The sequence below is a fragment of the Pseudomonas fluorescens genome (assembly GCF_001648775.1).
GTDB classification, from domain to species: Bacteria; Pseudomonadota; Gammaproteobacteria; order Pseudomonadales; family Pseudomonadaceae; genus Aquipseudomonas; species Aquipseudomonas fluorescens_M.
On the sequence record NZ_LVEJ01000001.1, the window covers coordinates 168584 to 223799 of the forward strand.

General features: G+C 60.3%; 57 protein-coding genes and 1 other RNA gene (2 of these 58 cut by a window edge). 27 read left to right on the plus strand and 31 right to left on the minus strand.

Annotation, left to right across the window (positions count from 1 at the left end):
- The 4 genes from A8O26_RS00800 to A8O26_RS00815 all read left to right on the plus strand — a co-directional run.
- Window positions 1–169 carry the 3' portion of a TIGR02449 family protein gene (locus A8O26_RS00800; protein ID WP_007940359.1) on the plus strand. 41 nt of this gene lie to the left of the window's left edge, so the window shows 169 of its 210 coding nt (coding positions 42–210); its start codon lies beyond the left edge, outside the window; the stop codon is at window positions 167–169.
- Window positions 166–483, plus strand: coding sequence for a cell division protein ZapA (locus tag A8O26_RS00805; RefSeq protein ID WP_034151990.1), 318 nt, complete (start codon window positions 166–168; stop codon window positions 481–483). The genes A8O26_RS00800 and A8O26_RS00805 overlap by 4 nt, the downstream gene beginning before the upstream one ends.
- Window positions 484–513: 30 nt before the next feature.
- A non-coding RNA gene (gene ssrS, locus A8O26_RS00810) (6S RNA) lies at window positions 514–692 on the plus strand.
- A gap of 81 nt (window positions 693–773) precedes the next feature.
- The gene (locus A8O26_RS00815) at window positions 774–1379 is read left to right on the plus strand and encodes a 5-formyltetrahydrofolate cyclo-ligase (protein ID WP_064116355.1); all 606 of its coding nucleotides are present in this window, start codon (window positions 774–776) and stop codon (window positions 1377–1379) included.
- A 36-nt stretch (window positions 1380–1415) separates the two neighbouring features.
- Here the strand turns inward: A8O26_RS00815 and A8O26_RS29910 are convergent, their stop codons facing one another.
- Window positions 1416–1571 carry a hypothetical protein gene (locus A8O26_RS29910; RefSeq protein WP_016985917.1) on the minus strand — a complete coding sequence of 52 codons (156 nt, stop codon included), beginning with the start codon at window positions 1569–1571 and terminating at the stop codon, window positions 1416–1418.
- 198 nt (window positions 1572–1769) lie between these two features.
- Here A8O26_RS29910 and A8O26_RS00820 point away from each other — a divergent pair, with 198 nt between their 5' ends.
- A complete protein-coding gene (locus tag A8O26_RS00820; protein ID WP_064116356.1) occupies window positions 1770–2222 on the plus strand; it encodes an EVE domain-containing protein in 453 nt (150 codons plus the stop codon).
- Between the two features lie 142 nt (window positions 2223–2364).
- Here A8O26_RS00820 and A8O26_RS00825 read toward each other — a convergent pair whose 3' ends face one another.
- Window positions 2365–2772: a flagellar basal body-associated protein FliL gene (locus A8O26_RS00825; protein ID WP_064116357.1), complete on the minus strand. Its 408-nt coding sequence runs from the start codon at window positions 2770–2772 to the stop codon at window positions 2365–2367.
- A gap of 150 nt (window positions 2773–2922) precedes the next feature.
- Between A8O26_RS00825 and A8O26_RS00830 the strand changes: the two genes are divergently transcribed.
- Window positions 2923–3900: an NADPH:quinone oxidoreductase family protein gene (locus A8O26_RS00830; protein ID WP_064116358.1), complete on the plus strand. Its 978-nt coding sequence runs from the start codon at window positions 2923–2925 to the stop codon at window positions 3898–3900.
- A gap of 6 nt (window positions 3901–3906) precedes the next feature.
- Here A8O26_RS00830 and A8O26_RS00835 read toward each other — a convergent pair whose 3' ends face one another.
- Window positions 3907–4536, minus strand: coding sequence for a hypothetical protein (locus tag A8O26_RS00835; protein ID WP_064116359.1), 630 nt, complete (start codon window positions 4534–4536; stop codon window positions 3907–3909).
- Between the two features lie 223 nt (window positions 4537–4759).
- Between A8O26_RS00835 and glpT the strand changes: the two genes are divergently transcribed.
- On the plus strand, window positions 4760–6109 hold the full coding sequence (gene glpT / locus A8O26_RS00840) for a glycerol-3-phosphate transporter (protein ID WP_007911178.1): 1350 nt from the start codon (window positions 4760–4762) through the stop codon (window positions 6107–6109).
- Here the strand turns inward: glpT and A8O26_RS00845 are convergent.
- The 7 genes from A8O26_RS00845 to A8O26_RS00875 form a co-directional block, all read right to left on the minus strand.
- Entirely contained in the window at window positions 6085–6753 is a 669-nt protein-coding gene (locus A8O26_RS00845; RefSeq protein WP_064116360.1) for a gamma-glutamylcyclotransferase, read from the minus strand. The two genes, glpT and A8O26_RS00845, sit on opposite strands and share 25 nt — an antisense overlap.
- Window positions 6754–6949: 196 nt before the next feature.
- Window positions 6950–7918 (minus strand): CDP-6-deoxy-delta-3,4-glucoseen reductase, encoded by a 969-nt coding sequence (locus A8O26_RS00850; RefSeq protein WP_053124901.1) that lies wholly within the window; start codon window positions 7916–7918, stop codon window positions 6950–6952.
- The gene (gene ubiD / locus A8O26_RS00855; protein WP_034151998.1) at window positions 7918–9384 is read right to left on the minus strand and encodes a 4-hydroxy-3-polyprenylbenzoate decarboxylase; all 1467 of its coding nucleotides are present in this window, start codon (window positions 9382–9384) and stop codon (window positions 7918–7920) included. The genes A8O26_RS00850 and ubiD overlap by 1 nt, the downstream gene beginning before the upstream one ends.
- Window positions 9385–9464: 80 nt before the next feature.
- Entirely contained in the window at window positions 9465–11426 is a 1962-nt protein-coding gene (locus tag A8O26_RS00860) for an acyltransferase family protein (RefSeq protein ID WP_064116361.1), read from the minus strand.
- 126 nt (window positions 11427–11552) lie between these two features.
- Entirely contained in the window at window positions 11553–12812 is a 1260-nt protein-coding gene (rho, locus tag A8O26_RS00865; RefSeq protein ID WP_003229334.1) for a transcription termination factor Rho, read from the minus strand.
- A 249-nt stretch (window positions 12813–13061) separates the two neighbouring features.
- The gene (trxA, locus tag A8O26_RS00870) at window positions 13062–13391 is read right to left on the minus strand and encodes a thioredoxin TrxA (RefSeq protein WP_003206727.1); all 330 of its coding nucleotides are present in this window, start codon (window positions 13389–13391) and stop codon (window positions 13062–13064) included.
- A 120-nt stretch (window positions 13392–13511) separates the two neighbouring features.
- Window positions 13512–14219: a FadR/GntR family transcriptional regulator gene (locus A8O26_RS00875; RefSeq protein ID WP_064116362.1), complete on the minus strand. Its 708-nt coding sequence runs from the start codon at window positions 14217–14219 to the stop codon at window positions 13512–13514.
- A gap of 256 nt (window positions 14220–14475) precedes the next feature.
- Between A8O26_RS00875 and A8O26_RS00880 the strand changes: the two genes are divergently transcribed.
- The 5 genes from A8O26_RS00880 to ppx all read left to right on the plus strand — a co-directional run bounded on the left by A8O26_RS00880 (window position 14476) and on the right by ppx (window position 19033).
- A complete protein-coding gene (locus A8O26_RS00880) occupies window positions 14476–15261 on the plus strand; it encodes a transporter substrate-binding domain-containing protein (RefSeq protein WP_064116363.1) in 786 nt (261 codons plus the stop codon).
- A 21-nt stretch (window positions 15262–15282) separates the two neighbouring features.
- Window positions 15283–15951, plus strand: coding sequence for an amino acid ABC transporter permease (locus tag A8O26_RS00885; RefSeq protein ID WP_064116364.1), 669 nt, complete (start codon window positions 15283–15285; stop codon window positions 15949–15951).
- Window positions 15948–16598 (plus strand): amino acid ABC transporter permease, encoded by a 651-nt coding sequence (locus tag A8O26_RS00890; protein WP_064116365.1) that lies wholly within the window; start codon window positions 15948–15950, stop codon window positions 16596–16598. Before A8O26_RS00885 ends, A8O26_RS00890 begins: the two co-directional genes overlap by 4 nt.
- Window positions 16585–17322 carry an amino acid ABC transporter ATP-binding protein gene (locus A8O26_RS00895; protein WP_064116366.1) on the plus strand — a complete coding sequence of 246 codons (738 nt, stop codon included), beginning with the start codon at window positions 16585–16587 and terminating at the stop codon, window positions 17320–17322. The genes A8O26_RS00890 and A8O26_RS00895 overlap by 14 nt, the downstream gene beginning before the upstream one ends.
- A gap of 208 nt (window positions 17323–17530) precedes the next feature.
- Window positions 17531–19033, plus strand: coding sequence for an exopolyphosphatase (ppx, locus tag A8O26_RS00900; protein ID WP_064116367.1), 1503 nt, complete (start codon window positions 17531–17533; stop codon window positions 19031–19033).
- Window positions 19034–19276: 243 nt separating this feature from the next.
- On the opposite strand, the gene ppk1 is transcribed toward ppx, so the two are convergent.
- On the minus strand, window positions 19277–21502 hold the full coding sequence (gene ppk1, locus A8O26_RS00905; protein WP_064116368.1) for a polyphosphate kinase 1: 2226 nt from the start codon (window positions 21500–21502) through the stop codon (window positions 19277–19279).
- 18 nt (window positions 21503–21520) lie between these two features.
- Window positions 21521–22534 (minus strand): porphobilinogen synthase, encoded by a 1014-nt coding sequence (gene hemB, locus A8O26_RS00910; protein ID WP_064116369.1) that lies wholly within the window; start codon window positions 22532–22534, stop codon window positions 21521–21523.
- Window positions 22535–22741: 207 nt separating this feature from the next.
- Between hemB and A8O26_RS00915 the strand changes: the two genes are divergently transcribed.
- Window positions 22742–23398: a DedA family protein gene (locus A8O26_RS00915; protein ID WP_064116370.1), complete on the plus strand. Its 657-nt coding sequence runs from the start codon at window positions 22742–22744 to the stop codon at window positions 23396–23398.
- On the opposite strand, the gene A8O26_RS00920 is transcribed toward A8O26_RS00915, so the two are convergent.
- Window positions 23379–24614, minus strand: coding sequence for a sterol desaturase family protein (locus A8O26_RS00920; protein ID WP_064116371.1), 1236 nt, complete (start codon window positions 24612–24614; stop codon window positions 23379–23381). The two genes, A8O26_RS00915 and A8O26_RS00920, sit on opposite strands and share 20 nt — an antisense overlap.
- Before the next feature lie 116 nt (window positions 24615–24730).
- Between A8O26_RS00920 and elbB the strand changes: the two genes are divergently transcribed.
- Window positions 24731–25399 carry an isoprenoid biosynthesis glyoxalase ElbB gene (elbB, locus tag A8O26_RS00925; RefSeq protein WP_064116372.1) on the plus strand — a complete coding sequence of 223 codons (669 nt, stop codon included), beginning with the start codon at window positions 24731–24733 and terminating at the stop codon, window positions 25397–25399.
- 130 nt (window positions 25400–25529) lie between these two features.
- Here the strand turns inward: elbB and A8O26_RS00930 are convergent, their stop codons facing one another.
- From A8O26_RS00930 to A8O26_RS00940, 3 genes are all read right to left on the minus strand, one after another.
- Complete coding sequence (locus A8O26_RS00930; protein ID WP_064116373.1) at window positions 25530–25985, minus strand: YaiI/YqxD family protein; 456 nt, start codon at window positions 25983–25985, stop codon at window positions 25530–25532.
- A 105-nt stretch (window positions 25986–26090) separates the two neighbouring features.
- Entirely contained in the window at window positions 26091–27986 is a 1896-nt protein-coding gene (locus A8O26_RS00935) for an FTR1 family protein (protein WP_064116374.1), read from the minus strand.
- A gap of 85 nt (window positions 27987–28071) precedes the next feature.
- Window positions 28072–28971 carry a LysR family transcriptional regulator gene (locus A8O26_RS00940; protein WP_064116375.1) on the minus strand — a complete coding sequence of 300 codons (900 nt, stop codon included), beginning with the start codon at window positions 28969–28971 and terminating at the stop codon, window positions 28072–28074.
- Between the two features lie 127 nt (window positions 28972–29098).
- Here A8O26_RS00940 and A8O26_RS00945 point away from each other — a divergent pair, with 127 nt between their 5' ends.
- The 5 genes from A8O26_RS00945 to A8O26_RS00965 all read left to right on the plus strand — a co-directional run bounded on the left by A8O26_RS00945 (window position 29099) and on the right by A8O26_RS00965 (window position 33862).
- Complete coding sequence (locus A8O26_RS00945; RefSeq protein ID WP_064116376.1) at window positions 29099–30499, plus strand: COG3014 family protein; 1401 nt, start codon at window positions 29099–29101, stop codon at window positions 30497–30499.
- 207 nt (window positions 30500–30706) lie between these two features.
- On the plus strand, window positions 30707–32101 hold the full coding sequence (locus tag A8O26_RS00950) for a COG3014 family protein (RefSeq protein WP_064116377.1): 1395 nt from the start codon (window positions 30707–30709) through the stop codon (window positions 32099–32101).
- A gap of 15 nt (window positions 32102–32116) precedes the next feature.
- On the plus strand, window positions 32117–32491 hold the full coding sequence (locus A8O26_RS00955) for a YcfL family protein (RefSeq protein WP_064116378.1): 375 nt from the start codon (window positions 32117–32119) through the stop codon (window positions 32489–32491).
- Window positions 32492–32527: 36 nt separating this feature from the next.
- Entirely contained in the window at window positions 32528–33115 is a 588-nt protein-coding gene (gene lpoB / locus A8O26_RS00960; RefSeq protein ID WP_016772610.1) for a penicillin-binding protein activator LpoB, read from the plus strand.
- Between the two features lie 3 nt (window positions 33116–33118).
- The gene (locus A8O26_RS00965; protein ID WP_064116379.1) at window positions 33119–33862 is read left to right on the plus strand and encodes a hypothetical protein; all 744 of its coding nucleotides are present in this window, start codon (window positions 33119–33121) and stop codon (window positions 33860–33862) included.
- A gap of 125 nt (window positions 33863–33987) precedes the next feature.
- On the opposite strand, the gene rhtB is transcribed toward A8O26_RS00965, so the two are convergent.
- The 3 genes from rhtB to A8O26_RS00980 form a co-directional block, all read right to left on the minus strand.
- Window positions 33988–34620: a homoserine/homoserine lactone efflux protein gene (rhtB, locus tag A8O26_RS00970; protein ID WP_007911125.1), complete on the minus strand. Its 633-nt coding sequence runs from the start codon at window positions 34618–34620 to the stop codon at window positions 33988–33990.
- A gap of 149 nt (window positions 34621–34769) precedes the next feature.
- The gene (locus tag A8O26_RS00975) at window positions 34770–35351 is read right to left on the minus strand and encodes a mechanosensitive ion channel family protein (protein ID WP_064116380.1); all 582 of its coding nucleotides are present in this window, start codon (window positions 35349–35351) and stop codon (window positions 34770–34772) included.
- On the minus strand, window positions 35351–37261 hold the full coding sequence (locus tag A8O26_RS00980; protein ID WP_064116381.1) for an ATP-binding cassette domain-containing protein: 1911 nt from the start codon (window positions 37259–37261) through the stop codon (window positions 35351–35353). The genes A8O26_RS00975 and A8O26_RS00980 overlap by 1 nt, the downstream gene beginning before the upstream one ends.
- 50 nt (window positions 37262–37311) lie before the next feature.
- Between A8O26_RS00980 and A8O26_RS00985 the strand changes: the two genes are divergently transcribed.
- Window positions 37312–37773 (plus strand): TIGR02444 family protein, encoded by a 462-nt coding sequence (locus A8O26_RS00985; RefSeq protein ID WP_064116382.1) that lies wholly within the window; start codon window positions 37312–37314, stop codon window positions 37771–37773.
- Here A8O26_RS00985 and A8O26_RS00990 read toward each other — a convergent pair.
- A complete protein-coding gene (locus A8O26_RS00990) occupies window positions 37770–38990 on the minus strand; it encodes an AlgP family protein (protein ID WP_064116383.1) in 1221 nt (406 codons plus the stop codon). The genes A8O26_RS00985 and A8O26_RS00990 overlap by 4 nt on opposite strands.
- 192 nt (window positions 38991–39182) lie before the next feature.
- Here A8O26_RS00990 and A8O26_RS00995 point away from each other — a divergent pair, with 192 nt between their 5' ends.
- Window positions 39183–39848 (plus strand): FKBP-type peptidyl-prolyl cis-trans isomerase, encoded by a 666-nt coding sequence (locus A8O26_RS00995; protein WP_064116384.1) that lies wholly within the window; start codon window positions 39183–39185, stop codon window positions 39846–39848.
- Between the two features lie 57 nt (window positions 39849–39905).
- Here the strand turns inward: A8O26_RS00995 and A8O26_RS01000 are convergent, their stop codons facing one another.
- The 7 genes from A8O26_RS01000 to A8O26_RS01030 all read right to left on the minus strand — a co-directional run bounded on the left by A8O26_RS01000 (window position 39906) and on the right by A8O26_RS01030 (window position 46296).
- Entirely contained in the window at window positions 39906–40364 is a 459-nt protein-coding gene (locus tag A8O26_RS01000; RefSeq protein ID WP_064116385.1) for an Rsd/AlgQ family anti-sigma factor, read from the minus strand.
- Window positions 40365–40547: 183 nt separating this feature from the next.
- A complete protein-coding gene (locus A8O26_RS01005) occupies window positions 40548–41099 on the minus strand; it encodes a disulfide bond formation protein B (protein WP_064116386.1) in 552 nt (183 codons plus the stop codon).
- A gap of 218 nt (window positions 41100–41317) precedes the next feature.
- Window positions 41318–42556, minus strand: coding sequence for a heme biosynthesis protein HemY (locus A8O26_RS01010; protein ID WP_064116387.1), 1239 nt, complete (start codon window positions 42554–42556; stop codon window positions 41318–41320).
- Window positions 42553–43695 carry a uroporphyrinogen-III C-methyltransferase gene (locus A8O26_RS01015; protein ID WP_064116388.1) on the minus strand — a complete coding sequence of 381 codons (1143 nt, stop codon included), beginning with the start codon at window positions 43693–43695 and terminating at the stop codon, window positions 42553–42555. Before A8O26_RS01015 ends, A8O26_RS01010 begins: the two co-directional genes overlap by 4 nt.
- Before the next feature lie 16 nt (window positions 43696–43711).
- Window positions 43712–44473, minus strand: coding sequence for a uroporphyrinogen-III synthase (locus A8O26_RS01020; protein ID WP_064116389.1), 762 nt, complete (start codon window positions 44471–44473; stop codon window positions 43712–43714).
- Window positions 44470–45411 (minus strand): hydroxymethylbilane synthase, encoded by a 942-nt coding sequence (gene hemC / locus A8O26_RS01025; protein WP_064116390.1) that lies wholly within the window; start codon window positions 45409–45411, stop codon window positions 44470–44472. The genes A8O26_RS01020 and hemC overlap by 4 nt, the downstream gene beginning before the upstream one ends.
- A gap of 138 nt (window positions 45412–45549) precedes the next feature.
- The gene (locus A8O26_RS01030) at window positions 45550–46296 is read right to left on the minus strand and encodes a LytR/AlgR family response regulator transcription factor (RefSeq protein ID WP_007911111.1); all 747 of its coding nucleotides are present in this window, start codon (window positions 46294–46296) and stop codon (window positions 45550–45552) included.
- A gap of 472 nt (window positions 46297–46768) precedes the next feature.
- Between A8O26_RS01030 and argH the strand changes: the two genes are divergently transcribed.
- Window positions 46769–48163 (plus strand): argininosuccinate lyase, encoded by a 1395-nt coding sequence (gene argH, locus A8O26_RS01035; protein ID WP_064116391.1) that lies wholly within the window; start codon window positions 46769–46771, stop codon window positions 48161–48163.
- A 128-nt stretch (window positions 48164–48291) separates the two neighbouring features.
- Here the strand turns inward: argH and A8O26_RS01040 are convergent, their stop codons facing one another.
- Window positions 48292–48951 carry a glutathione S-transferase family protein gene (locus A8O26_RS01040; RefSeq protein WP_064116392.1) on the minus strand — a complete coding sequence of 220 codons (660 nt, stop codon included), beginning with the start codon at window positions 48949–48951 and terminating at the stop codon, window positions 48292–48294.
- Window positions 48952–49074: 123 nt separating this feature from the next.
- Here A8O26_RS01040 and A8O26_RS01045 point away from each other — a divergent pair, with 123 nt between their 5' ends.
- The 3 genes from A8O26_RS01045 (at window position 49075) to A8O26_RS01055 (ending at window position 52897) form a co-directional block, all read left to right on the plus strand.
- On the plus strand, window positions 49075–49365 hold the full coding sequence (locus A8O26_RS01045; RefSeq protein ID WP_064116393.1) for a hypothetical protein: 291 nt from the start codon (window positions 49075–49077) through the stop codon (window positions 49363–49365).
- 260 nt (window positions 49366–49625) lie between these two features.
- A complete protein-coding gene (locus tag A8O26_RS01050; protein WP_039757399.1) occupies window positions 49626–49871 on the plus strand; it encodes a TIGR02647 family protein in 246 nt (81 codons plus the stop codon).
- 182 nt (window positions 49872–50053) lie between these two features.
- The gene (locus A8O26_RS01055; RefSeq protein WP_064116394.1) at window positions 50054–52897 is read left to right on the plus strand and encodes a class I adenylate cyclase; all 2844 of its coding nucleotides are present in this window, start codon (window positions 50054–50056) and stop codon (window positions 52895–52897) included.
- 8 nt (window positions 52898–52905) lie between these two features.
- On the opposite strand, the gene rnk is transcribed toward A8O26_RS01055, so the two are convergent.
- From rnk to cyaY, 3 genes are all read right to left on the minus strand, one after another.
- Entirely contained in the window at window positions 52906–53325 is a 420-nt protein-coding gene (gene rnk / locus A8O26_RS01060) for a nucleoside diphosphate kinase regulator (protein ID WP_064116395.1), read from the minus strand.
- A gap of 128 nt (window positions 53326–53453) precedes the next feature.
- Window positions 53454–53678, minus strand: coding sequence for a DUF1289 domain-containing protein (locus A8O26_RS29225; RefSeq protein WP_081265138.1), 225 nt, complete (start codon window positions 53676–53678; stop codon window positions 53454–53456).
- Window positions 53679–53682: 4 nt separating this feature from the next.
- Complete coding sequence (cyaY, locus tag A8O26_RS01065; protein WP_007911100.1) at window positions 53683–54015, minus strand: iron donor protein CyaY; 333 nt, start codon at window positions 54013–54015, stop codon at window positions 53683–53685.
- Window positions 54016–54331: 316 nt separating this feature from the next.
- On the opposite strand from cyaY, the gene lptM reads away from it, so the two are divergent.
- On the plus strand, window positions 54332–54505 hold the full coding sequence (lptM, locus tag A8O26_RS29230; RefSeq protein ID WP_042561715.1) for an LPS translocon maturation chaperone LptM: 174 nt from the start codon (window positions 54332–54334) through the stop codon (window positions 54503–54505).
- A gap of 9 nt (window positions 54506–54514) precedes the next feature.
- Window positions 54515–55216, plus strand: partial view of a diaminopimelate decarboxylase gene (gene lysA / locus A8O26_RS01070; protein ID WP_064116396.1) — the 5' portion only. The gene runs 546 nt beyond the window's last position; only the first 702 of its 1248 coding nucleotides appear in the window; the start codon lies at window positions 54515–54517; its stop codon lies beyond the right edge, outside the window.

The window sequence follows — 55216 nt, forward strand, 5'->3', positions numbered from 1 at the left end:
ACTGCTGATTACCCGAGTCGAGCAACTTAAGAGTCAAAACGCACTCTTATTAGCTCAGGAAAAGACCTGGCGCGAGGAACGCGCTCACCTCATTGAAAAAAACGAAATCGCCCGGCGTAAGGTCGAATCGATGATTTCGCGCCTCAAGGCCCTGGAGCAAGACTCATGAGTTCAAGCAATAGCGTTACCGTGCAGATCCTCGATAAAGAGTATTCGATCATCTGCCCGCAGGAAGAACGCAGCAATCTGGTCAGCGCCGCGCGCTACCTGGATGGCAAGATGCGCGAGATCCGCAGCAGCGGCAAAGTCATCGGCGCCGATCGGATTGCCGTGATGGCCGCGCTGAACATCACCCACGACCTCTTGCACAAAGAAGAGCGCCCGGACATTCAGGCCAGCGGTTCGACCCGTGAACAGGTACGCGACTTGCTCGATCGTGTCGATCTGGTCCTCGCCGACGATCAGAACACCACCAAGGGCTGATTCGACTGGCCGCTTGCGGTATACTCGCGGCACTCCCTGGGGTGCTTGCCAGTTGACGATGTCCCTGAGCCGATTCGCACTACCCTGGAAGTTGCACGTTGGGCTGGTGTGCATGTCCGCTAGACGGAAAGCCTTAAAGTCTACTGCATCTTCCACCTTGAACTTTCGGGTTCAAGGGCTAAGTTGACAGCGGTTCATCCGGGGAGCCTGATTCGAATCCGATGTCGGTGAAAACCGCCATCGGATTTTTTATGCGTACGTTTTTGCACCCATCCTGCCGAAGCCGAACCATGACCGAACCCGCGCTGCTGCCCCGCCCGCAACTCCGCCGCCTGCTGCGCAAGGCGCGCCGTGCACTCACGCCGGGCGAGCAACGCCAGGCTGCCAAAGGCCTGTTCCGGCAATTGGCCCAAGACCCGCACTTTCGTCGGGCAAAACACATTTCCCTGTACCTGCCCACCGACGGTGAAATCGATCCGCGCCTGCTGCTGCGGGAAGCGCAGCGCCGTGGCAAGGCCACGTACTTGCCGGTGCTCAGCGCCTGGCCGCGAACCAAAATGGTTTTCCAGCGGATTCGTCCCGGCGAGCAACTCAAACCCAATCGCTTCCGCATTCTTGAGCCGCGGGCCAATCTGGCTCGGCAGCGCAAAATCTGGACATTGGATTTAGTGTTATTGCCGCTGGTGGGATTCGACGATGTCGGCGGACGTCTGGGGATGGGCGGCGGTTTTTACGATCGCAGCCTGGCGTATCTGGCCCGCCGCCAGAATTGGCGCAAGCCGACGCTACTGGGCCTGGCCCATGAATGTCAGAAGGTCGAACGGTTGGCGCAAGCCAGCTGGGATGTACCGTTACAAGGCACGGTCACCGACAAGGCGTGGTATTTCGCGGGATAGGACGCCGCACAGAACAGCGGCGTCGAAAAAGCAGTTTCAGCGTTTGAACGCGGTCGACTGTTGCACCTGTTGCGCGACTTCAATCGGCGCGTCGGCCTTGTTCGACCACAGGCTCTGCGCATAACCGGTGGTCACGACGCCCAAGCCAAACAAAATTACCAAAGTCCATAGTAGATCCGGTTTGCGTTTCATCGATTGCCCCCCTCAAGGCACATCATCACGATGACAGCAGCGGTTTCCGTTCGTAGGCCGTGCAGCAGCGTCAAGCTTTAAAGGCCGGCATTTTGCGACAACGTGAACCTGCGCGCAAACGCTGACGTCAACCGACTGTCGGTTTGTCATAAAATTGCCTGACAACCTGCCCAATGACCGTTTCAGGAGCAAAAAACCATGGCCTATTGGCTGATGAAGTCCGAGCCCGACGAACTCTCGATCAAAGGTCTGGAAAAGCTTGGCAAAGCCCGCTGGGATGGGGTTCGCAACTATCAGGCGCGTAACTTCCTGCGGGCAATGGCGGTGGGCGATGAGTTCTTTTTCTACCATTCCAGCTGCCCGGAGCCGGGAATTGCCGGCATCGGAAAAATTATCCAGGCGGCGTACCCGGATCCCACCGCATTGGAGCCGGAGAGTCATTACTTCGACCCGAAGGCAACGCCGAAGAAAAATGCCTGGAGTGCGATTGATGTAGCGCACGTCGAAACGTTTGCGCGGGTGTTGAAGCTGGACTATCTGAAGCAGCAGACGGCGCTGGCCGAGATGCCGTTGGTGCAGAAGGGCTCGCGGTTGTCGGTGATGCCGGTGACACCCGAGCAATGGGCGGCGGTGATCGCGCTCAAACCCTGAATTATCCTTGGCCTGACAAGATGCCTTCGCGAGCAGGCTCGCTCCCACAGGGATCTTCGGTGGATGCAAAAATGTGCATCACTACAAATCCACTGTGGGAGCGAGCCTGCTCGCGATGAGGCCCGCCCGGACAACGAATGTCTTACTGAATGATCAGGTTGTTGAACAACAGATCTTCAACCACCGGCTTGCCGGTCTCGTCATTCATCACTTGCTGGGTCTGCTTCAAGGCTTCCTGACGCAGCTTCTCTTTACCTTCGATGCTGCCCATCGCCTCGGTCGTCTGCTGAGTGAACAGCGCCACCAGTTGATTGCGGATAAGCGGCTCGTTGGCCTTGACCAGTTTGGCGGCTTCATCGCCCGTCACGCGCAGCGCCACGTCGGCCTTGTAGACCTTGAGCTTCGGCGTGCCGTCCAGCCCGTAATTACCCACAAACGGCGGGCTCAGGCTGATGTAGCTGACCTTCGGCGCTTCGCCTTCTTTGGCTTCTTCGGCCAGCGCTGCCACAGGCAGAGACAGGGCCAGCAACAACATGATCCACGCTTTCACAATTCGCTCCTTATCCGGTTTGCGGCCTAGCATAACGACCCGCCGCGCAAGCACAAGCTTATGGCTGACTATCAGGGCCGGGCATGCTCGTTGACCCGTTGACTGACACACCTACACTTATCGGCCATCACTCCCAAAGGAATAGCCCTGATGAAAGCCGTGCTGTGCAAAGCCTTCGGCCCTGCCGAATCGCTGGTACTGGAAGACGTCGCCAGTCCTGTCGTCAAGAAGAACGAAATCCTGCTGGACGTGCACGCCGCCGGGGTCAACTTCCCGGACACGCTGATCATCGAGGGCAAGTACCAGTTCAAGCCGCCCTTCCCGTTCTCGCCGGGTGGCGAAGCGGCTGGCGTGGTTCGCGAAGTCGGCGAAAAGGTCAGCCATCTCAAGGTCGGCGACCGGGTCATGGCCCTGACCGGCTGGGGCAGCTTCGCCGAACAGGTTGCGGTGCCGGGCTACAACGTCCTGCCGATTCCGCCGTCGATGGATTTCAACATCGCCGCCGCCTTCAGCATGACCTACGGCACGTCGATGCACGCGCTCAAGCAACGCGCCAACCTGCAACCGGGCGAAACCCTGCTGGTGCTCGGTGCGTCCGGCGGTGTCGGCCTGGCCGCCGTGGAGATCGGCAAAGCCATGGGCGCCCGGGTGATTGCTGCCGCCAGCAGCGCCGAGAAACTCGCAGTGGCCAAGGCTGCCGGCGCCGATGAATTGATCAACTACAGCGAAAACAACCTCAAGGACGAAATCAAGCGCCTCACCGACGGCCAGGGCGCTGATGTGATCTACGATCCGGTCGGCGGCGACCTGTTCGATCAAGCCATCCGCGCCATCGCCTGGAACGGCCGACTGCTGGTGGTCGGCTTCGCCAGCGGCCGGATTCCCGAGCTGCCGGTCAACCTCGCCCTGCTCAAAGGCGCAGCGGTACTCGGCGTGTTCTGGGGCTCCTTCGCCCAGCGCCAGCCGCAGGACAACGCGGCCAACTTCCAACAGTTGTTCGGCTGGTTTGCCGAAGGCAAGTTGAAACCGCTGGTGTCGCAGGTCTATCCGCTGAGCAATGCGGCGCAGGCGATCAATGATCTTGGGCAGCGCAAGGCGGTGGGCAAGGTGGTGGTGCAGGTACGCTGAGACGCTTCAACTACCGGGCGACGTCGCCGTGTCGCCCGGCATCAGATGTTCCTGAACCTTCGCGCTGCGCGCCTCATCCAACTGCCCCTTGTCATCGAAGCGCAAAACAATCAGCCAATCGTAAACATCCACCGGCCATTTCGGCTGGCCGATCAACGCCGGGCCATCACCACCGAAAGCGGCAATCAGTTTGTTGATGTGGCCGTGATGCCAGGCGATGAGTATGGTTTTCGCCTGATTGTTCTTGCGCAGTGAGCTGACCAGTTTGTCGACGTCGTTATTGGCGAACGGTTGTTCAATCGGCAGTTGCAGGCGTTGCGACAGTGGGATCAGCGTCTGACGCGGGCGGATGCTTTCCGGGCTGTCGGCGGTAGCGATCAGACGTTGGGGCGTGAGCGTCTGGCCATCCAGTTTCAACGGGGTGAAATACTCCGCGTAAGCGGCGGCACGTTGTTCGCCACGAGCATTGAGCTCACGGCCTACCTCGGGCTTTTCCGCGTGACGGACGATCAGCACAGTGACATTGCGTAACCCCGGCGCCGCCGAGTCTTGCGCGAAACTCAGCGCCAGCACGGAAACAGTGAGCGCTACCGCTACCAGCAATCTGGGCAGCAATCTGCGAACTTTCAGGACCATTATTTTTCTCGGCGATCAGTCGGTCTATTGATCGCGAGTCTAAAACACAACGTCCCGGCCGCCACAAAAACGCCCTGTTCTTACAGCTGAGCGACAGGTTCGTAAAGGAACGCGCGACTTCCAACATTTTCCGCTATTTGCTCGATGCGAACCGGTGCTATTTTCGGTAACGAAACTGTAACATTCGCATCCGCAGTCAAAACAAGAAATTTGGAGCTCTTGAATGTTTGCTTTCTTTCGACCTGCCGCACATCAGGCTCCATTGCCTGAAGAAAAAATAGACAGCACTTACCGACGCCTGCGCTGGCAGATCTTCGCCGGTATTTTCTTTGGCTACGCGGGTTATTACCTGCTGCGCAAAAACTTTTCCCTGGCCATGCCGTACCTGATCGACGAAGGCTACAGCCGCGGTGATCTGGGCCTGGCGATGTCGGCGATTGCCATCGCCTACGGCCTGTCGAAATTCCTCATGGGCCTGGTGTCCGACCGTTCCAACCCGCGTTACTTCCTGCCGTTCGGCCTGTTGGTCTCGGCCGGGGTGATGTTCATTTTCGGTTTCGCGCCTTGGGCGACGTCCAGCGTGACCATGATGTTCATCCTGCTGTTTATCAACGGCTGGGCTCAGGGCATGGGTTGGCCGCCGAGTGGCCGGACCATGGTGCACTGGTGGTCGCAGAAGGAACGCGGCGGCGTGGTGTCCGTGTGGAACGTGGCGCATAACGTCGGTGGCGGTCTGATCGGCCCGCTGTTCCTGCTCGGCATGGGTCTGTTCAACGACTGGCACGCAGCGTTCTATGTACCGGCAGCCGTGGCGCTGGGCGTGGCCGTGTTCGCGTTCATCACCATGCGTGACACCCCGCAATCGGTTGGCCTGCCGCCGATCGAGAAGTACAAGAACGATTACCCGGAAGGCTACGACGCCAGCCACGAAGACGAATTCAGCGCGAAAGAGATCTTCGTCAAATACGTGCTGCGTAACAAAATGCTCTGGTACATCGCCATGGCCAACGTCTTCGTCTACCTGCTGCGTTACGGCGTGCTGGACTGGGCACCGACCTACCTGAAGGAAGCCAAGGGTTTCACCGTGGATAAAACCTCGTGGGCCTATTTCTTCTACGAGTGGGCGGGTATTCCGGGCACGCTGCTGTGCGGCTGGATGTCGGACAAGATCTTCCGTGGCAACCGCGGCCTGACCGGCATGGTGTTCATGGCACTGGTGACCGTGGCAACTCTGGTTTACTGGCTGAACCCGGCCGGCAACCCGACCGTCGACATGATCGCGCTGTTCTCGATCGGCTTCCTGATCTACGGCCCGGTGATGCTGATCGGCCTGCAGGCGCTGGAACTGGCACCGAAGAAAGCCGCCGGCACCGCTGCCGGATTCACCGGTCTGTTCGGTTATCTGGGTGGCTCGGTCGCGGCCAGTGCCGCGATGGGCTACACCGTGGACCATTTCGGCTGGGATGGCGGCTTCGTGCTGCTGGTGGGCGCTTGCCTGCTGTCGATGGCCTTCCTTGCACCGACGCTGTGGCACAAGCAAGTCGCCAGTCAGAGCCGTGAAGCAGTCGCTTGATCGACCTGTGACTGACAGCGCTTGAGCCGCGCCTCCAGATTGCGGTCTGGCATGGCGTGGCTGCGCAGGGCGTTTGCGGTCTGCTCGACATAATCGCGAGTGGTACCGTAACGCCCGCTGGCGCTTTCGAACACCTGGCTCAGCACATGATCCGGCAAGTTGCCGGCATAGCTGGGCAGGTGTCGCTCCAATACAAATCCCAAGGCCTGCACTTGGCTACCGTCGGCGAGACGGCAGTTGAGCCAGTGTGGTCGATAGGATGGCACCGGCATCTCGCGTTTCCACAAGGCATACAACGCCGCATCAAGATTGTCTTCCGGCAAGCGATAGGCGAAGCCGCTGCATGAACCGCCGCGATCCAGACCAAACACCAGACCGGGCATTTCCGGCGTACCACGATGTTCGTGCGACCATAGGTACAAGCCGCGATGGTAGCCATGAACGCGTCCACGCACGCGCTCCACCGCCGAACATTCCGGCCGCCAGATCAGCGAACCGTAGGCGAACAGCCACACCGGCCCGCCCTTGTGGCGCGCCATGGTCGATTGCATGGAAGCGAGAAGTTGTTCGTGCGTCAGCTGCGGCCCAAGATCGAGCCGCGGAGGGTAATTCAGATTCAGAAAAGCGTTTTCAATGGCGCTCATGGCGAATAGCGTTCAGCTCCCCGCGGGTAAAGAATTACTTAATAGAACGCACCGCTGTAACAATAAGGCACATATGTTTTAAGGCAATTTGAGTGCCATGGCACCGTTCTTAATTGATTGCCTGTTTGATATATAACCTAGCGGTATTTATGCAATTACATAAATACCGATCGGCTATATAGAGAGTTATAACGAATCAAGAGCGCGGGGCGTAGGCAAACACGTCGGCACGCATTTGATGGGCGTCCATCCCGGCTTCGACCAAGGCGTCGAGTGTGCCGTAGACCATCGCCGGCGAGCCGCTGGCGTAGACGTGCAGCGGTTTCAGGTCAGGGAAGTCCTCACAGACTGCCTCGTGCAACATGCCGCAGCGCCCTTCCCAACCGCATTGATCGCTGACGACTTTGTGCAGGAACAGGTTGGGCAACTTCAGCCATTCGTCCCAGTGTTCGATTTCATAGAAATCTTCCGGACGGCGCACGCCCCAGTAAAGATGCACCGGGTGCTTGAAGCCGTTGGCGCGGCAGTGCTCGATCAGGGCGTGAATCTGGCCCATGCCGGTACCGGCGGCGACCAGTACCAACGGCCCGTCGGGCAATTCGGCCAGATGCGTGTCGCCGAACGGCAACTCGACGCGCACCATCGCGTTGCGTTGTAGCTGTTCGATCAGGCTCAGTGCACTGGCTTCGCGCGCCAGCACATGAATTTCCAGATCACGCCCGCCGTGCGGTGCCGAGGCCATGGAGAACGCCGATTTCTCGCCGTTCTCGCGCTCGATCATCAAATACTGCCCGGCGTGATAGCGCGGTGGCTTGCCGGCCGGCGCACGCAGACGCACGCGCCAGGTGTCGCCACCCACATCGCGGCATTCGATGACCTGACACGACAGGCTGCGCACCGGCAGTTCTCCCAATGCGAGCACGCCATCCCACAGCAGGATGCAGTCTTCCAGCGGCTCGGCTATGCAAGTGTAGAACTCGCCGTGGTCATGCACCTTGCCGGCCTGCTCGACGCGGCCTTCGACCAGCAGCGCCGCACACACGTGACAGTTGCCATTGCGGCAGCTTTGCGGGCATTCGTAGCCCAGGCGCCGCGCACCATCGAGAATCCGCTCACCGGGCTGTATCTCAAGCACTGCTCCGGAGGGCTGCAGGGTTACACGCATCAATCTATTCCTAACTGATTCCAGATGGCATCGATCCGTTGGGTGACGGCGTCGTCCTTGACGATCACGCGACCCCACTCGCGAGTGGTTTCGCCCGGCCACTTGTGGGTGGCATCGAGGCCCATTTTTGAACCCAGGCCGGAGATCGGCGAGGCGAAGTCGAGGTAGTCGATCGGCGTGTTATCGATCATCACCGTGTCGCGCTTGGGGTCCATGCGCGTGGTGATGGCCCAGATCACGTCGTTCCAGTCGCGGGCGTTGATATCGTCGTCGGTGACGATAACGAACTTGGTGTACATGAACTGTCGCAAAAACGACCAGACACCCAGCATCACGCGCTTGGCATGCCCCGGATACGACTTCTTCATGGTCACGATGGCCATGCGGTACGAGCAGCCTTCCGGCGGCAGGTAGAAGTCAGTGATTTCCGGGAACTGCTTCTGCAGGATCGGCACGAACACTTCGTTCAGCGCCACGCCGAGAATCGCCGGCTCATCCGGCGGACGGCCGGTGTAGGTGCTGTGGTAGATCGGTTTGATCCGGTGGGTGATGCGTTCGACGGTGAACACCGGGAAGCTGTCGACTTCGTTGTAGTAACCGGTGTGGTCGCCATACGGGCCTTCATCGGCCATCTCGCCCGGATGAATCACGCCTTCAAGGATGATTTCGGCGGTGGCCGGCACCTGCAGGTCGTTGCCACGGCACTTGACCAGCTCGGTGCGGTTACCGCGCAAGAGCCCTGCGAAAGCGTATTCGGAAAGACTGTCCGGCACCGGCGTCACGGCGCCAAGGATGGTCGCCGGATCTGCGCCCAGAGCCACGGACACCGGGAACGGCTGGCCCGGGTGCTTCTCGCACCACTCGCGATAATCCAGCGCGCCGCCACGGTGGCTGAGCCAGCGCATGATCACCTTGTTGCGGCCGATCACTTGCTGACGGTAGATACCGAGGTTCTGGCGTTCTTTATTCGGGCCTTTGGTGACGGTCAGGCCCCAGGTGATCAACGGGCCGACATCGCCGGGCCAGCAAGTCTGCACCGGCAGCATCGCCAGATCGACGTCGTCACCTTCGATGACCACTTCCTGGCACACCGCGTCTTTGACGACCTTCGGCGCCATCGAGATGATCTTGCGGAAGATCGGCAGTTTCGACCACGCGTCCTTCAAGCCCTTCGGTGGCTCCGGTTCCTTGAGGAAGGCCAACAGCTTGCCGATTTCGCGCAGTTCGCTGACCGACTCGGCGCCCATGCCCATCGCCACCCGTTCAGGGGTGCCAAACAGGTTGCCGAGCACCGGGATGTCGTAGCCGGTGGGCTTTTCGAACAGCAACGCCGGGCCCTTGGCCCGCAGCGTGCGGTCGCACACCTCGGTCATTTCCAGCACCGGCGAGACGGGAATCTGGATGCGTTTCAACTCTCCGCGCTGCTCAAGCTGCTGCACGAAATCCCGAAGATCCTTGAATTTCATTGACGATGGCACCCTCAAAATAGGCGTACATCCTACCTGCTCTGACGGGCAAACAGCAGCCCGTCAGTGTCCGGCATCGCTCAATTGTGGCTCGTGCCCAGCAGGATCGGCGCAAACAACGCGCTCAGTCGGGCACTGCCGACATCGGAAAGATGGTCGGCATCCTTGTACTGCGAGTGGCCGTCGACATCGATGGCGCAGAGCCCTTCCTTGCACATCAGCGGCGTTGGATCGATGACGTGCACGCCAGAATCCGCGGCACTCATCGCGCCAAACAAATCACTGAAGAACCTCTGGCGCGCCAGATGCTCGTTGAGCGGGCGACCGAGGCCTTCAGCCGAGCGCCCGATGCGCGCCAGGCTAGTCAGGCGGTCGATGTAACTCTTGTGTTGCAGCGGCACCTCCTTGAACAGCCAGACTTGCACACCTGCCGCGCGCAGTTCAGCCACTTGAGCCTTGAGCCCTGCGGCCAGACGCTGTTCGGCTTGTGCCCTGTTGTCTTTGCGATCGAGCAGGAACTGTTTATCGCCGTCGCCATCTTCGCGACCATAAATGTACAGACTCCAGTTCGCCGCCAGGACCACGTCCTTGATCCCTCGCTCAAGCACCAGCGCCATGTTGCGCTTGTTGAAGTCTTTGCATTGCTGGCGTAGGTGCTCGTCGACAATCGGCGGGCACGCCGTCAGGCTGTACAACCAGACCGGCTGTGCATCGCGACCGGCAGTGCCTGCAATGGCCGGCAACAAGGCCGCGGTGTGACTGTCACCCCAGAACATCTTTGTCGGGGCGACCTCTTGATCGCTACCCACCCGACAGACCTTGTCCAGCGCCTTGTCCGTGCTCAACTGCATGCATTCGGTTTGCCCGGCTTTCCACTCCCGGGACTGCGCGTACTCCAGCGCTTTGCCGGTCAGACGCTGTGGAACACCGTCTGCCGAGCGAATCACCGAGCCGGTAATCGCCAGAACAGTGATCGAGACCAACCCACCGACCAACACCGAGTTACGGCTGGCAAACACACGTTTCTCACGAAAAGGCAGCTCGACATAGCGCAAGCTCAGCCAAGCCAGAGCCAACGCCAATGCCATCCAGCCGAGCGCCTCCAGCGGCTGGATGCCGTCGATGGAGATCGCGTTGGCATAGACGTAAACCGGCCAATGCCAAAGGTAAAGAGAATAGGAAAGCAGACCGATCCACACCAGCACCCGCAGGCTCAGCAGGCGCCCGGCCAACGTTGTGCCCTGTGCGCCTGACCAGATCAGTGCCGTTGTGCCCAGCACCGGCAATAGTGCCGCCCAGCCGGGAAACACCGTGGTCTTGTCGAAACTGAACACCGCCAACAACACCGCCGCCAACCCGGCGACGCCGACGGACTCACGCAACCACGGCCGCGCAACGTGTTTTGGCACAGGCATAACCGCCAACATGGCACCGCAGAGCAGCTCCCAGGCGCGGGTCGGTAGCGCGAAAAAAGCAAATTCCGGCCGGCGTTCGATGTAGACAATGTTCAAGCCGAACGACACCAGCAGCACGGCAAACAACATCCAGCGCCAATGACGGACGTAGCGCATCATCAGCACCATCATCAGCGGGAAGAAGATGTAGTACTGCTCCTCCACCGCCAGCGACCAGGTATGCAGCAACGGTTTGAGTTCCGAGGCAGGCTCGAAGTAGCCGTCTTCGCGCATGAACAGAATGTTGGAAATGAACAGCGACTGGTAACGAATCGTCCGCCCCAGCTCGGCGAGGTCTTTGGCGGTCAGCAACAACCAGCCTAATGCCAGCGTCACCACCACAACCACGGTCAACGCCGGCAGGATGCGCCGGGCGCGACGCCCCCAGAAGTCGAGGAAACTGAAGCGCTGGGCGCTGATTTCGCGGAACAGGATCGAAGTGATCAGGAAACCGGAAATGACGAAGAACACATCGACGCCGACAAAACCGCCGCTGAATGTAGTGAATCCGAAATGAAACAGTACGACGGGGATGACCGCCAGTGCCCGTAATCCGTCGATATCACGGCGATTGCCAAACGTGTGCATAACCTTTCTTATCCTTGTAGGTACAAACCGCTCCAGACAAGGACAGTAGCGCGTTACGAAAGTTATGCGGCGCGTACGCAAAAAAAACGCCCCCTTTCGGGAGCGTTCTTTTTTACAGCGCGTGTATTACTTGCGCTTCATCGACAAGAAGAACTCGTCGTTGGTCTTGGTCGTTTTCAGCTTGTCGACCAGGAACTCGATGGCAGCCACTTCGTCCATCGGGTGCAGCAGCTTACGCAGGATCCACATACGCTGCAGTTCGTCGTCGGCCGTCAGCAACTCTTCGCGGCGGGTGCCGGAGCGGTTGATGTTGATCGCCGGGAACACACGCTTCTCGGCGATCTTGCGATCCAGAGGCAGTTCCATGTTACCGGTACCCTTGAACTCTTCGTAGATCACTTCGTCCATCTTCGAGCCGGTTTCAACCAGCGCGGTGGCGATAATGGTCAGCGAGCCGCCTTCTTCGATGTTACGCGCCGCACCGAAGAAGCGTTTTGGCTTCTCGAGGGCGTGGGCATCGACACCACCGGTCAAAACCTTGCCGGAGCTCGGGATCACGGTGTTGTAGGCACGGGCCAGACGGGTGATGGAGTCGAGCAGGATCACCACGTCTTTCTTGTGTTCAACAAGGCGTTTGGCCTTCTCGATCACCATTTCGGCAACCTGCACGTGACGGGTCGGCGGCTCGTCGAAGGTCGAGGCAACCACTTCGCCGCGCACGGTGCGCTGCATTTCGGTTACTTCTTCCGGACGCTCGTCGATCAGCAACACGATCAGATGAACTTCAGGGTTGTTACGGGCGATGTTCGCTGCGATGTTTTGCAGCATGATCGTTTTACCGGCTTTCGGCGGTGCAACGATCAGACCACGCTGGCCTTTGCCGATCGGGGCGCACAGGTCGATCACACGACCGGTCAAGTCTTCAGTGGAACCGTTACCGGCTTCCATCTTCATGCGCACGGTCGGGAACAGCGGGGTCAGGTTCTCGAAGAGAATCTTGTTTTTCGCGTTCTCGGGACGATCGAAGTTGATCGTGTCGACCTTGAGCAGAGCGAAATACCGCTCGCCTTCCTTCGGAGGGCGGATCTTGCCAACGATGGTGTCACCGGTGCGCAAGTTGAAGCGGCGGATCTGGCTTGGCGAGACGTAGATATCGTCCGGGCCGGCCAGGTAGGAAGCGTCAGCGGAGCGCAGGAAGCCGAAGCCGTCCTGGAGAATCTCCAGCACGCCATCACCGGAGATTTCCTCGCCGCTTTTCGCGTGCTTTTTCAGCAGGGAGAAAATCACGTCCTGCTTGCGCGAACGGGCCATATTTTCTATGCCCATCTGTTCGGCCAATTCGAGCAGTTCGGTAATCGGCTTTTGCTTGAGTTCAGTCAGATTCATATAGGAATGACGTAATCATTTATGGAGGGGGGGAAATTAAGCTTTTGGCTTAATGAGGCCGCGCCGCAGAGAAGGCGACAGGATCGCGAACTAATTCGAAAAGGAGTGCGTCGGCGACGGCTAGCAGGGGGCAATGGAGAAACCAGTGCGGGGCCGAATGTACCACCTGAGTTTCGGAGCGTCTAGCCCTGAATACGCAAAAAGCCCCGCTAATTGCGGGGCTTTTTTTCAGGCACTTTACAGCGACGCTTAGATGTTGGCGTCGAGGAAAGCAGCCAGCTGCGACTTCGACAGGGCGCCGACTTTGGTCGCTTCAACGTTGCCGTTCTTGAACAGCATCAACGTCGGGATACCACGCACGCCATGCTTGGCCGGGGTTTCCTGGTTCTCGTCGATGTTCAGCTTGGCAACGGTCAGCTTGCCTTTGTACGTCTCGGCAATCTCGTCCAGAACCGGAGCGATCATTTTGCAAGGACCGCACCATTCAGCCCAGTAATCGACCAGGACAGCGCCTTCGGCCTTGAGTACGTCGGCTTCGAAGCTAGCGTCGCTAACGTGTTTGATAAGATCGCTGCTCATGGAATTCTCCAGGTTGTAAGCAAAAAAACGTGGCCCATCATAGCCGCCCTTCCCCTGTTCAGGAAGCCGCAGTTGATTGAGTCTTGCTATGGCACTCGATGAGTTTGGGTATAGCTCAAGTCACGCCGTGGCGGGGGCGATGAAGGAAATTCCGGTGCGCAGTGCAGCGTTGCGCACGTGTTCCTGCATGGCTTTTTGCGCAGCGCCGGACGCCCGGCGTGCGAGGGCGCGCAGAATCTTGCGGTGTTCCTGCCAGGTTTCCATGGCGCGTTCGGCGCGGATGAACGGCAGTTTCTGGCTCTCGAGAAACATTTCGGCACTGGCCGTGAGGATGCTCAGCATCGCCTGATTGCCGCTGGCCAGCAGGATGCGGCGGTGGAATTCGAAGTCGAGTTTCGCCGCCGCCTCAAAGTCGCCGACCTTCAATTGCTCGCGCATGGCCGCCACGTTGTCTTCCAGCGCATCCAGATCGAACGTGCTCAACGTCACCGCCGCCAACCCTGCTGCAAACCCTTCGAGCGCATAGCGCAATTGAAAGATATCCAGCGGCGACGCCTGCGCCGCGAACGACCAGCCCGGCGCGCTGTCGCCACGCGACAATTCCACTGGCGACTGCACGAATACGCCCTTGCCCGGCTGAATGCTGACCACACCCAGCGCGCTCAGTGATGACAGCGCCTCACGCAACGACGCCCGGCTGACGCCCAGTTGCAGCGCCAGATCGCGCTGCGAAGGCAAGGCATCACCCGCGCCGAAACCCTGCTCGGTGATCAGTTTGCGGATCGCTTGCAGCGCCACTTCGGGTACCGCACGGGAAATCGAATTCATGGTTTTTCGGACGCGCCAGGCCAATGTGCGGCTAGTTGTAAAGCTATTCGCCGAGTCCGGCAAGTCGTGCCCCAGCGGGGTTCGGTGCTGCGGAGCGATGCGCGATAGCGGTGCGAAAAACAACCTGACTGTTCAGACCAGTAAGACCGAGCAAACCCGCTGAAACCGCGGCCTGCCGCGACGAAAGCCGTGTATTGGCACGGCCCGTGCTCTGTCCGAACGCAGAAATCACTTCTCGCCGATCCGGAGATTGTTCATGACCAAGCGTTACAGCGCCCTCCTCGCCGCTCTGTTTTCCAGCCTGTTGCTCAGCCAGCTCCCGGCTCACGCCGACGGTCTCGAAGACGTGGTCAAACGCGGCACGCTGAAAGTCGCCGTGCCCCAGGACTTCCCGCCGTTCGGCTCGGTCGGCCCGGACATGAAACCGCGCGGTCTGGACATCGACACGGCGAAACTGCTGGCCGACCAGCTCAAGGTCAAACTCGAACTGACCCCGGTCAACAGCACCAACCGCATCCCGTTCCTCACCACCGGCAAGGTCGATCTGGTGATTTCCAGCCTCGGCAAAAACGCCGAGCGTGAAAAGGTCATCGACTTCTCCCGCGCCTACGCACCGTTCTACCTCGCCGTGTTCGGCCCGCCAGACGCTGCGATCGCCAGCCTCGACGACCTCAAGGGCAAGACCATCAGCGTCACCCGTGGCGCCATCGAAGACATCGAACTGACCAAGGTCGCCCCCGAAGGCGTGACCATCAAACGTTTCGAAGACAACAACTCGACCATCGCCGCTTACCTCGCCGGGCAGGTCGACCTGATCGCCAGCGGCAACGTGGTGATGGTCGCGATCAGCGAGAAGAACCCGAAACGCGTGCCGGCGCTGAAAGTGAAGCTCAAGGACTCGCCGGTCTACGTTGGCGTGAACAAGAACGAAGCGGCGCTGCTGGCCAAGGTCAACGACATCCTGACCACCGCCAAGGCTGACGGCGCACTGGAAAAGAATTCGCAGACCTGGCTGAAAGAGCCGCTGCCGGCCGATCTCTGATCGGCTGCGCGGGAGACTTTCATGGCTTATCAGTTCGATTTCATGCCGGTGGTGGAAAACACCGACCTGCTGCTGCGCGGGGCGCTGTTCACCCTTGAGCTGACGGCCATTGGCGCACTGCTCGGGGTTGGCGTCGGGATTGTCGGCGCGCTGGTGCGGGCGTGGAACATCCGCCCGTTCTCGGCAATCTTCGGCGTCTACGTCGAGTTGATCCGCAACACGCCGTTTCTGGTGCAGTTGTTTTTCATCTTCTTCGGCCTGCCGTCGCTGGGCGTGCAGATTTCCGAGTGGCAGGCGGCGGTGCTGGCGATGGTGATCAACCTTGGCGCCTATTCGACGGAAATTATCCGCGCGGGCATTCAGGCGATTCAGCGCGGGCAACTGGAAGCCGCAGCAGCGCTGGCGATGACGCGCTTCGAGGCGTTCCGCCACGTGGTCCTGCTGCCGGCGCTGGGCAAGGTCTGGCCGGCGCTGAGCAGCCAGATCATCATCGTCATGCTCGGCTCGGCGGTGTGTTCGCAGATCGCTACCGAAGAGCTGAGCTTCGCTGCCAACTTCATTCAGTCGCGCAACTTCCGCGCCTTTGAAACCTACGCGCTGACCACGCTGATCTACCTGTGCATGGCGCTGCTGATTCGCCAACTGCTCAACTGGATCGGCCGGCGCTACATCAGCAGGAGCCGCGCATGAGCGATTTCACCTTCTGGGACATCCTGCGCAACCTGCTCGTCGGCCTGCAATGGACGCTCGCGTTGTCGCTGGTGGCGTTTATAGGCGGCGGCCTCGTCGGGCTGCTGATCCTGATCATGCGCATCTCGAAAAACACGCTGTCGAGCAGCATTGCGCGCACTTGGATCGAGCTGTTTCAAGGCACGCCACTGTTGATGCAGCTGTTTCTGGTGTTCTTCGGCGTAGCCTTGGCCGGGATCGAAATCTCACCGTGGATGGCCGCAGCGATTGCCTTGACCTTGTTCACCAGTGCTTATCTGGCGGAGATCTGGCGCGGTTGCGTCGAGTCGATCGCGCATGGCCAGTGGGAAGCGTCGGCGAGTCTGGCGCTCAATCCTTTGGAGCAACTGCGCTACGTGATCCTGCCGCAAGCGCTGCGCATTGCCGTGGCGCCGACCGTGGGTTTCTCGGTGCAAGTGGTCAAAGGCACCGCCGTGACCTCGATCATCGGTTTCACCGAGCTGACCAAGACCGGCGGCATGCTCGCCAACGCCACATTTGAACCGTTCATGGTCTACGGCCTCGTCGCCCTCGGCTACTTCCTGCTCTGCTACCCCTTGTCCCTCAGTGCGCGCTATCTGGAAAGGAGACTGCATGCCTCTGCTTAGAATTTCCGCCCTGCATAAATACTACGGCGATCACCACGTGCTCAAAGGCATCGACCTCAGCGTCGAGGAAGGCCAGGTGGTGGCGATCATCGGCCGCAGCGGCTCGGGCAAATCCACCCTGCTGCGCACGCTTAATGGTCTGGAGTCGATCAATGACGGCGTGATCGAAGTCGACGGCGAATACCTCGACGCCGCCCGCGCTGATCTGCGCAGCTTGCGGCAGAAGGTCGGCATGGTCTTTCAGCAGTTCAATCTGTTCCCGCACCTGACGGTGGGCGAAAACGTCATGCTCGCGCCGCAAGTGGTGCAGAAAGTGCCGAAAGCCAAGGCTGCGGAACTGGCGCGGCAGATGTTGGAGCGGGTCGGTCTGGGGGAAAAATTCGACGCCTTCCCTGATCGATTGTCCGGCGGCCAGCAACAGCGCGTGGCGATTGCCCGGGCATTGGCGATGTCGCCGAAGGTATTGCTGTGCGATGAGATCACCTCGGCGCTCGACCCGGAACTGGTCAACGAAGTGCTCAGCGTGGTGCGGCAATTGGCCAGGGAAGGCATGACGCTGATCATGGTCACCCACGAAATGCGCTTTGCCCGCGAGGTCGGGGATAAATTGGTGTTCATGCACCATGGCAAGGTGCATGAAGTGGGGGATCCGAAGGTGTTGTTTGCCCATCCGCAGACGGCGGAGCTGGCGAACTTTATTGGCACAGTAGAAGCGACAGCCTGAAAGATCTTCTGAGGCAGTGATGACCTCTTCGCGAGCAAGCTCGCTCCCACATTGGAATGCGGTCACCTGTGGGAGCGAGCCTGCTCGCGAATGGCCGCGCCGCGGTCTCAAGCTTTTCTGCGCTGAATCAACGGTTTGAACCATGCGCGTTGGCGCCAGCGTTTGATCGTGGCACGATGTCGAGGTTATCGACCGAGACCCCCTGACCATGCCGCAATCCCAAGCCAAGAATCTGTCCCTGATCGCCGCAATCGACCTGGGCTCCAACAGCTTTCACATGGTCGTGGCCAAGGCCCAGAACGGCGAAATCCGCATTCTCGAGCGCCTCGGCGAGAAAGTTCAGCTGGCTGCCGGCATCGACGATGAGCGCAAGCTCAACGAAGAATCGATGCAACGCGGCCTCGATTGTCTCAAGCGTTTTGCCCAACTGATCAACGGTATGCCGCTGGGCGCCGTGCGTATCGTTGGCACCAACGCCTTGCGTGAAGCGCGCAACCGCCTCGAATTCATCCACCGCGCCGAAGAAATCCTCGGTCATCCGGTGGAAGTCATCTCCGGCCGCGAAGAAGCGCGGCTGATTTATCTGGGCGTGTCGCACACCCTCGCCGACACCCCGGGCAAACGTCTGGTCGCCGACATCGGCGGCGGCAGTACCGAGTTCATCATCGGTCAGCGTTTCGAGCCGCTGCTGCGCGAAAGTCTGCAGATGGGTTGCGTCAGCTTCACCCAGCGCTACTTCAAGGATGGCAAGATCACCCCGGCCCGCTACGCCCAGGCGTACACGGCGGCGCGGCTGGAGATCATGAGCATCGAACACGCCCTGCACCGCCTGACCTGGGATGAAGCCATCGGCTCCTCGGGCACCATCCGCGCCATCGGCTTGGCCCTGAAGGCTGGTGGTCATGGCACCGGTGAGGTGAATGCCGAAGGTCTGGCCTGGCTCAAGCGTCGCCTGTTCAAGCTCGGCGACGTCGACAAGATCGATTTCGAAGGCATCAAGCCGGATCGCCGGACAATCTTCCCGGCGGGTCTGGCGATTCTCGAAGCGATTTTCGACGCCCTCGAACTGCAACGCATGGATCACTGCGACGGCGCCCTGCGTGAAGGCGTGCTCTACGACCTGCTCGGACGTCATCATCACGAAGACGTGCGCGAGCGCACCCTGACCTCGCTGATGGAGCGTTACCACGTCGACCTCGAGCAGGCGGCACGGGTCGAACGCAAAGCCTTGCACGCGTTCGATCAAGTTGCGGTGGACTGGGAGCTGGATGACGGCATCTGGCGCGAACTCCTTGGCTGGGCGGCGAAAGTGCACGAAGTCGGCCTCGATATCGCTCACTATCACTACCACAAACACGGCGCCTACCTGATCGAGCACTCGGACCTCGCGGGCTTCTCCCGTGAAGACCAACAGATGCTCGCGCTATTGGTGCGTGGCCACCGCCGCAACATTCCCAAAGACAAGTTTGCCGACTTCGGCGACGACGGTGACAAGCTGATTCGCCTGTGCGTGCTGCTGCGCTTTGCGATCCTGTTCCACCACATTCGTGGCACCCAGACGATGCCGCAGGTGGTGTTGCACGCCAAGGGCAATACCCTGGATGTGGAATTCCCGGAGAACTGGCTGGATGAGAATCAGCTGACTCAGGCGGATTTCGGGCTTGAGGCGGATTGGCTGACGCGGGTGGGGATTGTACTTAACGTTCACTGAGTCTCGATTGGACATAAAAAAGGCGATCCTTCTGGATCGCCTTTTTTATTTAGTGTTCGGCTGGGATTTAGTGGTGCGCGTGAGATCGATGCCCCTCACCCCAGCCCTCTCCCGAGGGAGAGGGAGCTGATTTGTGGGCTTTTCAAATCCTGAGTTCGACTCGGTATTGCAAGTCGGCGTAACCCTGACATCCACCTCGGTCAGTCCCCTCTCCCTCTGGGAGAGGGTTAGGGTGAGGGGCTCTTAGCTGCTTACCGGAAGGATGGGGCTACCCAACCGTTCCAGCAACGTCGCCTGCGCACTCCTCGGGTTCTGGTTGCCGGTCGGCGTGTTGCGAATGTATCGGCCATCCGACTGCAAGCTCCAGCTATGAGTGTTATCAGTCAGGTACAGCTCCAGCTCTTTCTTCACCCGGGTCAGCAGCTTTTTGCCTTCGACCGGGAAGCAAGTCTCGACGCGCTTGTCGAGGTTGCGCTCCATCCAGTCGGCGCTGGAGAGGAACATCTGCTCGTCGCCGCCGTTGAGGAAGTAGAACACCCGCGTGTGCTCAAGGAAGCGCCCGATGATCGAGCGCACATGGATGTTGTGCGAAACCCCGGCGATGCCCGGACGCAGGCAGCACATGCCGCGCACCACCAGATCGATGCGCACGCCAGACTGGCTGGCCTTGTACAGCGCGCGGATGATCTTCGGATCGGTCAGCGAGTTGAACTTGGCGATGATGTGCGCCGGTTTGCCGTCGAGCGCAAATTGCGTCTCGCGGGTGATCATGTCGAGCATGCCCTTTTTCAGGGTAAACGGCGCATGCAGCAACTTCTTCATGCGCAGGGTTTTACCCATGCCGATCAACTGGCTGAACAGTTTGCCGACGTCTTCGCACAAGGCGTCGTCGGAAGTCAGCAGGCTGTAGTCGGTGTACAGCTTGGCGTTGCCGGCGTGGTAGTTACCGGTGCCGAGGTGCGCGTAGCGGACGATTTCGCCGGCTTCACGACGCAGGATCAGCATCATCTTGGCGTGGGTCTTGAAGCCGACCACGCCGTAGATCACCACCGCACCGGCCGCTTGCAGACGGCTGGCCAGTTGCAGGTTGGACTCTTCGTCAAACCGCGCACGCAGCTCGATGACCGCCGTGACTTCCTTACCGTTACGCGCGGCATCCACCAGCGCATCGACGATTTCGGAGTTGGCGCCGGAACGGTACAGGGTCTGGCGTACGGCCAGAACGTGCGGGTCTTTCGCCGCCTGACGCAGCAGGTCGACCACCGGGGTGAACGACTCGAACGGGTGCAGCAGCAGGATGTCCTGCTTGCTGACCACGCTGAAGATGTTTTCGCTGTTCTGCAGCAGTTTCGGGATCTGCGGGGTGAACGGCGTGTATTGCAGCTCCGGGTGGCTGTCCAGACCGGTGATGCTGAACAGCCGCGTCAAGTTGACCGGGCCGTTGACCTGGTACAGCTCGCTCTCGCTCAGGTTGAACTGCTTGAGCAGGTAATCCGAGAGGTGTTTCGGGCAAGTGTCGGCGACTTCCAGACGCACCGCATCACCGTAACGACGCGAGAACAACTCACCACGCAGTGCGCGAGCCAAGTCTTCAACGTCTTCGGAGTCGAGCGCGAGGTCAGCGTTTCGGGTCAGACGGAACTGATAGCAGCCTTTTACCTTCATGCCCTGGAACAGGTCATCGGCGTGGGCGTGGATCATCGACGACAGGAACACATAGTTGTCGCCAGCGCCGCCGACTTCTTCCGGCACCTTGATGATCCGTGGCAGCAAGCGCGGCGCCGGGATGATCGCCAGACCGGAGTCGCGACCGAAGGCGTCGATGCCTTCCAGCTCGACGATGAAGTTCAGGCTCTTGTTCACCAGCAACGGGAACGGGTGCGTCGGGTCGAGGCCGATCGGGGTGATGATCGGCGCGATCTCGTCGCGGAAGTAGCGGCGCACCCAGGTCTTGAGCTTGACCGTCCAGTTGCGGCGACGGATGAAGCGCACCTGATGCTTTTCCAGCTCCGGCAACAGAATGTCGTTGAGGATCGCGTACTGACGATCAACATGGCCGTGGACCAGCTCGCTGATCCGCGCCAGTGCTTGATGCGGTTGCAGACCGTCGGCACCCGCCTGTTCACGGGCGAAGGTGATTTGCTTCTTCAGGCCGGCGACGCGGATTTCAAAGAATTCGTCGAGGTTGCTGGAAAAGATCAGCAGGAACTTCAGGCGTTCCAGTAACGGATAGGACTCGTCCAGCGCCTGTTCGAGCACGCGGATGTTGAATTGCAGTTGCGAGAGCTCGCGGTGGATGTACAGGCTGCTGTCATCCAGACCGGGAATGGCAATCGCCGGCACCGCCGCCGCAGGTTCGGCCGCCGGCGCGGGTGGCGCAGGCTCCAGTTCCGGCGGGGTCTCGGTGATTTGCTCGACCACCGGCTGAGCTTCTTTTACTGCAACTTCCGTGAGTCCTTCGGTATTCATTGAATGTTCCTGGGAGGGCTATTTCTGCTCTCGTAACAATTGAGCGGCGCGGACAGCAAAGTAAGTCAGGATGCCATCAGCGCCGGCACGTTTAAAGGCGGTCAGTGATTCGACAATCACCGCCTCGCTCAACCAGCCATTCTGGATCGCCGCCATGTGCATGGCGTATTCGCCGCTAACCTGATAGACGAAGGTCGGCACTTTGAAGGCATCTTTTACCCTGAAAAGAATGTCCAGGTAGGGCATGCCCGGTTTGACCATGACCATGTCCGCGCCTTCAGACAAGTCCGCACCGACTTCGTGCAGCGCTTCGTCACTGTTGGCCGGATCCATCTGATAGGAGGCCTTGTTGGCCTTGCCGAGGTTCGACGCTGAACCCACCGCATCGCGGAACGGGCCGTAGTAGGCGCTGGCGTACTTGGCCGAGTAGGCCATGATCCGCACGTTGACGTGGCCGGCGATTTCCAGCGCTTCGCGGATCGCCTGAATGCGACCGTCCATCATGTCCGACGGCGCGACGACCTGAGCGCCAGCTTCGGCATGGGACAAGGCTTGGCGGACCAGTGCGTCGACGGTGATGTCGTTCTGTACGTAGCCTTCTTCGTCGAGAATGCCGTCCTGACCGTGGGTGGTGAACGGGTCGAGCGCCACGTCAGTGATCACGCCAAGTTCCGGGAAACGCTCACGCAGCGCACGGGTGGCGCGCTGGGCAATGCCTTCGGGGTTCCAGGCTTGCGCGGCGTCGAGAGATTTCAGTTCGGGAGGAGTGACCGGGAACAGCGCCAGCGCCGGAATCCCCAGTTCGACCCACTTGGCCGCTTCTTCGAGCAGCAAATCGATCGTCAGCCGTTCTACCCCGGGCATCGACGCCACGGCTTCGCGGCGGTTTTCACCGTCGAGCACGAATACCGGCAGGATCAGGTCATCGACCGTCAGCACATTTTCCCGCACCAGCCGGCGCGAAAAATCATCACGGCGATTGCGGCGCAGGCGTGTGGCTGGGAACAGACGGTTGGCGGGGGTAAAGCTCACGGCGGACTCCTGAGCCCGCGCAAACGGGCGAGCGTGACAGTTATAGACGGCCATTATGACCAACAGATGACAGTTGTGTGAGACCTGTGTCACGTAGCCGCATTCCATTCTCAGTGTAGGAATTGTTCACGTCGAGACACATTTGGACACTTTCATGAATGTGTCCGAAGGGTTAGGCTGCGCGTTCATTTCGCCAGCACCCAGACAATGCTCCAACAATTTCTGCATGACTTTGGCTACTTTGCCTTGTTCCTCGGCACGTTCTTCGAAGGCGAAACCATTCTGGTGCTCGCGGGCTTCCTCGCGTTCCGTGGATACATGGACATCAATCTGGTGGTGGTCGTGGCGTTCTTCGGCAGCTATGCCGGCGATCAGCTGTGGTACTTCCTCGGCCGCAAGCACGGGCGCAAGTTGCTGGCGCGCAAACCGCGCTGGCAGATGATGGGCGACCGCGCGCTGGAGCACATTCGCAAACATCCGGACATTTGGGTGCTGAGCTTCCGTTTCGTTTACGGTCTGCGCACGGTGATGCCGGTGGCGATCGGTCTGTCGGGGTATCCGCCGGGACGCTATTTGCTGCTCAACGGCATTGGCGCGGCAATCTGGGCTACGGCGCTGGCGGCGGCGGCTTACCACTTCGGCGCGGTGCTGGAGGGCATGCTCGGCAGCATCAAGAAATACGAGCTGTGGGTACTCGGCGCGCTGCTGATCCTTGGCGTTGGCCTGTGGCTGCGTCGCCGCTTCAAGAATGCGCGGCTGGCCAAGCAGGTTTACGAGGACGAGCAAATCGCCAAAGCGGCCAAGGCTGAACAGCTCGAAGCCGAACAGGCCAACCCCGCCGAACCTAAGACGCCAGCCGAGTAACGCGCTGGCGACTCACATACAGCCCGCCCACACTGAGCAGGCTGTAGGCAAGCAGGCCAACCCACATTACCGGGTTGGCCGGCGATAGCCCGACCAGTGGCGCCAGCCATAGCAGCGGCACATTCAACCCCAGCCGCAGCAACTCGACCTTCAGCGCCCTCGGGCGATTCTCCAGGGCCACGCCCAACGCAAACAAGCCAAAAGCCACTGCGCCCCAACCGAGCAGCAGCGCGGCCGTCGGCAGGCTTCTTTCCAGGTTCATCAGATAACTGCCCAGCGCGATGTACACGCAAAACTGCAGCGCCACATAGCATTGCTGACGCCGCTCGAGCGGTACCTCGAATTTGCCGAAGCGGGCCAGATCCGGTTTGTTCATAGGGTACTTCGCCGCCACGTCCGCCGGGCGCCAACCGGTGCGCATGAACCAGATTCGCAGCTTGTCCCACGGGCGCTCGGCCCGCCGTGCGTCATCCCACAACTGCGCATAAAACTGCAGATTGGCCCACAGCGGATTCCAGCTCGCCAGCGGCGTGGTCACGCCGAAAACCACCGGTTCGTTGTCATCTTCTTCCTGAAACGTGCCGAACAGCCGATCCCAAAGAATGAACACACCGCCGTAGTTGCGATCCATGTAGAGAGCGTTCTGTGCATGGTGAGCCCGATGATTGGATGGCGTGACGAAAAACCACTCGAACCAGCCAAGTTTGGGAATGTGGCGGGTGTGCACCCAGAATTGATAGAGCAGATTCAGCGCTGCGACGCTGACAAACACCAGCAGCGGCACGCCGAGCATGGCCATCGGCAGGTAGAAAATCCAGCCGAGCAGAAAGCCGGTGCTGGTCTGGCGCAACGCGGTGGAGAGGTTGTACTCCTCGCTCTGGTGATGCACCGAATGCGCAGCCCAAAGGATGTTGCGCTCATGGCCCAGGCGGTGCAGCCAGTAGTAGCAGAAGTCGTAGAGAACGAAGGCCAGCACCCAGACCCAGGCGCTGTCCGCCGACAGTTTGAACAGCGCCAGGTGCTCCAAAGCAAAGGCATAGGTCAACAGCCCTACGCCTTTGGTCAGCAATCCGGTGGTGGTCGACAGCACGCCGGTACTGATGCTGCTCACCGCATCGGCGAGGCGATAGTTATTCACCCCGCGCCAGCGGTCGGCGATCAGCTCAACCGCAATCAACACGAGGAAAAACGGCACCGCATACAGAATGAAATCCATGACGCGCCCCGCTCGCAAACGTATGGAACAGATCCTAGGCTCAGCGCCCGATTAACCCTATGGCAACGCGCGACAATTTAGTGGACATTTAGCGCCATGAATCTGGAGAGAAACCCATGAGCAAAAAAGTTGCAGTGATCCTGTCCGGCAGTGGCGTGTACGACGGCGCCGAGATCCATGAGAGCGTGATCACCCTGCTGCGTCTCGACCAACGCGGCGCCCAGGTGCAGTGCTTCGCCCCAAACATCGCGCAATTACACGTGATCAACCACCTGACGGGCGAAGAAATGCCCGAGTCGCGCAACGTCCTGGTGGAGTCGGCGCGCATCGCCCGCGGCAACATCAAGGACATCCGCGAGGCCGACGTCGACGACTTCGATGCCCTGATCGTGCCCGGTGGTTTTGGTGCAGCGAAGAACCTGTCCAACTTCGCCGTCGAAGGTGCTGGCTGCAGCGTGCAGCCTGAAGTTTTGGCTTTGGCAGAGGCATTTGCCGAAGCAGGCAAGCCCGTCGGCCTGATGTGCATCTCGCCGGCCTTGGCCGCGAAGATCTACGGCCCGGGCGTGACCTGCACCATCGGCAACGATGCCGACACCGCCACGGCAATGAACAAGATGGGCGCCACCCACGAAGACTGTGCGGTGACCGATATCATCGAAGACAAGGCACGCAAACTGGTGACCACTCCGGCATACATGCTGGCGCAGAACATCAGCGAAGCGGCTTCGGGGATTAACAAACTGGTCGACCGGGTCCTCGAACTGACCCACGAAAACGACGCCTGATCCCCGGCAGCACACACAACAAAATGTGGGAGCGAGCTTGCTCGCGAATGCGGTCGGTCATTCAACATCGTATTGCCTGACCTGACGCTTTCGCGAGCAAGCTCGCTCCCACAGGGGATTTGTGTAGGGCTCAGGGTTTGCGGGTCAGGCGCGTGAGGATCCGGTCCAGCGCATTGGCAAACGCCTGCTTTTCGCGATCACCGAACGGCGCCGGGCCGCCGCTGATCTGGCCCTGTTCTCGCAAGTCGGTGAACAGGTTGCGCACCGCCAACCGCTCACCCATGTTCTGTGCATCGAACTCCTTGCCGCGCGGGTCCAGCGCCGCCACGCCCTTCTTTACCAAACGATCAGCCAGTGGAATATCGCTGCAAATCACCAGCTCACCGGGCACCGCGTGCTCGACCAGATAATCGTCCGCTGCGTCCGGGCCGCTCGGCACCACGATCAGTTTGACGATGGCCAGCCCCGGCTTGATCTGCGGCTGCCCGGCCACCAGCACCACTTCGAACTGGCGCTTGAGGGCAAACTTCACCACCAGATCCTTCGCCGCCCGCGGACAAGCATCGGCATCGATCCATACACGCATTTTCCTAACCTCCAAAAACAATTCGCGAGCAAGCTCGCTCCCACAGGTTACGCGCAAATCCTGTGGGAGCGAGCTTGCTCGCGAATGTGAGCGCAGCGAATGCTGTTAAGCGGCTAGCCGCCGCTTCTCCGCCACCCAACTGCGCCCATACAACACAACAATCGCCAGAATTGCCACCGCCTGCGCCGTCAACGAATAGGCATCGGCGTGAATCCCCAGCCAATCGAACTCAAAGAACGCCACCGGCCGCGTGCCGAAGATCCCGGCTTCCTGCAACGCCTTCACACCATGCCCGGCAAACACCACCGACAACGCGCAGAGCAACGCGGCGTTGATGCTGAAGAACAACGTCAACGGCAGTTTCGCCGAGCCGCGCAGAATTACCCAAGCCAGACCGACCAACAACACCAGCGCCGTCGCGCCACCCGCGAGCACCGCGTCATGCCCGGCAGGACCTGCCTGTAACCACAGGGTTTCATAAAACAGGATCACTTCGAACAACTCGCGATAGACCGAGAAGAACGCCAGGATCGCAAAGCCAAAACGCCCACCGCCGCCAACCAGACTGCTCTTGATGTAATCCTGCCAGGCCGCAGCGTGGCGACGGTCATGCATCCACACGCCGAGCCACAAGACCATGACACTGGCGAACAACGCCGTTGCGCCCTCAAGCAATTCACGCTGCGAACCGCTGACATCGATCACGTACGCCGCCAGCGCCCATGTGCCGAGGCCGGCCAGCAGCGCCAGGCCCCAGCCGACGTTGACGCTGCGCACCGCCGATTGCTGGCCGGTATTGCGCAAGAAGGCGAGGATCGCCGCCAGGACCAGAATCGCTTCCAGACCTTCGCGCAGCAAAATCAGCAGACCGGAGATGTAGCTCAGCGACCAGCTCAAACCGTCACTGCCCAGCAGGCCAGCAGACTCTTTCAACTTGGCCTTGGCGGCGTCCAGACGCTGCTCGGCCTGCTCGACCGGCAAGCCGTCCTGCAATGATTGCCGATACGCCATCAGCGATTTTTCGGTGTCTTTGCGCACGTTGGCGTCGACGTTGTCCAGCGAGCTCTCGACCAGTTCGAAGCCTTCCAGATAGGCCGCAACCGACAGGTCGTAAGCCTGATCGTGTTCACCGGCGCGGTACGCGGCAAGGCTCTTGTCCAGCGTCGCTGCGGTGTAGTCGAGCAACTGCGCCGGGCCACGCTTGACCTGCGGCGGCTGCGCACGTTGCGCACGGAAGGTCGCTGCGGCTTGCGCGCCTTCGGCAGCCTGCACTTCGGCCGGGGTCTGGCGGGCCAGATCGGCGATGTTGTAGGTCTTCTCGGATTTCGCAGCCGTCGCATCGGCACTGAATCCGGCGATGTAAGTCGCCAGATCCCAGCGCTGCCGATCATCGAGCTGATCGGCGAACGCCGGCATGTCGGTGCCTTCGACGCCTTGACCGAGGGTGTTGTAGATCGCATACAGACTCAGATGATCCAGCCGCGCCGCATCACGCAGATTGGCCGGTGCCGGGCTCATGCCGAGCCCCGCCGGACCGTCACCGGCGCCGCTGGCGCCGTGGCACACCGAGCAATTCTGCGCATAGAGCGGCGCACCACGCGTCGGGTCTGGAGTAATGATCGGCGCCTGACTGACTTCATACGCCACGGCCAGTTGCGCGCCCAGTTGCCGCGCCTGACGGGCCACGTCGGCGCCATCCTGTTTCGCACTGATTGCGTTATGCAAGGCTTCGACGCCCTGCTCCAGCGCAGCCTTTTCCGGCTTGGCCGGCATGCCGGCGATAAGCCCTTGCAGCGCCTGGGTGAACTCCAGTTGCTCACGGTATTCGGCGTCATCGACGACGTTTCCCGCCTCGACCGTAGGCGGATAATCCGCGCTGATGTAATCGAGCAGGTGCAGCGCTTGCGGCGCGCCTTCCACGCTATCGGCCAGCAGATTGAAACTGCTCAGGGCACACAACGGGAACACCAGCCAGGCCAGGAAACGGGACGAGGCAGTCATGAAGGAGTCTCAAGGGGAAATACGGAGTTACATATTGTTCACTCCAGCGGCGTTTCCCTCAAGCTTTGTCGGCATTTCCCAGCGTTTAGCGCAACGGTGAGGTCAAGTTGCGATAGTGCTCGGCCATAAACTCGACGAACACTTTGACCTTCAGCGCGACATGGCGCGCATGCGGGTACAGCGCGTAATAGTGTCGCTGGCCCAGCGTGCAGTTCGGCAGAATCTGCACCAACCGGCCACTCAACAAGTCGTCCTGCACCGTGGCCCGCGTGAACGCAGCAATACCGACACCCGCCAGCGCAGCGGCGTGCAGCGAACTGATCGAATCCGCCTTGAACCGGCCCTGCACCCGTACCGGCGTGGTCTGGCCACGGGCATCGGTCAGCGACCAGTCGCTGCCGCCGGCAAACGCCAGCAGTTGCTGGTCGGCCAGTTCCCGCACCTGTCGCACCAGGCCATGCCGCGCCACATAGGCCGGCGATGCCACCAGCAACAGGTCGGAAACCGTGAGCAAGCGCGCCACCAATGACGAATCTGCAAGCGGCCCGCAAATGCGCAACGCCACGTCGAAGCCTTCGGCGATCAGATCGACAAAACGGTCATCGCAGCACAGTTCGACTTCAATCTCGGGATAACGCTGCTGGAACGTCGGCAGCCAGTTCGCCAGCTCCAGCGTACCGATCACCATCGGCGCACTGATGCGCAAGACACCAGTGGGTTTCTCATGGGCCTGACCGACCGCTGCAGCGGCCTGATCGAGGCGATCGAGGATGTCCACGCAGGCGGCGTAATACTGCTGCCCCGCCGTGGTCAGGCTGAAGCGCCGGGTGTTGCGATTGATCAGCCGCGTGCCGAGTTCGGCTTCCAGTTGCTGCAACTGCCGGGAAATGGTCGAGTGCGTAGTATCGAGTCGTTCGGCGGCGGCCGTGAAACCGTGACACTCGACGATGCAACGAAACGCACGCATGGCCAGCAGTTGATTCATCGAGATACCGCAACCCAATTGATCGGTGAGCGCGCAAGCCTAGCGTAATCCAGGGTGCACCGGCATCTGCAAACCGCCCGTATAATGCGCCATCATTTCGCCTTCTCCGTTCAAGGAAGAACCCGCTATGCGCCACTGTCTGCTGCCGTGCCTTCTGATTGCTGCGCTTGTGCAACTCAGCGGTTGCGCCGCTTACCGCGATTACGACCTGGAACTGCAACAGACCACACAACAACTCAAAGCGGGCAATGTCGATGGTTCACTCGCCCTGATCGAAGCGCATAACCCGGGTGAAGAGAAGGATTTGCTCTATTACTTCGAGAAAGGCGCGGTACTGAGCGCTGGCGGTGAGTTGCCGCAGAGCCAGGTCGCTTGGCGCAGTGCCGAGCAGATGGTCATACAGCGCCAGGACACCATCGAAACCACCGGCGATAAATTGCTCGCCGCCATGGGCAATCAATGGGGCAGCATCATCAATGACAAGCTGCGCCGCTACGATGGCTACGATTACGAAAAAGTCATGCTGACCACACAAATGGCCCTCAATCAGTTGGCCATGAATGATTTTGACGGTGCCCGTGCCGACATCAAGAAAACCCACGAGCGCGAAGCGCTGATCGCCCGACAACGCGAGCTGGAATACGAGCGGGTTGAAGAGGCGGCCAAGGCCAACGGCGCCCGCGTTCATTACAAGGACCTGCAAGGCTACCCGGTGGTCATGCTCGATTCACCCGCCGTCATTGCCTTGAAAAACGGTTATCAGAGCGCGTTCAGTCACTACCTCGCGGGCTTCACCTACGAAGCGCTCGGCGAAAAAGATCTGGCAGCGCCCGGCTATCGCCAGGCGATCGAGTTACGCCCGGACATGGCGTTTTTCCAGCAGGCCTTGCGTGACCTCGACAGCCCTGGACTGAAGGCAGACGAAAGCGATGTGCTGATCATCGTGCAGAGCGGCCTGGCGCCGGCCCGCAGCTCCGTGCGCGTGCCCTACCCGGTGAAGCTCGCGGACGGGCAAGTCATCGTCGCCAATGTTTCGTTTCCGGTTATGGTGCCTGACACGTCGACCCCAGCATTCAATCAACTGAGCATCGACGGTCGTCAAAAAAAGCTGATCGCCGTCAACAGCATCACTGACATGTCCTTGCGTACCCTGCGTGACGACATGCCCGGCATTATCCAGCGCACGACCTATCGGGCCTTTCTGGCGGCCGATGTTCAAGCCACGGACAATCGACGCGACCCAAGCAAAGCCTCGTACGTCACCCACTGGGACGGTTTCGAACAGGCCGACACACGTACCTGGCGCACCTTGCCCAACCTCACCCAAGTGGTGCGTCTGCGCCTGAAAAAAGGTGACCACCTGATCAGCCTGCCGAATGCCCCCAGCGCTGCTCCATTGAAAGTTCGCATCGACCAGAACCGCCAGGTTATAGGCTTGCATGCCTTGGGTGATCGTGTGTTTGCCCATGGCAGCGCATTTCAGCCAAACGGGGCGCCGGGAAAAAGCGTGGTATCCGGCTTGAAATAAGTAATGGCACCTAACTAACCAGTGCAATTAAAAAGCTATTACATAGCCACCACCACCCGCTTATAATGCGCCGCCCTCGTTATTGCGATCGGGCATTAAAGCTCCTCTGGTTATGAGGAATTGGCAGGAGGCCAGCGCCACTGTCGATGGGTCACACCAGCCCGACCAGCATTCGCGGCTGTTTTACTCCAGGGAAGAAGTACCCCCATGGCATTCCGCGCTCCCACTCTGATCGCGCTCAGCGCCGTCACTCTGCTGTCCGGCTGTTCGGCGTTTCGCAACTACGACTCGGAATTGGCACAGACCAACCAGCAACTGGCCACCGGCAACGTCGACGCCGCCCTGACCCTGCTGGAAAAGAACAACACCGGCCCCGACAAAGACCTGCTCTATTACTTCGAGAAGGGTGAATTGCTGCGCGCCAAGGGCGACCTGTCCGGCAGCCAGAATGCCTGGACCAGCGCCGATCAAGTGGTTGGTCAATGGGAAGACTCGGTCAAGCTCGACACCGGCAAATACCTGGCTCAGTTCGGCAGCTTCATCGTCAACGACAAGGTGCGTCGCTACGAAGGCTACGACTACGAAAAAGTCATGCTGACCACGCAGATGGCCCTGAACCTGCTGGCGGTCAATGACTTCGACGGCGCGCGTACCGCGATCAAGAAGACCCACGAGCGCGAAGCGGTGATCGCCGAGTTGCGTGACAAGGAATACCTCAAGAGCGAAGAAGAGGCCGAAAAAGAAGGCATCAAGACTCAGTACAAAGACCTGCAGGGTTATCCGGTCGCCAGCCTCGACGCACCGGAAGTGGTCGGTCTGAAGAACAGCTACCAGAGTGCTTTCAGCCATTACCTGTCCGGTTTCGTCTACGAAGCCCTGGGCGAGAAAGGCCTGGCTGCACCGGGCTACCGCAAGGCGGCCGAACTGCGTCCGAACACGCCGTTGCTGGAGCAGGCGCTGGTCAACCTCGACAAGCCGAGCAAGTCCGACGACAGCGACATTCTCATTGTCGTGCAAAGCGGTCTGGCGCCTTCGCGTGACTCGATCCGCGTGCCACTGCCATTGCCGATCTCCAACAATGTGGTGATCACCCCGCTGTCGTTCCCGATCATCAAGCCGGACACTTCCACCGCGACGTTTGCGCAGATCGGCGTCGACGGTCAACAGGTCGACCTGACCGCGCTGAACAGCACCACCGCCATGTCCCGCCGCGCCCTGCGTGACGACATGCCGGGGATCATCGTGCGCACCACCGTGCGGGCGATCACCAAAGGTGTGGCGCAGAAGAAGATCAACGAAACCAACCCGCTGGCCGGTCTTGCCGTGGGTATCTCTTCAGCTGTGCTCGAAGGTGCCGATACCCGTACGTGGCGCACCTTGCCGGACAACACCCAAGTGGTGCGTCTGCGCCTGAAAAAGGGTGAGCATCAGGTTACCCTGCCGAGCGCTGTAGGCGGTTCGGTGGTCAAGGTCACCGTCGATCAGCGTTATCAAGTGATCAGCCTGCGCGCCGTCGGCAACCAGGTGTTCGCCGGTGGCCTGGCCGCACACGTCATCCCGAGCGCCAGCGCGACCAACGTCGCCAGCCTCAAACAACCTTAAGAACGGAGTCTTTGCATGCGCTTCAAAATCCTCGCCGTCGCCGCCCTCGCCTTGTTGGCCAGCGGCTGCGCCACCCCGCCACCACCGGAGCCGGGCAGCGCCGCGAGCAAAGTCGTGGCCATGGGTCCGCAGAAACACATCGTCGTCGGCGCCATGCGCGTCGCTCGCGAAAACGGTTTCATGACCGTCAATGTGCAGTTGAGCAACACCCTCAACAGCAACAAGACGTTCTACTACCGCTTCGCCTGGCTCGGCGCGGAAGGTTTCCCGATCGCCGAAGAAGAAGTCTGGAAAAGCCAAATGATGTATGGCGCCCAGACCAGCTTCATTCAGGGCATCGCCCCGACCCCGAAAGCCGTGGACTTCCGTCTGGAACTCAAGACGCCGTAAGCCCGCCACCCTATTCCTGTTTTAGAGAGCACTCCCATGTTTGCACGCTTTTCCTGCATCGCCGTCATCGCCCTGCTGGCCTCCGGTTGCGCCAACACTTCGCCGACCCTGGGCAGCAAGAACATCAGCTACGGCGACACCAAAGCGGTTGAAACCGTGACCAACGAATTCGGTTCGACCGACCTGCAAATGATCGCCGAGTCGATGACCCGCTCGCTGGCCCAGTCCGGCATTCTGCAGGGTCGTCCGGTGGTTCAGGTCTACGACGTGAAGAACAAGACCAGCGAGTACATCGATACCCGCGAAATCACCACCAGCATCAAGACTCAGCTGATGAAAACCGGCGTGGCCCGTTTCGCCAGTGACAACAACGCCATGCAGAGCCAGGTTGACCAGCTCAAGCTGCAAAACCAGAGCGGTCTGTACAAGAAAAGCACCGTGGCCAAGACTGGCAACATGGTTGCCGCCAAGTACCGCATCGAAGGTTCGATCAGCTCGATCGTCAAGCGCAGCAGCGACTACAAGGACGTCTTCTACAAATTCAGCCTGCAACTGATCGACGTTGAAAGCGGTCTGGCCGAGTGGATGGACGAAAAAGAGATCCGCAAAACCACGGAGCGTTAATCAATGCGCGCATGGATTGGCATGATGGCCCTGGCTTGCGCGTTCAGCGTGCAAGCGGCCCCGAAAGTCGCGGTAACGGATCTGGCGTACCAGGAACGTGTGGAGCAATACATCCACATCGTTTCGGCGCAGAGCAACTACCGCGAGGGTTACTACAGTTCCAGCGGCTCGTCGAACTACAACGAGTTCGAGGCCAACACCAGCTACATCGAGCAGACCGAACTGCGTAAATTCACCGGCGACATCAAGGGTGAAATTCTGCGTACCGGCATGTTCCAGTTGGTGCAGGGTACGCCGTACACCGCCTCGTCCAAGGGTGACATCTACGATGTGATCAAGCGGATCAAGGCCGGCAACTTCAAAGGCGCCGACTATGTGTTGTTCGGCACCGTGTCGGACATCGACTTCACCCAGGACATCAACGAGCTGGCAAATACCGACAGCTATTCGGCGGTGCTGGGCCTGACATTGGTGGCGGACTTCAGCCTGATCAACACCAAGACCTTCGAGATCACCTCGGCCTTCACGGCGATGGGCGAAGCGCAGGACACCAAACTGGTGAACCACCGCGACATCAAGATCTCGCTGAACCGCCCACGGGTGGTGCGTGACGTGTCAAAGGCCTTGGGCGAGGACGTGGCCGGGCAACTGAGCATGCAGCTCGGTGGTGGCGGTTACGAGCAGCCGCGCGAAGCGCCGCAACGCAACAACTTGCCGCGTGATACCGCGCCGGTGATCTTGCGCTAAGTTGGGACTGAGGGCCTTTGTGGCGAGGGAGCTTGCTCCCTCGCCACAGTTGAGTGTCATTCCGATGTCTCGGCGACAATAAAAAAGGCGACCTCTTGAGGTCGCCTTTTTTGTGTCTGTGAAGTTTACGCCGCCGCTTTGCGCAGCGTGGCCATAAACGCCGCCGCACCGATGAACAACCCGGCAAACGTGCGGTTCATGCGCTTCTGCTGCTGCGGTGTGCGCAACAGACGCAGCACCTTCGACGCCAGACCGGTGTAGCCCGCCATGACGATCAGGTCGACGCAGATCATCGTCACACCAATCACCAGATACTGAATCAGCAGCGGCGCATGCGGATTGATGAACTGCGGCAGCACCGCGAGCATGAACACCAGCGCCTTGGGGTTGCTGATGTTCACCAGAAAGCCACGGAACACCAGCGCCAGCGGCTTGCCAATCGGCCGCACTGCCGCGTCATCGCTCATATCCATTGGCAGCGCGCGCCATTGCTTGATCGCCAGATACACGAGGTAAGCCACGCCGAACCATTTGATCGCGTGGAAGGCAGTCGCCGAAGCCGTCAGGATTGCGCCAACGCCGGCGCCGACAATCGCAATCTGCACGGCCAGACCGATTTGCAGGCCGAGGGCGTTCCAGTAACCGCGCCAGAAACCGTATTGCAGACCGCTGGACATCGACGCAATGGCGCCAGCACCCGGGGACAGACTGATCACCCAGCAGGCGGCAAAAAACGCCAGCCATGTTTGAAGCTCCATCGCACACCTCGACTCATGCTCGTGACAAATGCCTAAGCTAATGCGGGTTTGAATGGATGACTACCGATTTTTTGCTGAATGTTGCTGGCGTTGCTGAGGGCCACTTCGCGAGCAGGCTCGCGAAGGCGTCAGAACAGACACCGCAGAAATTACTTCTCGAACCCGCTCGAAGGGAATACATCGGTCCCACGCCAACGCCGCACCGAACGCTGGAAGAACAAGCTGTTCGGCACCTGCACCATCGCGCTGCCAGTCCCCAACTCTTCCGCCTCGATCAACGTGGTGTAAAGCAGATTGATCGCCACCACCCGGCCTTTGACGCCGGGCTTGTCGGTGGTGTCGACCAACTCAACGATATCGCCCAGGCGAAACGGCCCTACCGTGAAGATCAGAATCGCGCAGAGCAAATTCGACAGCACGCTCCACATCGCAAAGAACGCCACCGCCGCCACGGCGACGAAACCCGACAGCGCCGTCCACAGCACCGTGGCCGAGACACCAAGGCGTTCCAGAACAAAGATCAGCGCACTGCCCATGATCAGCCAGCGCAACACGCCACGCAGCGGCATCAGCAATTGCGGCGGAAACGGATAGCGCTCGCCCAACCGGGTCAGGCCTTTGGCAACGAAACGTTGGGTAAGGTAGCCGGCCAGCAAGATCAGCAGAATCTGCACCGCAAACCAGATCGGCTCGATCCACTCCGCCGGCAGCGGCAGCTTGAACGCTTCCATCAGGACAGCGCCTCCAGCTCCGCCTGCATGCTTTCCAGCACCTCGAGGGCTTCCATCCACGCCTCTTCCAGCTCGCCTTCACGAACCTTCAGCTTGGCCTGTTCGGCGAGCAGATCACGCAATTCATTCTTGCGCGCTGGCTCGTAGATGTCGCTGTCACCGAGGCTGGCATCGACCTTGGCGAGCTTCTCGTGCAGCTTGCCCAGTTCGGCTTCAAGCTTGTCGGCCTCACGCTTGTGCGGGGCCAGTTGCTGACGCAAAGCAGCCGCCGCCTGACGCTGAGCCTTCTTGTCGGTCTTGTCCGGGTTGACCGGGGTGTTGCTGACCGGCGCGTTGCGCTGGCGGTATTCCACTAGCCAGCGCGCATAGTCTTCAAGGTCGCCATCGAACTCTTCGACCTTGCCGTCCGCGACCAGGTAGAAGTTATCGGTGGTGCTCTTGAGCAAGTGCCGATCGTGAGACACCACCAACACCGCGCCGCTGAATTCCTGCAGCGCCATGGTCAGCGCCAGGCGCATTTCCAGGTCAAGGTGGTTGGTCGGTTCGTCGAGCAGCAGCAGGTTCGGGCGTTCCCAGGCGATCAACGCCAAGGCCAGACGCGCCTTTTCACCACCGGAGAAATTCAGCACCGGCTCATCGATGCGCGCGCCACGGAAGTCGAAGCCGCCGAGGAAGTCGCGCAGGGTCTGCTCGCGCTCGCTCGGCGCCAGACGCTGCATGTGCAGCAACGGGCTGGCCTTGGAGTCGAGCGAGTCGAGCTGATGCTGAGCGAAGTAACCGACCACAGTGTTCTCGCCACGGGTCAGGCGCCCGGCGATCGGTGACAGCTCGCCGGCGAGGTTCTTGATCAGCGTCGACTTACCGGCGCCGTTCGGGCCGAGCAGGCCGATCCGCGCACCCGGAGTCAGTTGCAGCTTGACCTTCTCGAGGATGGTTTTGTCGCCGTAACCGAGGTTTGCGTCGGACAGGTCGATCAGCGGGCTGGAGATCTTCGTCGACTCGCGGAAGACGAAATCGAACGGCGAATCGACGTGGGCCGCCGACAGCTCTTCCATGCGCTCCAGCGCCTTGATCCGGCTCTGCGCCTGACGGGCCTTGGTCGCTTGCGCCTTGAAGCGGGCGATGTAGCTTTCCATGTGCGCACGTTGCGCCTGCTGCTTCTCGTAGGCCTGCTGTTGCTGGGCCAGACGCTCGGCACGGGCACGTTCGAACGCGCTGTAGCCACCGCGATACAAAGTGATCTTGCGCTGATCGACATGCGCGACGTGATCGACGACTTCATCGAGGAAATCGCGGTCGTGGGAAATCAGCAGCAAGGTGCCCGGGTAGCTTTTCAACCACTCTTCGAGCCAGATGATCGCGTCGAGGTCCAAGTGGTTGGTCGGTTCGTCGAGCAACAACAGGTCCGACGGACACATCAACGCTTGCGCCAGGTTCAGGCGCATCCGCCAGCCACCGGAGAAATCGCCGACCTGGCGATCCATCTGCTCGTTAGTGAAGCCGAGACCGGCGAGCAACTTGCGCGCTCGCGCGTCAGCCGTGTAACCGTCGGCGCTGTCGAGTTCGGAATGCAGACGGGCCTGAGCGGCACCGTCGTGCGCCGCTTCGGCGGCGGCGAGGTCACGTTGCACCTCGCGTAGACGCAGGTCGCCATCGAGCACATAGTCGACGGCAAGACGCTCAAGCGTCTCGATTTCCTGGCGCATGTGGGCGATGCGCCAGTCAGCCGGCAGGAAGCAATCACCCGAATCCGGGTGCAGCTCACCTCGGATCAAGGCGAACAGGCTCGATTTGCCGGCGCCGTTGGCACCGATGAGGCCGGCTTTGTGGCCGGCGTGCAGGGTCAGCTCGGCGTCTTCTAGCAGACGTTGCGGGCCACGCTGTAAAGTCAGGTTCTGAAGTCGGATCATAATGGCGGCGGAGTCTACCAGCTTCGCTCACAACTGGCGCGAGTAGCACGATGTCCTCTGACCTGTGGAGCTTTTCCCTTGCCACCTACGCCCGACCGGGCGTGGAAGACGCCTGCCTGCAACTGCAAACGGCGGGCGCCAATGTGTGTCTGCTGCTGTGCGGGTTATGGCTGGAACAACGCGCGGTGGCCTGCGATGAACAACGCGTTCGCCAGCTTCAGGCGCTGACCGCGCCGTGGGATATCGAGGTGGTGCAGCCGCTGCGCGCACTGCGCATGCAATGGAAAGCGCGGGCGTTTGATGATGCCGTGCTGAAAGGCATGCGCGAGCAGATCAAATCACTCGAGCTTGAAGCTGAGCGAGCGTTGCTGTCACGGCTTGAGGGTGTAGCGCAGGAGTGGACGCAAAACGGCGCGGGTTCGAAGACCTGGCTGGAAGGATTGGCCGGCGCGGCCGCCAGCCCGAACCACGACGCGCTGCAAGTGCTGCGCGTCGCGGCAACCGGCACTTAGGAAGCGCTGGTCGGGTTGTTGCTGACGCTCGACACAGCGGCTGGCGATGGCGCCGTCGAAGGGGTCGAGGTAGTAGCGGCAGATACCGGTGCTGTTGCTGCAGCCGGAGTTGCCGGTGCGGCAGGCTTGGCAGCTGGCGCGGTAGCCGGTTTGGCGGCGGCTGGTTTGGCAGCAGCTGGCTTTTTCACGGCAGGTTTTGCCGCGGGCTTGGCGGCCGGTTTAGCAGCAACAGGCTTGGCGGCAGCAGTTGTCGGTTTAGCGGCAGTGGCTGGTTTTGCGGCAGGCTTGGCTGCTGGTTTGGCGGCGGCTTTCACGGCTGGTTTGGCAGCGGGCTTGGCGGCCGGTTTTGCTGCGGCTTTTACAGCGGGTTTAGCGGCAGCCGGTTTGGCGGCTGGTTTCGCCGCGGCAGTTTTAGCCGCAGGTTTTGCTGCTGGTTTTGTCGCCGCTTTGGCAGCGGGTTTAGCGGCCGGTTTGGCGGCTGCGGTTTTCGCTGGAGCAGCTTTGGCAGCAGCAGGTTTGGCAGCGGCGGCACGGGTAGCCGGTTTAGCAGCGGCAGCACGGGCAGCAGGTTTTGCCGCAGTAGTTTTAGCCGCTGGTTTGGCAGCGCTCGCAGCAACCGGTTTCTTCGCTGCAGGTTTCGCTGCAGGTTTCGCTGCAGCTTTTGCAGCTGGTTTTGCAGGCGCTTTCACTGGTGCTTTTGCAGCAGGTTTGGACGCCGCTTTTGCAGCTGGTTTCGCCGCTGCAGTTTTCGCCGCAGGCTTGGCTGCGGCAGTTTTAGCTGCGGCTTTCTTCGCCGGGGCCGCTGCCGGTTTGGCTGCGCGGGTGGACAATACTTTGCCCACGGCTTCTTGAACACGACCCACGCCCTGCGCCAGTTTCAGGCTTTCCTGGGCATCGCGCTTGAGTTGCAGAATGTAGCTGCGGGTGTCGGACTGACGATCTTTCAAGGCATCGAGCAGGTCTTCCAGCTCTTTCACTGCGGCCTTGGCTTTGGTCTGTGCCTTGGCTTTACCGGCAGTGGCTGCGTCCTGCAATTTGGTGCGGGATTTGTGCAGTTTTTCTTGCGCCTTGCCGCGTTGCTTTTCCAGTTTGGCGAGCAGTTTTTCAGCATCAGCCAAGGCTTGCGAGCAAGCGTTTTCCAGATGCTCGAGCAAGCTGCCCGAGAGTTGTTGGAGTAAGTGCAACGGAGTGTTTACAGGCTTCTTGGTGGCCGACATGGTTTACCTCCTGGCTGACGTGAGTGCGGCTCATACTAGACCTCTGCAGTTACCGCCGCTAGGGCATCTTGACAGTATCGATTGCGTTGCGTTGCACCGAATCGAAAATGTTCTGCGCGAAGTCAAAAGCAGTTCACCGTTGCAGACGTTCGCGCTGGCATAATCCACCGCATCTCAGGACGGAGAGTGCCCATGTCGCGCTACTTTTTTTTATCCCTCTGCATGGTTTTTTCCGCAGCTCACGCTGACGAAAAAACCACCGCGAACGATGCTCACGATCTGGCCTACAGCCTCGGTGCCAGCCTCGGTGAACGGCTGCGCCAGGAAGTCCCGCAATTGCAGATTCAGGCGTTGGTCGACGGTTTGCAGCAGGCTTATCAAGGCAAGCCGCTGGCGCTGAGCGAAGCCCGCATTGAACAGATTCTGGCCGATCACGAATCGCAGAATGCCGAGCACTCGGCACAGCCTTCGAGCGACGCCGCGATGGAAAACGAACAGCGTTTTCTCACCGCAGAAAAAGCCAAACCCGGCGTTAAGGAATTGGCCGATGGCATCCTGCTGACCGAGCTGACGCCAGGCACCGGTGCCAAGGCCGGACCGGACGGAAAAGTGCAGGTGCTGTATGTCGGTCGATTGCCGGACGGCACCGTGTTCGATCAGAACACTCAACCGCAATGGTTCAACCTCGACAGCGTGATTGCCGGCTGGCGCACCGCGTTGCAGAACATGCCGGTGGGGGCGAAATGGCGACTGGTGATTCCATCGGATCAAGCCTACGGCGCCGATGGTGCCGGCGACTTGATCGCGCCGTTCACACCGTTGGTGTTCGAAGTGGAACTGCGCGGCGCGACCAGTTGAGCAGGCAATAAAAAACGGTGCGCTTTGGACGCACCGTTTTTTTGATCAGGGTTCGGATCAGGCCTGAACCGGATCTTCTTCCTTGTGTGCTGTGTGCAGCACTTCAATCAGGCAGTCTTCGAGTTCAAAGCGCTCGTGAAGCAGGCCGCCGAGCTCCTTGAACTTCTCGGCAACGCATTTGCCTTCGTCGCACAGATCGTTGAACGCGAGGAGTTTCTCGGTGATGACGTCGATACGTGGATAGATCGTCTCGGCGAGTTCCAGACCACGCTTGTCATTGAACGCCTTGGCTTCGCCAGTCAGCTGTTCGTAGATTTCGAAGTGCCCGGCCGAGACGTAATCGACCAGCACGCCGCAGAATTCCTGCAAGGGCTTGCGGCTCTCGGACAGCGACTCTGGCTGCGCACCAAGCTTGTCGTAGGCACCGATCAGATCTTCACGCTCCTGCAACCAGCGGTCGATCAGCAGATGAACTCCACCCCAACGTTCCTGAGCATTCTGACAACTTTCGAGCATGGCGATCTCTCTTCCCTTGTGGGTCATGCTGCTCTACACCCGCGCCCCTCTTTTGATTTTGGCTGGGGGGACGGCCGGGCAGAGCGTCATCGAGCAACATAAATCCAATGACACGTGCGGGCCAGATTATGCCCGCACGCCTATGGCTTCAAGGTACGCAGGAGATAAAGTTCATACAAGTGTTTAATCCCGCAGCGGATCCCGGTGCGACGCTTCGCCGCTGAGCGGTCGTGGCAGAGCGCTCCAGGCCAGGCGCAACATTTGATAGACCGCAAGAATCGACACCGCGACGAAGAACAAAAGGCTCCATTCGGGAATGCTCAGATCGAACAGCGTCCAGGAAATTTCCGCGCAATCAGCGCCACCGTTAAACATCCTCTGCAAAGCACAGATCCACGGCAACCCGCTGAATAGCATCTCGGAGGTTGGGGAACAGTTGGTCAGTTGCAGCACCGGGTCACTCTGTATCAACACTTGTCGCCAGGCCGCCGTAGTGCCGCCCAGGCTTGCACCCAGCGTCAGCAGCCAGTAAAGCCACAAACCACTACGCCTGGGGCCGTGTACCGCCGCCAGACCACAGAAAACGCACAGCAGCGTGAGGAACAACCGCTGCACCAGGCACAGGCTGCATGGCGTCAGACCGACCGCGTATTCAAGATAATAGGAAGCTCCCAGAGCAAAGGCCCCCGCAGTGAAAGCCATGAAGAACAAGGAGCGTGAGCAGGCCAACGACATGGCTTTTCCGTAACAGTAGAGACAGGCTGTTACGGTAGAGGAAAGCGCGTCGGCCTTTCAAGGCGAGGCCCTGCCGACAGTTCACCAGAGGTGTAGGGAAAACCCGACAGGTTAGCGAGGAAAGGATGTAGCCCTGCGTAGGACTTTATCCAGGATGCCGAAAAACGGTGAATTATCGGGGGCAAAAGGTCAACGAGGGAGTGGCCTCCCTCGCGTCTTCAGACCTGAGCCAGTGCCGGCAGCGGCGCGGCCAGCAGGCGTTCATCCAACAAACCCAGACCTTCCTGAAACAACTGATTGCTGCGTTCGGTATCGCCCAGTTGCGCGAGCAGGCGGGCCAGTTCAGCACACGCCTCAGGGTTGCGCTGCACCCGCAAACTGCTTTCCAGATAATCCCGGGCTTTACCCCACAGACTGGTTTGCAGGCACAGACGCCCCAGCGTCAGCAGCAAGCTCGGGTCGTGCGGATGCTCCTTGAGCCAGCCTTCGGCCGTTTGCAACTGACGTGCAGGATCACTGCCGCGCACCAGACCATAAAGACGTGCGAGATGGCTGTCGTACTTGCGTTTCAGGGCTGTGCGCAGAACTTCTTCCGCCTGCACCTGAGCGCCCAGCTGACGTAGCTGTTCGGCGTACGCCAGCACCAGCGCTGGCTCCTGACGCTGCGCCGAGGTGAGCTGCTCCCACGCCCGCTGGAGCGACTGCAAGCCCACGGTGCCGTCCTCTTCACGGTGCGCGGCCAACGACAGGTTTTCACCCCAGGCGCGACGCTCCAGCTCTGCCAGTTCGGCCGGCGGCAGAACCTTGTCCTTGCGCAGCTCCGGCAACAGGCGAATCACCGCCGACCATTCGCCGCGTTGTTGATACAAACGCTGCAACTGACGCAGCGTCTGCGCATTGTGTGGATGCCGTTCGTGCATCGCTTGCAGGGTCACCAGTGCTCCGTCGGTATCACCACGGTCGGTCTGCAACTGCGCATGGCTCAAGGCAATGGCCAGCTCGGCCTGAGGTTGACGCTCCAGCGCGCGCTCCAGCAAACGATCACACTCATCGTAATGACCTTGCTCGTTGGCCGCACGGGCGGCGCCGAGGTAATACAGCAGAGGCTGACGCTCAGCCTCAGCCGCTCGAGAGAGATGACGCTGCGCACTGGCCCAGCGACCTTCAGCCAGGTCCAGTTGCCCGTGCTCGATCGCCACCTGCACGCGGCGACTGCGGTTGCGTCGCGACCATGGATTGACCACGCCACTGGACGTCATGACCAGCTCCACCAGCGCCTTGATCCCCCAGATCAACAGCCATAGCACCGCGATCACCGCCAAAGTCGCCCACAGACTCGCCTCGTAACGGAAGCTCCTGTAGGCGACCAACACGTAACCGGAATGCTCGGCAATCGCCAGGCCCAGCGCCGCCGTCGCGGCGATAACCAGAAACACGATCACATACAGGCGCTTCATGGCGTCGCCTCCTGCGCAGTGTTCGCAGCAGGCTTGGCGAAGGGTTTCACCGACTCTTCGGCGTTGACGTTGCGCCGCTCAAGATAGGCTTGCACCGCACTCAGCGTGCCGGCCAGATCAGGCGTCGTGACGGTGACCGGTTCCTTGCTCAACTCAGCGACCTGTTCGAGCATCACTTTGCTTTGCGGATTGTCCGAGTTGAAATTGCCCTTGAGCACATCACGCGCTTCGGCCAGCGCCTGGGTATAAACCGGTGCCTGGCCATTGAGCGCGGCCCACTGCGCCTGCTCAAGCGACAGGCTGAGCGCCAGACGCACCTGGCTCAGGCTCTGCCCGGCCAGCAGTGGCCGCACGTTTTTGTCAGCATTGAAATCGATACGGATATAGCGCGAGACCTGATCCCACCACTGCGCCCAGCGGCTCGCGCCATCACCATCGGCGGTCAGGCCCAGCAGCGATTCGCCGCGATCCTTGTACTCAGGCGCCAGCTCGGTCAGCTCGGTCACCTGATCACGCAATGCGCCAAGACGCAGGAACAACCCGGTGCGATCCGGTTGCTCGGTGCTGCGCAATGCGACCAGCGTTTTGGCCACTTGCTCGCGCGCGGCGAAGGAACCGGGATCGTTCTGCTCACGGAGGATCTCGTCAGCGCCCTGCACCAGTGCCTGAGCGCTGCTGATGTCCTGCAACGCCGACAGACGCAGGCTGGCCAGACGCAGCAAATGCTCGGCCTCCGCCAGACGCCAGTCCTTGCGGCTTGCCCCGAGGACGGTTTCCAGACGCTGATTGAGGCGCTGTTGATCACCCTGCAGTTGCGTGACCAGACGCTGGCGATCCGCAAGTTCATCAGCACCCGGCAACTGCGCGAGACGCTCGGTCAGACGCTGTTCGTTGAGCTTCAGGCTCTGCGCCTGATCATTCAACGCCTGCACCTGGCCCGATTGTTGTTGCGTATTGGTCTGCAGGTGGCGCACCTGCCAGACACCCCAGCCACCGATGGCGACGCCAGCAGCGCCGAGCAACAAGGCGACGATGGCCAGTCCATTGCCTCGGCGCGGCTCTGTGGCCGGCGGTGGCGTTTCAACCTGGGCATCAATCACAGGTTGCACATCATCTTTAGGCAAGGCTGTTTCGCTCACGTATCCATCCTTTGCATTAGAAAACGGGTACGGGATGCTCCCGCAACGCCGTCAGCAAAGCCGCGGCACTCGCGCCGCGGCAATCCACAACTGTTTGAGCCCCGGCGGCACGTGCCAGCTCGGCGACCCTTGGGCTTGGAACAAACAACGGCAACCGCGCGATTGTCGGCCAGGCGTCGCCGGCCATCTGACGCAGGTGCTCAAAACCCTGTCCACTGCTGACCACCAGCCCGTTCAAGCGTTCCGCTTGGATCCGCCGCGACAGTTCGTTCGGTGCATAGGCTGGCAGGTCACGTCGATACAATTCCAGATACTCGACACTAGCACCAAGCGTACGCAAGCGCTCGGCGAGCAGCTCACGCCCACCCTCGCCGCGCAGGATCAATACCTGCGCACCGGGCTGACTGGCTGCCTCACGCAGACGCGGCAATTGCAGCAAGGCTTCGCTGTCATCACCGTCAACCGGGAAGTGTGCGTCGAGGCCGCGATCCAGCAGAATCTGCGCGGTCGCGGCACCGACACTGAACCACGGCATCGTCAGCGCAGAGGCGCCGTCGAGCAGATCCATGGCAATGCGCGCCGCCGGCTTGCTAACCACGATCACCGCGCTGCAACGGCGCAACCGCGCCATCGCCTGACGCATGTTGTCAGAGACCGGCAGCGGGACAATGTCCAGAAGCGGCAAACAACTACTGAAAACACCCTGCGCGGCCAACGTCTCGGCGAGCGCCGCACAGTCTTCTGCAGGGCGCGTCAGCAGCAGGCGCCAGTCAGTCACTCGTGACCTGCCTCGCCGTAGACTGCCTTGAGAATCTCGGCTGCGCCTTGGCTCAACAAGTCTTCAGCCACCTGAACGCCCAACGCCTCAGCATCGGCGCGCGGTGCGCGGGCTTCGGCGCTGAGCAGCAAGCCACCGCTCGGCTCGCCGACCAGACCGCGCAACCACAACTGCTCGCCTTCAAGCACGGCGTAGCAGGCGATCGGCACTTGGCAGCCACCATTCAGATGTTTGTTGAGGGCACGTTCGGCGGTCACGCGCGACGAGGTATCGGCGTGATGCAACGGTGCAAGCAAGGCGTGGATTTCGCTGTCGGCGCTGCGACATTCGATACCCACTGCGCCCTGACCACCGGCCGGCAGGCTGTCATCGACGCTGATCGCCGACGTGATGCGCTCTTCAAAACCGAGACGGATCAGACCGGCTGCAGCGAGGATGATCGCGTCATACTCGCCGGCATCGAGCTTGGCCAGACGGGTATTGACGTTGCCGCGCAGGAAACGGATTTCCAGGTCCGGCCGACGGGTCAGCAACTGTGCCTGACGACGCAGGCTCGAAGTACCGACGATGCTGCCGGCAGGCAACGCTTCGAGGCTGGCATAGGTGTTGGAAACGAAGGCATCGCGCGGGTCTTCGCGCTCGCAGATGCAGAACAGGCCAAGGCCTTCGGGGAAGTCCATCGGCACGTCTTTCATCGAGTGCACGGCGATGTCGGCTTCGTTCTCGAGGAGCGCGGTTTCCAGTTCTTTGACGAACAAGCCTTTGCCGCCGATTTTCGACAGTGGCGAATCGAGCAGCTTGTCGCCGCGACTGACCATGGGCACCAGCGTCACCAGCAGGCCCGGATGGGCCGCTTCCAGACGGGCTTTGACGTATTCGGCCTGCCAGAGGGCCAGCGCACTTTTACGGGTGGCGATGCGGATTTCGCGAGAGGACATGGATCAATCCGTACTGAATAGATACGGCGGATAATAACAGCTCAGCCAAATCCACTTTGACTTGAATCAGGAACGACGTGGCCTCCCTGGCCTGCAATGCCCGGTAAAAAGTTAAAGGTGCCGCCCGGAATGACCGGGTTACAGGCCCTGCATCATTTTGCGCACACCGGCCACATGCCGACGGCTGACGATCAGCGCGTCACCATTGAGACCTTTGAGGAACAGCTGGAAATGCCCCAGCGGCGTGCGTTGCAGACGTTCAATGCGGTCGCGCGCGACCAGCGCGTTGCGGTGGATACGCACGAAACGCTCACCGAATTCGTCTTCGAGCGCTTTGAGCGGCTCGTCGAGCAGCACTTCGCCGGCCTCGTGGCGCAAGGTCACGTATTTGTGATCGGCAATGAAATAGACCACCTGATCCAGGGGGATCAGTTCGATGCCTTTGCGGGTACGCGCGCTGATGTGGCTGCGCGGGCCGGTGCCACTTTCGGCAGCGGGACGGGTCAGGGCCGAAAGTTGCGCCCGGTTGGGACGTTCCGCCCGTTTCAGGGCGTCATGCAGATGTTCGGTTCGCACGGGTTTCACCACATAGCCCACGGCGCTGGCCTGCAGGGCTTCCACGGCAAATTCATCGGGGCTGGTGCAAAACACCACGGCGGGCGGCGTTTCTCGCTCGCACAGACGGGCAGCGACCTGCAGGCCATCGAGGCCCGGCATGCGGATATCGAGCAGCACGATATCCGGTTTGTGGCTGTCGATCAGTGCCAACGCCTCCTCGCCATTCGTGGCGCTGGGCTCCAGAACTGTATAACCCTCGAGCTCGCTCACCATTCGGCTGAGGCGCTCGCGAGCCAGTGGTTCGTCATCAACGATCAGGACATTCATATTGCGCTGGATTCCTGCGTGAGTCTCGCACAAGGATAGCGTAGACAGGTGAAGTGACGTCCGTCACCGCGATCCACGCTAAGACTAGCCCGAGCGCCAAAAAGTGCCGTACGTCGGCCAGCAATATTTGCCAGTGTCCGGGTCGTACTGCTCAAAGCCCGCTGTATCTCGCGTTTTTCACGGGGATTGCCGAAGGACAACTGCACCCACCCCCTCTTCTTATAGTCGGCGGCCAGACCTTTGCGCGATCCGCAGTCACGCCGACCCTTATGTCCTACTGTAGACGTTCGTCGGAACGATATTGCTCAATCGAAAAATATCCTTACGCAAATCCTTTACGGCCAGCGGCGACTATGACCGAGCCGATGAGAAAAAAACGTATCGACCGGTGTCAGCGACAGTCTGGGCAACCCTGTTATTATCCGCGCCAGCGTTTCACGCCTTTTTTCTTCAAGCCGATACGAGCGAATTCATGAGCACTGACAAGACCAATCAGTCCTGGGGCGGCCGCTTCAGTGAACCCGTCGACGCCTTCGTCGCCCGCTTCACCGCCTCCGTCACTTTCGACCAGCGCCTGTATCGCCACGACATCATGGGTTCGATCGCCCACGCCAGCATGCTGGCCAAGGTCGGCGTGCTGACTGATGCCGAGCGCGACAGCATCATCGATGGCCTGAAGACCATTCAGGGCGAAATCGAGGCCGGCCAGTTCGACTGGCGCGTCGACCTCGAAGACGTGCACATGAACATCGAAGCGCGCCTGACCGACCGCATCGGCGTCACCGGTAAAAAACTGCACACCGGGCGTAGCCGCAACGACCAGGTCGCCACCGACATCCGCCTGTGGCTGCGTGACGAAATCGACCTGATCCTCGCCGAAATCACCCGCCTGCAAAAAGGCCTGCTGGAACAAGCCGAGCGCGAAGCCGCGAGCATCATGCCCGGCTTCACCCACCTGCAAACCGCACAGCCAGTGACCTTCGGGCACCACATGCTGGCCTGGTTCGAAATGCTCAGCCGCGATTACGAGCGTCTGGTCGACTGCCGCAAGCGCACCAACCGCATGCCACTGGGCAGCGCCGCGCTGGCCGGCACCACCTACCCGATCGACCGCGAATACACCGCGCAACTGCTGGGCTTCGACGCTGTGGGCGGCAACTCGCTGGACAACGTTTCCGATCGCGACTTCGCCATTGAATTCTGCTCGGCCGCAAGCATCGCGATGATGCACTTGTCGCGCTTCTCCGAAGAGCTGGTGCTGTGGACCAGCGCGCAGTTCCAGTTCATCGATCTGCCGGACCGTTTCTGCACCGGCAGCTCGATCATGCCGCAAAAGAAAAACCCCGACGTGCCAGAGCTGGTGCGCGGCAAGACCGGCCGCGTGTTCGGTGCGCTGATGGGCCTGCTGACTCTGATGAAAGGCCAGCCTTTGGCCTACAACAAGGACAATCAGGAAGACAAAGAGCCGCTGTTCGACGCCGCCGACACTCTGCGCGATTCCCTGCGAGCCTTCGCTGACATGATCCCGGCGATCAAACCGAAGCACGCGATCATGCGTGAAGCGGCGCTGCGTGGTTTCTCCACCGCGACCGATCTGGCGGATTACCTGGTGCGTCGTGGTTTGCCGTTCCGTGATTGCCACGAAATCGTCGGCCATGCCGTTAAGTACGGCGTCGACACTGGCAAGGACCTGGCCGAGATGAGCCTGGAAGAACTGCGTCAGTTCAGCGATCAGATCGAGCAGGACGTGTTTGCCGTGCTGACCCTGGAAGGCTCGGTGAATGCCCGCGACCATATCGGCGGCACTGCGCCGGCGCAGGTCAAGGCAGCGGTGGTGCGCGGTCAGGCCCTGATCGCCAGCCGCTAACAGCAAAAGCTTCGCGAGCAGGCTCGCTCCCATATTTGGATTTTTGTTGAACACAAAATTGTGGCTGACAAAAATCCCCTGTGGGAGCGAGCCTGCTCGCGAAGGCGACCTTCAGAACACCAGAAACATCACTTCTTGGCAGCGATCATCGCCAAAAACGCCGGCATCGCCGCTTCCTTGTCTGCCGCTATCTTCTGCACATGCGGATTTTGCTCAAGCCGCTCCAACAAGGCCTTGGCCTGCGGCATCTCCGCCAGCAAATCAATCCCGAACAGCTTTTGCCCGACCGCACAGGCCAGCGGCACGCTGTAGAGGAAATACAAATCGGCAATGCTCAAGCTGTCGCCCGCCACGTACGGGGCGAATTTGCCATGCCGGCCCAGCGCCGCAAAACCCAACTGCAATTCAGTCCTGGTCTTTTCCTTGATCGCGTCCGGCAAGGTCACGCCGAAGAACGCTTCGCCATAACAGGCGCGACCCGGAAGCTCGATGTACAGCTCGATTTCCTTGGCAATCGCCAACACCTGCGCACGCTCGAAAGGATCACCAGGCAGCAGCGGCGTACCTTTCTGGGTCTGTTCGAGGTATTCGAGGATGATCGCGGTTTCGTTGATGAAACCAGCGTCGACACCCAGCACCGGCACTTTACCGCGCGGGCTGATGGCCAGTGATTGCGGGGTCGGTGTCGGGTAGAAGGTGACCTCTTCGAACGGCAGGCCTTTCTCCAGCAGCGCCAGTTTGACCATGTTGTAGTAGTTGCTGACTGAGAATCCGTAGAGCTTGAGCATCACATAGCCTCCAGGCCGTGCGGGGTGGGCAGTGCCTGTTTATAGATCGCTCAGGCGTTTCCCGCCAGCAGCATCACGCCGCTGAATGCGGGTAAACTGGCGCCTTTCCTTGAGGAGCCTGCCATGAGCGAGCCGACTGACATCGACAATGACAACGAAGAAGAAGAGTTCACCGAAGCGACGTTGATCGAAGCCATCGAGAACCAGATCGAAAGCGACAACCCGCCAGCGGCCAAAGCGACTTTCAACAAGTTGACCCTGGTCGGCGTTGAGCGCGAAGAGATTCTCAATCTGATGGCCCACGTGCTGGCCTACGAGATTGACGCGATGCTCGATGAAGACCGCGCATTTGATACTCAATGGTACGAAGCGGCGTTGCGTGCATTGCCGGAATTACCGCCAGAAAAGCAGTAAGCCAAACACATCCCCCTGTGGGAGCGAGCCTGCTCGCGAATGCCGTGTATCAGCAAAAACCACGCTGAATGACACACCGCTTTCGCGAGCAAGCTCGCTCCCACACAATTTGTCACCCATCTATCAGGCCTTCCCCTGAGCCCCGACTACACTGGAATCCGCCTCAAGACAAAATCCCTGATCTGAGCACTGGACATGCCGCAAAAGCGGGTTCACCTTAGGGACGCTGTCGTCCAATTACTAGAAAGTCTGGAGTCCTTATGTCGCTTACCCCTGAGTTGGTTGCCGAACTGGAAGTCCTCGCACTCTTCAACCTGGACAGTTCCCAGGAAGGTCTGAAAATTCATCAGACCGCTGCCCCAAAACACATTGCCGCCGCCCAACGCCTCTTTGAAAAAGAACTGACCGACCAGCCCGATGGCGGTTATCTGACCAGCCTCGGTCGCGACGCTGCACAAAATGTGCAAACCGTGCTGACCATTCTGAGAGAGCAAGAAACCGCCTGATCCTCCCCGACTTTGCCCACGGGAACTCCTGCCACGGGATTTCCGCGGGCCTGCCCGGTCGCCCGCGATAGAAATCTGACGTCAAAAAACAAAATCAGCTAAAAGTCCCGCCGCGCTAAGGCTAAACTGCCTGACATTCCGAGACCCTCTACGTCCGAGCCTGCGAGCCGGTTTGAGCTGACATGACGCGCACCCACGAAATCCGCCCTGACCTCGACGAAGGCATTGACCGCAAGGTCCTCAGCCAGCTGCGCGCGCGCTTTCTCAAACTCAATGAAGGCCGCCTGGGCCGTGCCCTCGAAGGCCTGTCGACACGCCAGCAGAGCGTACTGACGCTGCTGCCGCTGTTCTTCCACGTCAATCATCCGCTACTGCCGGGTTACGTCTCGAGCAGCACGCCGGCCGGCCTGTCGAATTACGAGCCGGACGCCAATGTGCTCACCGAAGCCCAGCGCCTGACCCGCTCGTTCTCTTACAAGCCGCGCCATGGCAGCAACCCGCCGCGACCGATTCACGGCCTGTTCCTGATGGGCAGCCTCGGTACGCTGGCCCAGGCCGATCAGAGCGACATGGACGTGTGGGTCTGCCATGCGCCAGACCTGAGCGACAGCGAACTCACCGAGCTGAGCAAGAAATGCCAGTTGCTGGAAGCCTGGGCCGCCAGCCAGGGCGCCGAGGCGCATTTCTTTCTGATCGACCCGGTGCGCTTCGTCAAAGGCGAACGCGACACCCAGCTCAGTTCGGAAAACTGCGGCACCACCCAGCATTACCTGCTGCTGGACGAGTTTTACCGCACCGCGATCTGGCTGGCCGGACGTACGCCAATCTGGTGGCTGGTGCCGGTTTACGAAGAAACCGCCTACGACCTTTACACCCACACCCTGCTGTCGAAGCGTTTTATTCGCGCCGACGAAACCCTTGATCTCGGGCACTTGGCGACCATTCCTCCAGGGGAATTCATCGGCGCCGGTCTGTGGCAGCTGTTCAAGGGTATCGAGTCACCGTACAAATCGGTGCTCAAACTGTTGCTGACCGAGGTCTACGCCAGCGAGCACCCGCACGTGCAGTGCCTGAGCCTGCGCTTCAAAAAAGCCGTGTTCGCCAATCAGCTCGATCTCGATGAGCTGGATCCGTACATGGTCGTGTACCGGCGCATCGAGGAATACCTCACCGCGCGCAATGAACCGGAGCGCCTGGAACTGGTGCGCCGCGCGCTGTACCTCAAGGTCAACCGCAAGCTCACCGGCAACAGCCGCACGCAGAGCTGGCAACGTTCGTTGTTGGAACGGCTGGCCAGCGAATGGCATTGGGATCAGCGACAACTGACGCTGCTCGACAGCCGCAGCCAGTGGAAAGTCCGCCAGGTCAGCGCCGAGCGCCGCGCGCTGGTCAATGAGCTGAATTACAGCTATCGCTTCCTCACCCAGTTTGCCCGCACCGAGCAGACCGTCAGCCTGATCAATAAACGCGACCTCAACGTCCTCGGTCGCCGGCTCTATGCAGCCTTCGAGCGCAAGGCCGACAAGGTCGAATTCATCAATCCCGGCATCGCCCCGGATCTGGCCGAAGACACGTTGACGCTGGTGCAGTCGCGCAATAAAAAGGAGCCCGGACAAACCCAGTGGGGCCTGTACAACGGCAGCCTCACGGCACTTGAGTGGGAACACTTCGCGCCGATCAAGCGCAGTCGCGAGTTGCTTGAACTGCTGACCTGGTGCCACCGCAACGGCGTGATCGACAGCAGCACGCGCCTGGCTCTGCATCCCGGCACCAGCGACTTGAGCGAGTTCGAGCTGTTCAACCTGCTCGGCAGCCTGCAACAGTGCATCGCCCTGCCCTTGCCCACCGTGGCCGAAGAGCCGTTGCTGCGCGCCGCCGTGCCGAGCGAAGTGCTGCTTCTGGTCAACGTCGGCGTCGATCCGCTCAAACATCACCGCGACCTGAACATCCTGATGACCACCGAGCGCACCGACTCGCTGAGTTACGCCGGCGTGCGCGAAAACCTCGTGCTGACCCTCGATCAGGTCACGCTCAACAGCTGGAATGAGGTGTTGGTCAACCGTTTCGACGGCCCGCACGCCTTGCTCGATTGCCTGCGCGATTACCTCAACAATCTGCCGCGCGGACCGTTGCAGCCGTCGCTGAAAGTGCGCTGCTTCTGCCACAACCGCGCGCAGTTCATTGCCCGTCGGGTCGAGGAAATCGTCGACACCGCACAGAACCTGTTGCTCAGCGAATTGAACCACCGCTACCTGATTCAAGTGCAACAGCACTATCACGTGCTGGAACTGGTGCCGGGCCAGGTCAACCACGTCGCCCTCGCCACCCTGCCGGCCCTGCTCGATTACCTCGGTGAAGAGCAGCCGCGCTACAGCCCGCTGCATCTGGACCCGATGGCGCTGGAGGATCATGACCTCGCATTGATCCTGCCGATGGGCCAGCCGGAATGTATTCAAGTGTTCTACCGCATCACCGAGCAGCAGGCCGAGTTGTACGTGCTGGATGAATTCAACGCACTGTGGCAACAACACCTGCCGTATCACGACGAGCAAAGCCTGTTGGTGCCGTTGCAGCGTTTCCTGCAATCGATCCTGTTCCGCCGCGAAGCCGTACTGCCGATGGACGCCGGCCCGGATGTCCGCCTCGAAACTTTGTATTACCAGTTATTACCTTCGGGCCCGGGGCGCGCACGCCGGGTCGAATCGCGACCAGCCCCGCAGACGCCAGTCAACAAGCCGTTCTACGACGTGCAGGCGATCGTCGGCAAAGCCGCACCGGGCGAAGTGCAGGTCACCCTGTATTGCAATCAACGGGAGTTCAGCGAACTGGAACATGGCGACCAGTTGTTCAGCGTGGTCGCCCGGGAAATCGTCGAGCAGCGCCGCGACAGTGAACGCTATCGTTGCTACATCACCGACCTCGACCTTTCAGGTCTGCTCGGTGATGGGCAAAGTTCAAGCAATCTGTATCTGCGTTACAAGGCTGACCTGGAGCGCGCTCTGAACGAGGCACTCGAACAGGTCTGAGGGCGGGGTTACTCGGGGAAGGCGCCACCGTTGGCCGGCTGCGATTCGACTTCAAGCAAGGTCAGTTTCAGGGTCTTGCCGCCGGGGGCTGGCCAGTCAATGTGCTGACCGACTTTCAGGCCCAGCAGTGCGCTGCCGACCGGTGCCAGAATGGAAATCTTGCCTTCGTCGGCGTTGGCATCCTTGGGATAGACCAGCGTCAGGTGGTAATCCTTGCCACTGCCTTCTTCGCGGCAATGCACGCGGGAATTCATCGTCACGACATCGGCAGACACTTCATCGTGGCCGACCACGGTGTCGGCGCGATCCAGTTCGGTTTGCAGCGCAATCACGCCCGGCGCAGCCTGGTCTTTCTCGTTCAGGTTGTCGATCAGGCGTTCCAGACGTTGCACGTCCAGACGGGTAAGGGTGATGGAAGGTGCGGTCATGATCCGGGCAGACTCCTTTCTTCTGCACACAAAAAAAGCAAAACCCCGCCAAAAAAGACGGGGTTTTCACCGGGCCTCGATGGGTTGAGGCGTGTTCGGACACTATCACAGCTCAAAAAATATACAAGTCACGCCCCGCCGCACTGTTTGCGCTGCGACGCCTGCGCGCAAATCGCTCGCCGCCGCTCGTCGTCCGCCGAACGCCATTCGCGTATGTCTTCGACATGGCGGAAGCAGCCGAGGCAGACCTTTTGCTCATCTAGCCGACACACGCCACTGCACGGCGAAGGCACCGCAGGGCTGATGTTGCTGTAGAGCGGCTTCGGAGGCCGGGCGGGAGCAGTCTCAGTCACAGAATCACAGACCTTCGAAGTCGAATTCAGCGCCAGCCTGTTGCTTGACGATGCGCTCGAGCATTTCGCCCAATTGCTCCTCGCTCTTGTCGCACATCCAGCGCTCGCTTTCTTCGTCGTAGTCGAAGTGGAAACCACCGGACACCGCCGCCAGCCACAGCTGACGCAGCGGTTCCTGGCGGCTGAAGATCAGTTGCGAGCCGTTTTCGAACTTGACGGTGAGGACACCGGCCGAGTTCTCCATGTCGATATCGAGGTCGCTTTCGTCAAAGATGTCTTCCAGTTTTTCCTGGGTTTCATCGACCAGATCGTGGAAACGCGCTTCGGACAAACTCATTGTGGCAACCTCAAAAAATGTCTGATCAGGCTCAAGCGCCGCAAGATACGGACGCTGCCGGCCGAATGCAAAGATTAACGACCAAGCACCGTTTCCCATCCCGCATTGACCCCTGTGGGAGCGAGCTTGCTCGCGAAGGCGCCGGAAAATTCAACATCAATGGCAACTGACATACCGCTTTCGCGAGCAAGCTCGCTCCCACAGGGTTACCAGTGCTCACGGACGAGCCCCGCCGGACGGGAACCCCCTCGCATAGGCAAGCCGCCGGGTGGCCGGTATACTCCGGCGCAATTAACGCATTTTCAAGGATTTCGCCATGAAGCGCCTGATCTCTTCCCTTGCTGCGCTCGTCGCGGTTGCCTGCCTCGTTTCGGCCTGTGGTCAAAAAGGCCCGCTGTACCTGCCGGATGACGATCAGGACCCGGCCGAGCAAGCCCAGTCTTCGCAAAAGCAGCCTGCCTCGAAAGCACACAAGCACGACGTTTACTAAGGGATCGCCATGGACGCTTTTAACTACCGTGGCGGGGAGCTGTTTGCGGAAGGTGTGGCGCTGTCCGCCATCGCCGACCGCTTCGGCACGCCCACTTACGTTTACTCGCGCGCGCACATCGAAGCCCAGTATCTGGCCTACGCCGATGCGCTGGCCGGCATGCCGCACCTGGTCTGCTTTGCGGTCAAAGCCAACTCCAACCTCGGCGTGCTGAATGTCCTGGCCCGTCTCGGCGCCGGTTTCGACATCGTTTCCCGCGGGGAACTGGAGCGCGTACTCGCCGCGGGCGGCAGCCCTGACAAGATCGTTTTCTCCGGTGTCGGCAAGACCCGTGACGACATGCGCCGTGCGCTGGAAGTCGGCGTGCACTGCTTCAACGTCGAATCCACCGACGAGCTGGAGCGCCTGCAAGTGGTTGCCGCCGAGCTGGGTGTTCGCGCACCGGTATCGCTGCGCGTGAACCCGGACGTCGATGCCGGCACCCACCCGTACATTTCCACCGGTCTCAAAGAGAACAAGTTCGGCATCGCCATTGCCGACGCCGAAGACGTGTACGTGCGCGCCGCACATCTGCCGAACCTGGAAGTGGTGGGCGTTGATTGCCACATCGGTTCGCAACTGACCACGCTGCCGCCATTTCTTGACGCACTTGATCGTCTGCTGGATCTGGTCGATCGCCTCGGTGATTGCGGCATTCACCTGCGCCACATC

Coding starts and splice junctions, on each gene's coding strand:
- A8O26_RS00805 (WP_034151990.1), top strand. CDS start 166: ATGAGTTCAAGCAATAGCGTTACCGTGCAGATCCTCGATAAAGAGTAT.
- A8O26_RS00815 (WP_064116355.1), top strand. CDS start 774: ATGACCGAACCCGCGCTGCTGCCCCGCCCGCAACTCCGCCGCCTGCTG.
- A8O26_RS29910 (WP_016985917.1), bottom strand. CDS start 1,571: ATGAAACGCAAACCGGATCTACTATGGACTTTGGTAATTTTGTTTGGC.
- A8O26_RS00820 (WP_064116356.1), top strand. CDS start 1,770: ATGGCCTATTGGCTGATGAAGTCCGAGCCCGACGAACTCTCGATCAAA.
- A8O26_RS00830 (WP_064116358.1), top strand. CDS start 2,923: ATGAAAGCCGTGCTGTGCAAAGCCTTCGGCCCTGCCGAATCGCTGGTA.
- A8O26_RS00835 (WP_064116359.1), bottom strand. CDS start 4,536: ATGGTCCTGAAAGTTCGCAGATTGCTGCCCAGATTGCTGGTAGCGGTA.
- glpT (WP_007911178.1), top strand. CDS start 4,760: ATGTTTGCTTTCTTTCGACCTGCCGCACATCAGGCTCCATTGCCTGAA.
- A8O26_RS00845 (WP_064116360.1), bottom strand. CDS start 6,753: ATGAGCGCCATTGAAAACGCTTTTCTGAATCTGAATTACCCTCCGCGG.
- A8O26_RS00850 (WP_053124901.1), bottom strand. CDS start 7,918: ATGCGTGTAACCCTGCAGCCCTCCGGAGCAGTGCTTGAGATACAGCCC.
- ubiD (WP_034151998.1), bottom strand. CDS start 9,384: ATGAAATTCAAGGATCTTCGGGATTTCGTGCAGCAGCTTGAGCAGCGC.
- A8O26_RS00860 (WP_064116361.1), bottom strand. CDS start 11,426: ATGCACACGTTTGGCAATCGCCGTGATATCGACGGATTACGGGCACTG.
- rho (WP_003229334.1), bottom strand. CDS start 12,812: ATGAATCTGACTGAACTCAAGCAAAAGCCGATTACCGAACTGCTCGAA.
- trxA (WP_003206727.1), bottom strand. CDS start 13,391: ATGAGCAGCGATCTTATCAAACACGTTAGCGACGCTAGCTTCGAAGCC.
- A8O26_RS00875 (WP_064116362.1), bottom strand. CDS start 14,219: ATGAATTCGATTTCCCGTGCGGTACCCGAAGTGGCGCTGCAAGCGATC.
- A8O26_RS00880 (WP_064116363.1), top strand. CDS start 14,476: ATGACCAAGCGTTACAGCGCCCTCCTCGCCGCTCTGTTTTCCAGCCTG.
- A8O26_RS00885 (WP_064116364.1), top strand. CDS start 15,283: ATGGCTTATCAGTTCGATTTCATGCCGGTGGTGGAAAACACCGACCTG.
- A8O26_RS00890 (WP_064116365.1), top strand. CDS start 15,948: ATGAGCGATTTCACCTTCTGGGACATCCTGCGCAACCTGCTCGTCGGC.
- A8O26_RS00895 (WP_064116366.1), top strand. CDS start 16,585: ATGCCTCTGCTTAGAATTTCCGCCCTGCATAAATACTACGGCGATCAC.
- ppx (WP_064116367.1), top strand. CDS start 17,531: ATGCCGCAATCCCAAGCCAAGAATCTGTCCCTGATCGCCGCAATCGAC.
- ppk1 (WP_064116368.1), bottom strand. CDS start 21,502: ATGAATACCGAAGGACTCACGGAAGTTGCAGTAAAAGAAGCTCAGCCG.
- A8O26_RS00915 (WP_064116370.1), top strand. CDS start 22,742: ATGCTCCAACAATTTCTGCATGACTTTGGCTACTTTGCCTTGTTCCTC.
- A8O26_RS00920 (WP_064116371.1), bottom strand. CDS start 24,614: ATGGATTTCATTCTGTATGCGGTGCCGTTTTTCCTCGTGTTGATTGCG.
- elbB (WP_064116372.1), top strand. CDS start 24,731: ATGAGCAAAAAAGTTGCAGTGATCCTGTCCGGCAGTGGCGTGTACGAC.
- A8O26_RS00930 (WP_064116373.1), bottom strand. CDS start 25,985: ATGCGTGTATGGATCGATGCCGATGCTTGTCCGCGGGCGGCGAAGGAT.
- A8O26_RS00935 (WP_064116374.1), bottom strand. CDS start 27,986: ATGACTGCCTCGTCCCGTTTCCTGGCCTGGCTGGTGTTCCCGTTGTGT.
- A8O26_RS00940 (WP_064116375.1), bottom strand. CDS start 28,971: ATGAATCAACTGCTGGCCATGCGTGCGTTTCGTTGCATCGTCGAGTGT.
- A8O26_RS00945 (WP_064116376.1), top strand. CDS start 29,099: ATGCGCCACTGTCTGCTGCCGTGCCTTCTGATTGCTGCGCTTGTGCAA.
- A8O26_RS00950 (WP_064116377.1), top strand. CDS start 30,707: ATGGCATTCCGCGCTCCCACTCTGATCGCGCTCAGCGCCGTCACTCTG.
- A8O26_RS00955 (WP_064116378.1), top strand. CDS start 32,117: ATGCGCTTCAAAATCCTCGCCGTCGCCGCCCTCGCCTTGTTGGCCAGC.
- lpoB (WP_016772610.1), top strand. CDS start 32,528: ATGTTTGCACGCTTTTCCTGCATCGCCGTCATCGCCCTGCTGGCCTCC.
- A8O26_RS00965 (WP_064116379.1), top strand. CDS start 33,119: ATGCGCGCATGGATTGGCATGATGGCCCTGGCTTGCGCGTTCAGCGTG.
- rhtB (WP_007911125.1), bottom strand. CDS start 34,620: ATGGAGCTTCAAACATGGCTGGCGTTTTTTGCCGCCTGCTGGGTGATC.
- A8O26_RS00975 (WP_064116380.1), bottom strand. CDS start 35,351: ATGGAAGCGTTCAAGCTGCCGCTGCCGGCGGAGTGGATCGAGCCGATC.
- A8O26_RS00980 (WP_064116381.1), bottom strand. CDS start 37,261: ATGATCCGACTTCAGAACCTGACTTTACAGCGTGGCCCGCAACGTCTG.
- A8O26_RS00985 (WP_064116382.1), top strand. CDS start 37,312: ATGTCCTCTGACCTGTGGAGCTTTTCCCTTGCCACCTACGCCCGACCG.
- A8O26_RS00990 (WP_064116383.1), bottom strand. CDS start 38,990: ATGTCGGCCACCAAGAAGCCTGTAAACACTCCGTTGCACTTACTCCAA.
- A8O26_RS00995 (WP_064116384.1), top strand. CDS start 39,183: ATGTCGCGCTACTTTTTTTTATCCCTCTGCATGGTTTTTTCCGCAGCT.
- A8O26_RS01000 (WP_064116385.1), bottom strand. CDS start 40,364: ATGCTCGAAAGTTGTCAGAATGCTCAGGAACGTTGGGGTGGAGTTCAT.
- A8O26_RS01005 (WP_064116386.1), bottom strand. CDS start 41,099: ATGTCGTTGGCCTGCTCACGCTCCTTGTTCTTCATGGCTTTCACTGCG.
- A8O26_RS01010 (WP_064116387.1), bottom strand. CDS start 42,556: ATGAAGCGCCTGTATGTGATCGTGTTTCTGGTTATCGCCGCGACGGCG.
- hemC (WP_064116390.1), bottom strand. CDS start 45,411: ATGTCCTCTCGCGAAATCCGCATCGCCACCCGTAAAAGTGCGCTGGCC.
- A8O26_RS01030 (WP_007911111.1), bottom strand. CDS start 46,296: ATGAATGTCCTGATCGTTGATGACGAACCACTGGCTCGCGAGCGCCTC.
- argH (WP_064116391.1), top strand. CDS start 46,769: ATGAGCACTGACAAGACCAATCAGTCCTGGGGCGGCCGCTTCAGTGAA.
- A8O26_RS01040 (WP_064116392.1), bottom strand. CDS start 48,951: ATGCTCAAGCTCTACGGATTCTCAGTCAGCAACTACTACAACATGGTC.
- A8O26_RS01045 (WP_064116393.1), top strand. CDS start 49,075: ATGAGCGAGCCGACTGACATCGACAATGACAACGAAGAAGAAGAGTTC.
- A8O26_RS01050 (WP_039757399.1), top strand. CDS start 49,626: ATGTCGCTTACCCCTGAGTTGGTTGCCGAACTGGAAGTCCTCGCACTC.
- A8O26_RS01055 (WP_064116394.1), top strand. CDS start 50,054: ATGACGCGCACCCACGAAATCCGCCCTGACCTCGACGAAGGCATTGAC.
- rnk (WP_064116395.1), bottom strand. CDS start 53,325: ATGACCGCACCTTCCATCACCCTTACCCGTCTGGACGTGCAACGTCTG.
- cyaY (WP_007911100.1), bottom strand. CDS start 54,015: ATGAGTTTGTCCGAAGCGCGTTTCCACGATCTGGTCGATGAAACCCAG.
- lptM (WP_042561715.1), top strand. CDS start 54,332: ATGAAGCGCCTGATCTCTTCCCTTGCTGCGCTCGTCGCGGTTGCCTGC.